Origin of the sequence: uncultured Gimesia sp., assembly GCF_963976445.1 — a bacterium.
Taxonomy (GTDB): Bacteria; Planctomycetota; Planctomycetia; order Planctomycetales; family Planctomycetaceae; genus Gimesia.
The window spans coordinates 115343-173013 of sequence record NZ_CAXBKP010000006.1; the positions used below are offsets into that span (position 1 = coordinate 115343).

Annotated in this window: 42 protein-coding genes; 21 read left to right on the forward strand and 21 right to left on the reverse strand. The window is 48.5% G+C overall.

Annotated features, from left to right (window positions below; all coding sequences use genetic code 11):
* Positions 1-312 precede the first annotated feature (312 nt).
* From AAC022_RS08865 to ribD, 6 genes are all read left to right on the forward strand, one after another.
* Positions 313-2064: an Nramp family divalent metal transporter gene (locus AAC022_RS08865; protein ID WP_339730201.1), complete on the forward strand. Its 1752-nt coding sequence runs from the start codon at positions 313-315 to the stop codon at positions 2062-2064.
* A gap of 120 nt (positions 2065-2184) precedes the next feature.
* Positions 2185-3546, forward strand: coding sequence for a right-handed parallel beta-helix repeat-containing protein (locus AAC022_RS08870; RefSeq protein WP_339730203.1), 1362 nt, complete (start codon positions 2185-2187; stop codon positions 3544-3546).
* A 283-nt stretch (positions 3547-3829) separates the two neighbouring features.
* A complete protein-coding gene (gene cysK, locus AAC022_RS08875) occupies positions 3830-4759 on the forward strand; it encodes a cysteine synthase A (protein ID WP_339730205.1) in 930 nt (309 codons plus the stop codon).
* Between the two features lie 255 nt (positions 4760-5014).
* Positions 5015-6160 carry a PLP-dependent aspartate aminotransferase family protein gene (locus AAC022_RS08880; RefSeq protein WP_339730207.1) on the forward strand — a complete coding sequence of 382 codons (1146 nt, stop codon included), beginning with the start codon at positions 5015-5017 and terminating at the stop codon, positions 6158-6160.
* A gap of 271 nt (positions 6161-6431) precedes the next feature.
* A complete protein-coding gene (locus tag AAC022_RS08885; RefSeq protein WP_339730209.1) occupies positions 6432-8624 on the forward strand; it encodes a tetratricopeptide repeat protein in 2193 nt (730 codons plus the stop codon).
* Between the two features lie 92 nt (positions 8625-8716).
* Complete coding sequence (gene ribD / locus AAC022_RS08890; RefSeq protein ID WP_339730211.1) at positions 8717-9847, forward strand: bifunctional diaminohydroxyphosphoribosylaminopyrimidine deaminase/5-amino-6-(5-phosphoribosylamino)uracil reductase RibD; 1131 nt, start codon at positions 8717-8719, stop codon at positions 9845-9847.
* On the opposite strand, the gene AAC022_RS08895 is transcribed toward ribD, so the two are convergent.
* Complete coding sequence (locus tag AAC022_RS08895) at positions 9844-10338, reverse strand: hypothetical protein (RefSeq protein ID WP_339730213.1); 495 nt, start codon at positions 10336-10338, stop codon at positions 9844-9846. The genes ribD and AAC022_RS08895 overlap by 4 nt on opposite strands.
* A gap of 122 nt (positions 10339-10460) precedes the next feature.
* Entirely contained in the window at positions 10461-11720 is a 1260-nt protein-coding gene (gene thrC, locus AAC022_RS08900) for a threonine synthase (protein ID WP_339730215.1), read from the reverse strand.
* Between the two features lie 420 nt (positions 11721-12140).
* On the opposite strand from thrC, the gene AAC022_RS08905 reads away from it, so the two are divergent.
* The gene (locus tag AAC022_RS08905) at positions 12141-13331 is read left to right on the forward strand and encodes a M24 family metallopeptidase (protein ID WP_339730217.1); all 1191 of its coding nucleotides are present in this window, start codon (positions 12141-12143) and stop codon (positions 13329-13331) included.
* A gap of 23 nt (positions 13332-13354) precedes the next feature.
* On the opposite strand, the gene AAC022_RS08910 is transcribed toward AAC022_RS08905, so the two are convergent.
* The gene (locus AAC022_RS08910) at positions 13355-13534 is read right to left on the reverse strand and encodes a hypothetical protein (RefSeq protein ID WP_339730219.1); all 180 of its coding nucleotides are present in this window, start codon (positions 13532-13534) and stop codon (positions 13355-13357) included.
* A gap of 338 nt (positions 13535-13872) precedes the next feature.
* Entirely contained in the window at positions 13873-15015 is a 1143-nt protein-coding gene (locus AAC022_RS08915) for an HlyD family efflux transporter periplasmic adaptor subunit (protein ID WP_339730221.1), read from the reverse strand.
* 363 nt (positions 15016-15378) lie between these two features.
* Here AAC022_RS08915 and AAC022_RS08920 point away from each other — a divergent pair, with 363 nt between their 5' ends.
* The 4 genes from AAC022_RS08920 (at position 15379) to AAC022_RS08935 (ending at position 19824) form a co-directional block, all read left to right on the forward strand.
* Entirely contained in the window at positions 15379-16152 is a 774-nt protein-coding gene (locus AAC022_RS08920) for an orotidine 5'-phosphate decarboxylase / HUMPS family protein (protein WP_339730223.1), read from the forward strand.
* Positions 16149-17189: a zinc-binding dehydrogenase gene (locus tag AAC022_RS08925; RefSeq protein ID WP_339730225.1), complete on the forward strand. Its 1041-nt coding sequence runs from the start codon at positions 16149-16151 to the stop codon at positions 17187-17189. The genes AAC022_RS08920 and AAC022_RS08925 overlap by 4 nt, the downstream gene beginning before the upstream one ends.
* An 85-nt stretch (positions 17190-17274) precedes the next feature.
* Positions 17275-18156 (forward strand): sugar phosphate isomerase/epimerase family protein, encoded by an 882-nt coding sequence (locus AAC022_RS08930; RefSeq protein ID WP_339730227.1) that lies wholly within the window; start codon positions 17275-17277, stop codon positions 18154-18156.
* A gap of 480 nt (positions 18157-18636) precedes the next feature.
* Positions 18637-19824 (forward strand): HEAT repeat domain-containing protein, encoded by a 1188-nt coding sequence (locus AAC022_RS08935; RefSeq protein ID WP_339730229.1) that lies wholly within the window; start codon positions 18637-18639, stop codon positions 19822-19824.
* A gap of 54 nt (positions 19825-19878) precedes the next feature.
* On the opposite strand, the gene ggt is transcribed toward AAC022_RS08935, so the two are convergent.
* Positions 19879-21639 (reverse strand): gamma-glutamyltransferase, encoded by a 1761-nt coding sequence (gene ggt / locus AAC022_RS08940; protein WP_339730230.1) that lies wholly within the window; start codon positions 21637-21639, stop codon positions 19879-19881.
* A gap of 295 nt (positions 21640-21934) precedes the next feature.
* On the opposite strand from ggt, the gene mtaB reads away from it, so the two are divergent.
* The 3 genes from mtaB (at position 21935) to AAC022_RS08955 (ending at position 24463) form a co-directional block, all read left to right on the forward strand.
* Positions 21935-23245: a tRNA (N(6)-L-threonylcarbamoyladenosine(37)-C(2))-methylthiotransferase MtaB gene (mtaB, locus tag AAC022_RS08945; protein ID WP_339730231.1), complete on the forward strand. Its 1311-nt coding sequence runs from the start codon at positions 21935-21937 to the stop codon at positions 23243-23245.
* An 88-nt stretch (positions 23246-23333) separates the two neighbouring features.
* Complete coding sequence (locus AAC022_RS08950; protein ID WP_339730232.1) at positions 23334-24002, forward strand: thymidylate kinase; 669 nt, start codon at positions 23334-23336, stop codon at positions 24000-24002.
* 161 nt (positions 24003-24163) lie between these two features.
* The gene (locus AAC022_RS08955; RefSeq protein ID WP_339730233.1) at positions 24164-24463 is read left to right on the forward strand and encodes a hypothetical protein; all 300 of its coding nucleotides are present in this window, start codon (positions 24164-24166) and stop codon (positions 24461-24463) included.
* A gap of 14 nt (positions 24464-24477) precedes the next feature.
* Here the strand turns inward: AAC022_RS08955 and AAC022_RS08960 are convergent, their stop codons facing one another.
* From AAC022_RS08960 to trpC, 9 genes are all read right to left on the reverse strand, one after another.
* The gene (locus AAC022_RS08960; RefSeq protein ID WP_339730235.1) at positions 24478-26088 is read right to left on the reverse strand and encodes an FAD-dependent protein; all 1611 of its coding nucleotides are present in this window, start codon (positions 26086-26088) and stop codon (positions 24478-24480) included.
* Between the two features lie 159 nt (positions 26089-26247).
* Positions 26248-26739 (reverse strand): lysophospholipid acyltransferase family protein, encoded by a 492-nt coding sequence (locus tag AAC022_RS08965; RefSeq protein ID WP_339730237.1) that lies wholly within the window; start codon positions 26737-26739, stop codon positions 26248-26250.
* Positions 26740-27108: 369 nt separating this feature from the next.
* The gene (locus AAC022_RS08970) at positions 27109-28515 is read right to left on the reverse strand and encodes a sigma 54-interacting transcriptional regulator (RefSeq protein WP_339730238.1); all 1407 of its coding nucleotides are present in this window, start codon (positions 28513-28515) and stop codon (positions 27109-27111) included.
* 91 nt (positions 28516-28606) lie between these two features.
* The gene (locus AAC022_RS08975; RefSeq protein ID WP_339730240.1) at positions 28607-29698 is read right to left on the reverse strand and encodes a sugar kinase; all 1092 of its coding nucleotides are present in this window, start codon (positions 29696-29698) and stop codon (positions 28607-28609) included.
* 825 nt (positions 29699-30523) lie between these two features.
* Positions 30524-31672 carry a proton-conducting transporter membrane subunit gene (locus AAC022_RS08980; RefSeq protein ID WP_339730242.1) on the reverse strand — a complete coding sequence of 383 codons (1149 nt, stop codon included), beginning with the start codon at positions 31670-31672 and terminating at the stop codon, positions 30524-30526.
* Between the two features lie 121 nt (positions 31673-31793).
* Positions 31794-32807, reverse strand: a complete 1014-nt coding sequence (locus AAC022_RS08985; protein ID WP_339730244.1) for a zinc-dependent alcohol dehydrogenase family protein — start codon at positions 32805-32807, stop codon at positions 31794-31796.
* 199 nt (positions 32808-33006) lie between these two features.
* A complete protein-coding gene (locus AAC022_RS08990) occupies positions 33007-33672 on the reverse strand; it encodes a hypothetical protein (protein ID WP_339730246.1) in 666 nt (221 codons plus the stop codon).
* A 180-nt stretch (positions 33673-33852) separates the two neighbouring features.
* Positions 33853-34464 (reverse strand): phosphoesterase, encoded by a 612-nt coding sequence (locus AAC022_RS08995; protein WP_339730248.1) that lies wholly within the window; start codon positions 34462-34464, stop codon positions 33853-33855.
* Positions 34465-34522: 58 nt separating this feature from the next.
* Positions 34523-35311 carry an indole-3-glycerol phosphate synthase TrpC gene (gene trpC / locus AAC022_RS09000; protein ID WP_339730249.1) on the reverse strand — a complete coding sequence of 263 codons (789 nt, stop codon included), beginning with the start codon at positions 35309-35311 and terminating at the stop codon, positions 34523-34525.
* A gap of 297 nt (positions 35312-35608) precedes the next feature.
* On the opposite strand from trpC, the gene AAC022_RS09005 reads away from it, so the two are divergent.
* The 5 genes from AAC022_RS09005 (at position 35609) to AAC022_RS09025 (ending at position 44232) form a co-directional block, all read left to right on the forward strand.
* A complete protein-coding gene (locus tag AAC022_RS09005) occupies positions 35609-36328 on the forward strand; it encodes a CPBP family intramembrane glutamic endopeptidase (protein WP_339730250.1) in 720 nt (239 codons plus the stop codon).
* Positions 36329-36533: 205 nt separating this feature from the next.
* Complete coding sequence (locus AAC022_RS09010; RefSeq protein ID WP_339730252.1) at positions 36534-37658, forward strand: alpha/beta hydrolase; 1125 nt, start codon at positions 36534-36536, stop codon at positions 37656-37658.
* 82 nt (positions 37659-37740) lie between these two features.
* Entirely contained in the window at positions 37741-38502 is a 762-nt protein-coding gene (locus AAC022_RS09015) for a class I SAM-dependent methyltransferase (RefSeq protein ID WP_339730254.1), read from the forward strand.
* Between the two features lie 623 nt (positions 38503-39125).
* Positions 39126-42203: a sigma 54-interacting transcriptional regulator gene (locus AAC022_RS09020; RefSeq protein WP_339730255.1), complete on the forward strand. Its 3078-nt coding sequence runs from the start codon at positions 39126-39128 to the stop codon at positions 42201-42203.
* Positions 42204-42933: 730 nt separating this feature from the next.
* Entirely contained in the window at positions 42934-44232 is a 1299-nt protein-coding gene (locus AAC022_RS09025; protein WP_339730256.1) for a polysaccharide pyruvyl transferase family protein, read from the forward strand.
* Positions 44233-44294: 62 nt separating this feature from the next.
* On the opposite strand, the gene AAC022_RS09030 is transcribed toward AAC022_RS09025, so the two are convergent.
* From AAC022_RS09030 to AAC022_RS09040, 3 genes are all read right to left on the reverse strand, one after another.
* Positions 44295-45569 (reverse strand): EDR1-related protein, encoded by a 1275-nt coding sequence (locus AAC022_RS09030; RefSeq protein ID WP_339730257.1) that lies wholly within the window; start codon positions 45567-45569, stop codon positions 44295-44297.
* Positions 45570-45723: 154 nt separating this feature from the next.
* Positions 45724-46728, reverse strand: coding sequence for a hypothetical protein (locus AAC022_RS09035; protein WP_339730258.1), 1005 nt, complete (start codon positions 46726-46728; stop codon positions 45724-45726).
* Between the two features lie 56 nt (positions 46729-46784).
* Entirely contained in the window at positions 46785-50621 is a 3837-nt protein-coding gene (locus AAC022_RS09040) for a hypothetical protein (RefSeq protein WP_339730259.1), read from the reverse strand.
* Positions 50622-50989: 368 nt separating this feature from the next.
* On the opposite strand from AAC022_RS09040, the gene AAC022_RS09045 reads away from it, so the two are divergent.
* Complete coding sequence (locus tag AAC022_RS09045; protein ID WP_339730260.1) at positions 50990-51595, forward strand: nitroreductase family protein; 606 nt, start codon at positions 50990-50992, stop codon at positions 51593-51595.
* Positions 51596-51685: 90 nt separating this feature from the next.
* Positions 51686-52975 carry an Nramp family divalent metal transporter gene (locus AAC022_RS09050; RefSeq protein WP_339730261.1) on the forward strand — a complete coding sequence of 430 codons (1290 nt, stop codon included), beginning with the start codon at positions 51686-51688 and terminating at the stop codon, positions 52973-52975.
* A gap of 96 nt (positions 52976-53071) precedes the next feature.
* Here the strand turns inward: AAC022_RS09050 and AAC022_RS09055 are convergent, their stop codons facing one another.
* The 4 genes from AAC022_RS09055 to AAC022_RS09070 all read right to left on the reverse strand — a co-directional run bounded on the left by AAC022_RS09055 (position 53072) and on the right by AAC022_RS09070 (position 57668).
* A complete protein-coding gene (locus AAC022_RS09055; protein ID WP_339730262.1) occupies positions 53072-54283 on the reverse strand; it encodes a glycosyltransferase family 2 protein in 1212 nt (403 codons plus the stop codon).
* A gap of 167 nt (positions 54284-54450) precedes the next feature.
* Entirely contained in the window at positions 54451-55815 is a 1365-nt protein-coding gene (locus AAC022_RS09060) for a hypothetical protein (protein ID WP_339730263.1), read from the reverse strand.
* Between the two features lie 269 nt (positions 55816-56084).
* Positions 56085-56351 carry a carbon storage regulator gene (locus AAC022_RS09065; protein WP_339730264.1) on the reverse strand — a complete coding sequence of 89 codons (267 nt, stop codon included), beginning with the start codon at positions 56349-56351 and terminating at the stop codon, positions 56085-56087.
* A gap of 21 nt (positions 56352-56372) precedes the next feature.
* Positions 56373-57668, reverse strand: coding sequence for a hypothetical protein (locus AAC022_RS09070; protein ID WP_339730266.1), 1296 nt, complete (start codon positions 57666-57668; stop codon positions 56373-56375).
* Positions 57669-57671: the final 3 nt, after the last annotated feature.

The window sequence follows — 57671 nt, forward strand, 5'->3', positions numbered from 1 at the left end:
TAAAGACTTCTTCTCCTCTGAAATCAACGACTATTTTGAAGATTTTTTTCATGCCAGATAAAAATACCGCACTTTCGGCTCCGCTCATAAATCACCTGATCTGCAGCCCTCATCACTCTTCCATCAGTACAACTTGCGATCACGTTTGCTTTGGAACTGAGTCATCACTATGTGTGCAGCCTGAATCGCTCGCATATATCCTCTGACCAAGTATTTTCTTCAAGCTGATCAGGCCTGAGTGGCAGGCAAAATACTTTCGGCTTAGAATGAGCGTGTTCTGAATTTCGCTCGCCATTCATGAAAGACGATTCCATGTCAGATCAAACTCACTCCGATCTCGATGAAGAAACAGTACCCGATGAGGTCATTCCGCACCAATCCCTGCCTCCGCTTAAATACCGGGATCTCCCGCCAGCGATCTCCTGGAGAAAAATGATTGGCCCCAGCATCATGCTGGCAGGGCTCTCGCTGGGTTCCGGGGAATTTGTCCTTTGGCCTTACATCACTTATAAAACCGGGTTTGTTTTCTTTTGGGCCTGCCTATTGGGGGTGATGACGCAGTTTTTTATGAATATGGAAATCGAACGCTGGACGCTGGTCACAGGTGAGAGCGCAATTACCGGCTTCTGCCGTCTGAATAAAAACTGGGCCTGGATCATGCTACTGTTGAATATTATACCCTGGGCATGGCCGGGCTGGGCAACCGGCGCGGGGACAATGGTGAGCTGGACATTTTTGGGCCCAGAAACCATTGCCAGCGTTCAAGTGGAACCAACGCCTTCTGTATTTTCAGTGGATGGACTTCCGGAAAATGTCAGTTACTCTGCTGACACCGCAACTTTGAAGTGGCGAGGTTCGATGAATGAATCGGAACGTGACGCGTTGAGTACTGCTTTCACCCGTAATCAGAGCGAAGACCAGTCGGCTGAATTGTTTGACAAAATTAACCAGGGATACGACCTGCAATACGAGGCCAAGTATAGTTCGTTTCTGGGAATCGCCGGGTTACTTCTGGTCGGAATTGTTCTCACAACGGGACCGGTGGTTTACAACACCGTCGAAAAAATCCAGATCTTCCTGGTCGGCATGATCTTTCTCATCGCCGTGATTCTGGGATTCTATATAATTCAACCATATGCCATAACATCCATGCTGCAAGGAGCCGTTAGCATTGGAACGATGCCCGAAGAATCGAGTGGATTAACAACCATGGCGCTACTGGGCGCATTGGCGTTTGCCGGTGCCGGCGGAACGATGAATCTGGGACAAAGTAATTTCATCAAAGACAAAGGCTATGGAATGGGTAAGTACATCGGGCGAATTACCAGCCCGATTACCGGACAGGAGGAGTCTGTCAGCGAAGTCGGCTATCATTTTAAACATACTGCTGAAAACCAACATCGCTGGCACCAATGGTGGCGGGCAGCGAATATCGAGCACTTCTTCAGTTTCTTTCTCACCTGCCTGGCCTGCCTGGTGCTCTTGTCTCTGATTTCCTATTCCCTATTTTACAATGAGAACGGACAGCTCAAAGAAGGTGTGGCACAGTTTGGTACCGGACTGAACTTTATCTGGGGACAGGCCACTTTGCTGGAAGACCGCCTCGGTGGAACCTTTAAGTTGCTCTTTCTTCTGATGGGAGCGGCGATTTTACTTACGACCGAGCTGGGTGTCCTTGATGCTACGGCACGGATCTCTGCCGATATCCTGAAAGTGAATTACTTACGAGACAATGAACATTGGTCGTTGAGTAAACTATATTATGTTTTTCTCTGGAGTGAAATTTTCCTGGGTTCCGCGATACTATTGTATGGCACGATTAATCCTCAGTTTAAACAACCTATGTTTCTAATTGAGACGTCGGCTGCGATGAATGGTGGGGTGATGTTTTTATATTCGATGATTTTACTGTATATGAACTCGAAAATTCTCAGCCGCAGCATCAGTACCAGCCCTCTGCGTTTTGTGGTGATGGTCTGGGCGGCTGCCTTCTTTGGCTATTTCAGCCTGCAGGCATTTCAAGTACAAATCATTCCCTATTTTAAATCTCTTCTCTCTTTGTGATAAAATGCCATGTTTTTTGATATCCAAAACAGACCCCTGCAAAACAAATTCGTTCCTCGTAATAACAGACTCCGCCAAATTTCACAGGCAGTCTTTTGTTGTGTTTTACTGTTCTGCATTTTGTCAGAATCCCGTGGCGCCACCTACTACGTCAACAACCAAACCGGCAATAATGATAATACCGGACTCTCACCCGATACATCCGTAGCAACCATTGCCAAAGCGATCCAACTCTCTCAGACGAGTGACCGAATAGAACTCAAAAATACGGGGATTGCTTATCGAGAACCTATGCTTTTTCGTCAGCTGGGAGGACAGCCCGATCGCCCCTTCCTCGTGGAAGGCAATGGTTCGGTCTTGTCTGGATTAAAAACCATTGATTCTTCGAAATGGGAGACGGTGAAAGAAAATCTCTATGTTCTGACACTTGAAACTACGCCGTATGGAAATCCTTATCTTGTCTCTCAAGGAAAACGACTGGAGCAAGCCAAGGGTCTGGAATCGATCGAACCCGAACAGCATTTCTGGAACAGAAAGTCGAATCAAGTTTACTTCCGCTGTGCGACAAACAAACAACCGACCGACTATCAGTTGGAAGCAACTCTCACTACCAGTGGTTTCACACTTGGTAGTGCCAGCTATATCATCTGTCGTAATCTGATCTGCGAGCACTTTTCGAATGACGGTTTTAATATCCATGGCGACTGCCGGGGGATTCGACTGGAAAATGTGATTGCGCGACATAATGGCGATGACGGGATCTCGATCCATGAGTCGGGCGGATTAATGGTACAAAATGCTTACGTGCATGATAACTATTATGGAATCCAGGACGTAAACGCATCCCGCTCTGTTTACAACGGCGTTCTCGCAGAACGAAACCAGATCGGCGTCAGCCTGGTGGGCGGCTATCATTCTCTTGTCGACTGCCAGATTCGCAACAGCGCCCAAAAAGAAATCGACATAGCCGGCTCGAACCCCAAACATCTGATTGGTGCTGAGCAGAACCTACTCTGTAAAACCATTCTGTTTGCCCAGAACGTATCACTGTTTGGAAACGGGAACCGAATGGGGCTCAGCGTTCGTAATGGAGCCTCTGCCATCATGGAACAATCGGTGATCAGCGGGTCCGAGACGGGACTCTTTGTGGATCGAAACAGCCACTGTCACTTATCTCTTTCTGCAATCACCGGCTGTCATGAGATTCTCAAATCGGAATCTCAAAATTCCTTTTTTGACTTTAATATTTACGGACCAGGGCAAATCAACTGGTTGGGAACGGAATTTCAACCCGATCAGTGGGCTGACTATCTCAAAATCTCACAACGCGATCAGCACTCAAAAATGGGGACCGTCACTGTCGCGAAAGATGGTATTGTCAGTATTCCCGCCGATTCATCCGCTTCTGATATGGAGAAAAAGGTCGGCCCCTCGGCTCCTTTTACTTTTTCTCCGCCCCAGAATCAATCGCCTCAAAATTAATACGACTATTCTGAATTTCACTCTGGATTGTTTGTGAAGCTTGGAGCATTCGCTGCTCTCAGAGCCAGTTCATCGATTAATTTGCGTGTGTCTCAAGTCAGGGCATCACATTATTTAATAAAGGGATTGCCACATTTTCAGCGATTTTACATAATACAGGCGATCTGGAGAGGACTGCCAAATTCTAGTTCTCTCAACCTTATCAACTACAAATGATAATATTTCGACCTCTGGTCGTTTTTGGAAATTCGTCTAGAAATACCTCTCATCGAAAGAAATAGACATGCCCATTTATCAAGATAACTCTGAAACCATCGGCCATACTCCTCTGGTGAAAATCAACCACTTAACCGAAGGACTCAAGGCGACGGTACTGGCAAAAATTGAAGGACGAAATCCTGCTTACAGTGTGAAGTGCCGAATCGGTGCTAATATGATCTGGGACGCAGAAAAGAGTGGCAAATTGAAACCTGGCATGCAAGTGGTTGAACCAACCAGCGGAAATACGGGAATTGCACTCGCATTCGTTTGTGCCGCTCGTGGGTATAAATTAACGCTCACAATGCCGGACTCGATGTCCGTTGAACGTCGATTAATGTTGAAGGGTTTCGGTGCCAATTTGATTTTAACTCCCGGTGCCGATGGTATGAAGGGAGCCATTCATAAAGCGGAAGAATTAGCGGCCAGTCCGGAATTCTTTATGCCTCAGCAATTCGAAAATCCCGCGAATCCAGAAATTCACTTTAAAACCACCGGTCCGGAAATCCTCAAAGATACTGAAGGAAAAGTCGATTACTTTGTCGCAGGCGTGGGTACGGGTGGAACGATTACCGGTATCTCACGATTTCTGAAACAAGAAATAGGACTGAATGTCAAATCCGTCGCCGTAGAGCCAACCAGCAGCCCCGTGCTTTCCGGCGGAGAACCCGGTAAACACAAAATCCAGGGAATTGGCGCGGGATTCATTCCAGGCAACTGCGACACTTCAATTATTGATGAAGTGATCCAGGTAACCGACGACGAAGCATTTGAAACGGCAGGAAAACTTGCCCGTCAAGAAGGTATCACATGTGGAATCAGCTGCGGTGCAGCAATGCATGCCGCCCTGGAAATTGCGAAACGGCCTGAAGCGGAAGGAAAAACCATTGTCGTTATCCTGCCTGACTCAGGAGAGCGTTACTTGTCTACACCACTGTTTGATGAAGCGCGCTGATTATATTTAAACGTGATAAATCATAGTCACTTCATGGGGTTAGCCAACAATAGTAGTAGAGACCTGATGCACAAAGGCTTTGAATTGAGTCGCTTATCAGAACAGTAGCCATTCGCAGTCAGCGACTGTATTCTTCACAACAACAGAAATAGAGTAGAACCCCAAATCTTGTCTGGTGTCTCTAGAAACTGAGCATCTTCGCTGGAATACAATGGGTCTTCCTCAAATAAATCATCAAATATTGGATCGTTTACCATGCGTTTTGAAACAAAGTGCGTTCATACCGGAGTTGATAAAGACAGTACGTTTAACAGCTGTACAACCCCGATCTACACGACTTCAACATTTTACTGGGACAGTCTGGAAAGCCATAAAGGCTTCGATTATACACGCAGTGGAAACCCAACCCGGAGTGCAATGGAAGAGAACATCGCCGCTTTGGAAGGTGGTGTTTGCTGCCGGGCCACTGCAACAGGAATGGCCGCGATTACTCTGGTAATGCACCTGTTCAAACCTGGCGATCATATCATTGCCGGCGATGATATTTATGGCGGAACCTATCGCTTATTTGCCGATGTATTTACGAAATGGGGGATCACATTTTCCTTTGTAAAAATGAGCGATGCCGAAACAGTTCGAGCGGCAATCACTCCGGAAACAAAGGGCATCTGGATTGAAACGCCCAGTAACCCTTTGTTGAACCTGGTTGATATTCAAGCTGTAACGAAAATTGCTTCCGAAGCAGATTCCGACATTATCACCATAGCAGACAATACATTTTGTTCCCCGTATCTTCAAAGACCAATCGAATTCGGCGTTGATATCGTATTGCATTCGACCACAAAATATTTGAATGGTCACTCAGACGTTGTCGGCGGTTGTGTGGTTGCTCGTACTGAAGAACTGGCCGAACGTGTTGCCTATAACTCAAACGCATTGGGTTTAGGATGTTCTCCCTTTGATGCCTGGCTGGTATTACGAGGTATTAAAACGTTAGCACCTCGAATGCAAGCACATCAACGCGGTGCGATCGCTTTGGCACGCATGCTGGAGACACATCCCAAAGTAGAGCGTGTCTATTACCCCGGCCTGGAATCACACCCACATCATGAACTGGCCAAACGTCAGCAAGACGGTTTTGGCGGCATGCTGAGTTTTGATGTAAAGGACGGGCGCCCGGTTGCTGAAAAAGTCATGCTGAACACAAAATTGTTCCTGCTGGCTGAATCTTTGGGTGGCGTCGAATCTTTGATTGAATATCCGGAAAGCATGAGCCACGCGTCTATGACACTGGAAGCAAGGCGTGCAGCCGGTATCACCGAAAATACGGTCCGAGTTTCCGTCGGAATCGAAAGTCCCGAAGATCTGGTTGCCGACCTGAAACAGGCGTTAGACAGCTAATACGGAGACCGTTTTGCTACTCGCTTAACAGCCAGCATCTTTTGTTGGCTGTATCAGGTATTTTTGTTCCTGCCAGGGGAGTACTCAATTTATCACAGAAGAGAGTACCAAGCGCGTGCAATATGCGTTTCTATTATGATATGATGCCTTATTGAATTTCAGGCAAATTCACCCAACGTAACTCTACTTCGATCCTGTACGAGAAAATTGTTTTCATATAGCGATACAAGTCCACTAATACAACATTCTGAAAACAAAGAAGGCCGAGGTTATGAGTATCGATTCATACGATCCTTGCCCCTGCAATAGCGGAAAAAAATACAAATTTTGCTGCCATTCTATTGGTGACGAAATTAGTAAAATTTCACATCTGCATGAAACGCACCAAACCGCAACTGCATTACAATTACTGGAGCGGCTCAAAAAGAATTATCCGGATCAGCCATTGAGCTACATCACCGAGGCGCAGATTCTGATGGCGGAACGGCGATTTGAAGATGCCCTTAAGCCGCTGCAACAATGCCTGGAACATGACCCGGATCATCCTGCAGCTCATTCATTGCTGGCCACATCCACATTTCTTGCTCTCGGATACAAGCAAGCACAAAAAACGATTTACACCGCTTTACAAAAATGCGCAGCCGCCGATGTCAGCCTGGCGACGCCTTTGGCCATCAGCATTGCAATCGCACTTCAAATGCGCGGTTATTTTCTGGCTGCACGAGAGCACTTTGCGCTGGCAATGCGCGTTGCTTCTCAGGAATATAAACAAAATCTGTTTATGAACCTGCTGGAATTTGATGGCGATGATCAAATCCCTTATCAGTTTCGCGGAGTGCACATTCTGCAACGCTGCCCCATTGAAAATGATGAGCAGCAGGAAACATTTGAAAAAGCACAACGACTCGCCAACTTGGGCTGCTATCGATTAGCAGCAAATTTATTCAAACAAATTGCGGAAGCAACGAATCAGGCAACTCTGTGGAAAAATGCTGCATTTTGTTATGCCTGGGCCACGGACGAAAATCAAGCTGCTGAACTGTTCCATCAAGCAGCGACCATCGAAGATGATTTTGCCGAGTCGGTGGAACTGGAAACGCTGGCACAACTGCTTGATTTGAATAATACAGGCGAAGTCGTTGAATCAGTTGAAAAAATTTATGAACTCGAGTCCCTCTCCAAATTCCTGACATTACTGGAACAACATCCGCAGCTTTTGCGTGGGAATGTTCCGACCCCTGAACAAGAACAAGAATTAGACGAACGGACTCCCGTCGCCTATTTTCAAATTGTCGATTCTCCCATTGATATGGAATCAAAGGGAGAGGATATCACGCTCGAAAATGTTCCAGTCGTGATTGGCGATATCGATGTCTTTGATGCCGACAGGCAACTGGGACAGTCGGGTCTCGTTCGACTGTATGCTTATGAAGGCGACCAGATCACAGCAGCAGAGAAACTGTTTGACGAAGCCCTGGGTGAGCAAGGTAAACAAGAATGTGGTTTAAAGGCTGTAGAGCAAGACGACGAACTCGCCAACAATCCACTTTCTCCCGTCCCCGTTGAGCAATGGCCTCTATTTTTCCGGTGGAGTTTTCCACAAAAAATGCCCATTATCAAACGGAGAGAATTAGAAGCACAACAGTGGAAAATACTGATTTCGGAAACCTGGTCAAACACCAAGCTGGCAGGCCTGGATGGTAAAACTCCTCAAGAAGCTGTCGGCAATGAGGAACTGAAGATTGAATTAACGGCTGCCGCGTACGTACTTGATGCCCAGGTACTGGCGCTGGGACATTTCCTGAACTTTGATGAACTCGATCCCCACCTGGGTATTTCTGAGCTTCCTGAATTAAGTGTTGATGAATCATCGCATTTCAACACCTGCTCTTCCATGACCCAGAATAGAATTCCCGTTAAAGCGCTGACTGATCCGCAGTTAATGTATGTTTTTAACCGCGCGTTACTCATTCGCCACCCTCGCTTCCTTTATGACGTTTTAATTGAAATTTTGAACCGTGATGAATGCAAAAAAGAAGTCGACCTGGATCGCGTTTATTCAACATTGACCGAAATTTGTCACAAACGAAACCTGCGGGAAGAAATGCTCTCCTGGATTCATAAGGGACAAGAAAATGCCAGGGGTCAATCAGACAAGGCATTTGAGAGTGAGCTCCAATGGAAAATGCGGGAGCTTTCGTTCCGATTGGAAGACACCACAGATCCAGAACTCTCAGGTTTTATGAAACAAATCTGGGATCGATATGGCAAAAAGACACCACAGATCAAAGAGTATCTCAAAGCCTTCGCTCAGGCATTTGATCTGGATATCCCCTGGATGAAAGAGGCTATTCTTTTGGATGCGGGCCACACAACTGCCGAAGGCATCTGGTCTCCCGGTGAAGGCGCACCAGATGATGCATCCGATTCCGGACAGAAACTTTGGTTACCTGGACAATCTTGATCAAAGATGGAAGTGCGCGTTCAATGCGGGGCGCACTTCATTATAAGTATGCCAATACCAGGCATGCACCATAGAGGAAAGCGCATCTACCAGTGGATACCACCAGACAGTTTTCCAGCCCAGAAGCGGTGATGCAACGTGCGCTCGATTTAGCCAGTCTGGGTACAGGGTCTGTTGAACCAAATCCTGCTGTCGGGTCGGTTATTGTTGATGAAAACCTGCACTTGATCGGTGAAGGGTATCACCAACAGTACGGTGGGCCTCATGCCGAAATCCATGCCTTAGCGATGGCAGGAAATCAAGCAAAGGGCGCCACTATTTATGTCACACTGGAACCCTGTTGTCATCAGGGAAAAACAGGACCATGCTCTCAGGCGATTATTCAAGCTGGGATTAAAAAAGCGGTCATCGCGATGCGCGACCCTGCTCCCCACGTTGATGGTGGTGGAATTGCCGAGTTGCAACAAGCCGGAATCGAGGTGGAACTGGGACTGCTGGAATTAGCCGCACAAAAACTGGTGCGGCCTTTTGTTAAACGTGTCACCACGGGGCAGCCTTGGGTTCATGCCAAATGGGCAATGACACTGGATGGCAAAATTGCAACCCGAACTGGTCACTCACAGTGGATTTCGAATGAACGTTCTCGTGAATTCGTTCATCAACTTCGCGGCCGAATGGATGCAATCATCGTCGGACACCAGACGGCAGAAAAAGATGACCCACTGCTCACAGCACGACCTGCAGGTCCTAGAACGCCTGCTCGCATCGTGGTTGACTCACAGGCGACACTCTCCTGCCAGTCAAAACTGGTTCAGTCAATTAGCGATGCGCCCGTGATAGTAATCGCTCACGAATCGGCTCCCTCTCACAATATCAAACAGCTGGAACAGGAAGGCGTCGAGATCTTACTGTTTCCCAATTCGACAACACAAAAGACCCGCCCAGATCTTAAGCAATGCCTGCTGGAACTGGGTCGCAAACAGATGACAAATATTCTCATCGAAGGCGGCGGAAGTTTGCTGGGTTCTTGCTTTGATGATCAACTGATCGATGAAGTACACGTCTTCATTGCACCTAAGATCGTCGGCGGCAAAACTGCGATCACGCCACTCGCAGGGCAGGGACTGGAAAAGATCCCAGAATTCCAGAACATCAACGAGTGCCAGATTCAAACTCTGGGTTCGGATATCTATGTGCAAGGCCGAATTGAATATCCAGCCTAGTGCAATGAGCGTGAAAGTGTATCGAGTAACGTTCGCAATTCAGGGCGCTGTCTGATCACACCGACCAGAGCGTATTTGCTCAAATTGCTGCCATACATCTGCCGGTTTAGCGTGGGGCGCACTTCCTGTTTGAAGTAACGATCCTGGCGGAGACGGATTGCCCCGTAACTGGCTGCCATTGCAACCAGCGCGAAGCCAAGGTCCAGATACCAGCCTCCCCACCCGAGATCAAACCCTTTATGAATCAGCACGCACGCCCAGAACCAGGCAAGCGTCGAAATCCAGATGGGGCGGGCAACTAATGAATTCAGTCTCTCATTGGCGTGTACCAGATGCCCATAAAATTCCGGGCTGGCCATTTCATCAAGCGGACGCTCTTTCTGGAAATTCTCACAGATCAATTCCCCGTGATTACGTGAAACGATCACTGACTCTCCCTCATCAGGCAGAAAATCAGCCAGATACTCCAGTTCTTCAAAGGGTGTACTCATTCCGTGTCCCTTATCTTAATTTCCACCGCCAATAGAATTCGATTTTTATTTTGACAGGCTGAAACACTCTGTGTGTATTAAGATCTTGTATTAACAATAAATAAATGATTCAAAGAAGCTCATTAAAAAGATCGAATGACCTTTATTATTTTATCTAAATCATTCTCGACGACAATAGGTCCGTTCGAAAAAGGAGCTTCGTGGACGCTGTGACTTGTTAATTTTTCATCTATATGTTCATCGGTTGCAGAATGATAAGCCACAGTCGCAGTGGGATCTTTTAGCTGATGCCCCGTCAGAATACAAACAACGCGATCACTGGATGCGATGACCCCTTCGTTTTTGAGTAGCTTGGCTCCAGCGACACTCGCAGCACTCGCTGGTTCGCAACCGAGTCCGCCAGCGCCGACTTGTGCTTTGGCATCAAGGATCTGCTGATCTGTGACTTCGCGCACTACACCATCGCATACATCAAGGGCTCGCAAGGATTTAGAAAAATTCACCGGACGGTTGATTTCAATGGCACTGGCCAGAGTAGAGGCACGCCTGTTTTCCTGATCCATTTGTGAAAAGAAGTTGGCAGAAGCGGTACGGTCATAATTTCCGCCATTCCAACGCAGGCCTTCCTGTTCGTAAAGCTGATAAAGCGTGTTGGCTCCCTGGGCATTGATAATCGCCAGACGGGGGATCCGGTCAATGAGCCCGAGCGCCTTCAGCTCCATAAATGCTTTTCCGAACGCACTGGAATTTCCCAAGTTTCCGCCGGGGACGACAATCCAGTCCGGAACTTCCCAGTTCAAACTTTCCAACACGCGGAACATGATCGATTTCTGACCTTCGAGCCGAAATGGATTCACACTATTACACAAGTAGATGCCTTCTTCATTACAGACTTCGCGAACACGCGCCAGTGCATCATCAAAGTCCCCCTGAATCTGAACGGTTTTTGCGCCATAGTCGAGCGCCTGCGACAATTTTCCAAACGCAATTTTTCCACTACCGACAAACACAACCACTTTAAATTTTTGAGCCACACTGGCATAAACGGCCAACGAAGCACTGGTATTTCCCGTGGACGCGCACGCCGCTACTTTGGCGCCCACCATCACTGCATGAGTGGATGCCGCTGTCATACCATTATCTTTGAAACTGCCAGATGGATTCAGGCCTTCGTACTGCAGGTAAAGACAATCGTCATTGAGGCCCGCATACCGCGCGACTGGATTCGATGCCTTGAGCATCGTCTGACCCTCGCCGATCGTAATGATCTGATCGTCCTGAGCGAAGGGGAGCAATTCACGGAATCGCCAGACTCCACTGAAATCAATCGGATCATTTCGATTACTCCAGCGTTTTTCAAAATCGCGCAGAGACTGAGGCACCGGAACCTGATCCCAGTTATAAGAAACGTCCAGTAATTCCCCACACTTCGGGCAGCCGGTTAAGACTTCATCAAGCGAATAGGTTGCCGCACAAGCAGGTGAAATGCATTTCTGGTAAGCAATTTCAGTCGATACAGTAGAAATCGTCGTATCTCCTCAGTCTCAGGTAAGTATTTGTTGATCTATTTTGTAATTTCAATGATTTCTAAAAACTGGCGTTTATTGTCCAGACAGTCACTGGTATTCGCAACTGAAAGTCGATTGATTCAAAGTGTTTTTCCCGGAAGATGCCCCCATTTTCGAGTCTGTCTGGCATTGATCTTCTTGAAATTTCATTTCTAACGTCTTACATTGATTTGATTAATGGCGATTTCTGTTGATCCGCTTCTCAGATTCCTTCAAATTTCAGGCTTTCTTGATATGTTCGAACTTACCCAAGTGCAGGCTGCATTAGAACAATTTTCTCTGGATGGCTGGTTGTTCTATGACTTTCGCGGGAGCAACGTGCTCAGCAGAAGAATCCTTGATATCCCGGAAAACGCCATGGGTTCACGCCGTTTTTTCTACTTTGTCCCCCAGTCAGGGCAACCTGTCAAACTGGTCCACCGCATCGAATCTGAAGCGCTCGATCATCTCCCTGGCGAAAAAATGGTCTACCTGAAGTGGCAAGAACTGGAAGCTGGCATTGAAACCATGTTACGCGAAGCAAAATCGATCGCGATGGAGTATTCTCCACGGAATGCCAATCCCTATATATCTCGAGTTGACGCAGGCACGGTTGAATTGGTTCGCGAATCAGTTGAATCAATCGTTCCCTCGGGTGATCTGGTCCAGCTGTTCGAAGCGGTCTGGGACGCAGAGCAATGGGAGCTGCATCAGAAAGCAGGAGTGGAAACGGATAAAGCATTTGAAATCGCCTGGAATTACATTGCCAGTCAGGTTCGAGAGCAGGGGAGTGTGGAAGAAACGGCGGTGTGCGATATCATCATGCAGCATTTTGATCAGACGGGACTGACAACGTACCATCCCCCGATTGTTGCGCGGGAAGCCCATAGTGGCGATCCGCATTATGAAACAGGGACCGGCACTGATACTGCAATTCGAGAGGGTGATTTCGTACTGATTGATTTATGGGCCAAACTTGATGTGCCGCGGGGAGTCTACAGCGATATGACGCGCGTCGGTTTTGTTGGCCAACAAGTGCCTGAGAAATATACGCAGATTTTTCAAATTGTGGCTGAGGCGCGCGATGCCGCAATCAGTCTGGTTGAACGGGCATTTGCATCAGGTACTCCCCTTCAAGGCTGGGAAGTAGATCAGGCTTGTCGCGATGTCATCGAACAAGCTGGCTACGGTTCCGCTTTTGTCCACCGCACAGGTCACAGTATTGGACAAGAAACGCACGGCAATGGTGCCAACATGGACAATCTTGAAACACATGAGGAACGGCTCGTGTTACCACAAACCTGTTTCTCGATCGAACCGGGAATTTATCTTTCTGAATTTGGAGTGCGCAGCGAAGTCAACGTTTTTATCGATGAACTCCATCAAGCCCATGTCACAGCCGGGAAGCGCCAGACAGAGGTCTTACCAATTTTGAGCGAATTTTAATCAGACGGTTTAAGTCAGGGGAATTATTCCTGATCAATGCGCAACATCTCGTCTAAAATTACAGGATGCCAGAGATCATCACGCTGCGATTCTTTGATGTAGTTCTTTCTTGCCCAGGTGCGCAGCCGTATCTCCTCAATCGCATCGACCGACGGTCTATTTGCCTCTTGTGCTGAAAAAGGAATTGTAGCTGAAATACCCAACGGTCCGCTCCTCACTATAAGTTTTTGAGAATGATACTCGGCGAACCAGCCTCCTGCAGCCGCGCGACCCAATTTGTTAAAGAACAAGCCTGATTACACTCTTGAAAAAAATTCTCTGGGACAGAATTCCCTAAGAAAGTGAGAGAGTGAATCAGGTCTCCGGTGAAGACCACTCCTGAAATTAATCACCAGAATTGACAAATATTGTACCTAAAACACGCTCATTTCAAGCCGAAATTTGGCAACAAAGATCATTAATGACGGAAGGTCTAACCTTGCTTGGAGTTAGAATTTCACTCACTCTAAAGAATGGAACCGTTTTCTGGCCTGTGTTCCCTTTATTTTTCGAGAGAAATATCGACCGTGGTCCCAATGGGCAGGTCGGGCCAGAGGCGTCCTGCGGGTTCGACAGAGACCAGAATCATCGTCTCACTCAATCCCGGCTTTTGAATCGCCTGTTCAGAAATTTTGCGCACGATGCCTTTTCCTTTTGTGTTTCCTGAAAAGGCGATTTTGACTTCCGTTCCTACATCAAACAGACTGATCTTCCGTGAGGGGACTTCCACGATCAGATATGGATGCTCTTTGTCAAACAGCTCTACGATCGGAGCGCCTTTCTGAATGGGGTCTCCGATTTCATGTTCGAAATTTCCGACCATGCCATATCGTCCCGCTTTCAACTGTAATCCTTCGCGTTGTGACTCCAGTTGTTTGAGCTCACTCTTCACTTGATCCAGGCGATTCATAATTACTTCAACGCCCATTGCCAGTCGAATTTGCTTGGGGAGCTTTTTCTGAATCGATTTCAACTCTGCCATCTGTTCTTCACAGAGTTTGACCCGTGCTGCAAATACTTCAGCAGAATTCCGGGCCGATTCCTGACGTAACATTGCCGTGATTCGGTTTTCATCGGGAAGACGGCTTTCATAAACCAGAGAGCGAAACACTTCTTCATCTGAGCCATTACTGGAAATGGAATTATAGTCCTGAATAAAATCCTGCCATGCCAGATTCGTAATCTGATGGATATATTGTTCTTTCAAGTACTGAGAAGATTTCAACTTCGCATTAAAAACTTCCGACTCGATTTCTTTATTCCGTAATGCCAGTTCGACTTCGGATTTTGCTTTCGATTGCTTGAGTTCTGCTTCGAGGGCAACCAATTCCTGTTGTTTTGTTTTCCAGTTTTTATTCAGAGATTGATCAAAGAGAGTCACGATAATCTCTCCACTGGAAACTGTCTGCCCTTCATCCACATGGATGTCCTGAATGACAGCATCATTTTTCGCTGTAATGATGGTTTTCGGCGCCTGCATAGAACCAACATAGGTATCAATGCGAATGCCCCTCACCCATTGAGCACAACCAATTCCTCCGATGAGAGCTGCCATTAAAATCAATAGCGCCCGAATTCCAAAAGAAGATTGGTGTTCGTACAGATTGTTTTGAACTTGATAGTCATCCAATAATTCAGAAGGCATTTCTGGCAGTCCTACAATCATCCAGATTCACTCAGTGGTATTGCTCGCGCTACATAGCACGCCTTTAATCGAATCGGATTTTCACGGACCAGAATTTACCACAAAACCGGCAAATTCCACATCACCCCTCAGTTCCCTGTCAAACTTTAATGATTACGAAGTCTGCCTGTGCTCGACCATCGGCAACACCAGGGACACATACACACAAGAACACTACTCCAGGCTGAATATCGATGCAGGTCAAAGCCCCAATGTGCGGCGCAATCTAGCATCAAAGACTACAAATCTGTTTCAGGGCAGCCCCCCTCATGCAGTCGCAATTCCCGAAATCTTACGCTAGGATGAAGAAAAGAGTGTTCTCGAATGCTTGGCACCGATGAACAAAACCTGTCCTGCATCGATTATCAAATAGAAAGTGAAACAGGTTTCATGAAACCGATCGTACAAATCTCATTAGATCTGACTAATATTGAAGAAGCTCTGGAAACGGCTGCAATGGCCATGCGCGCGGGTGTCGACTGGCTTGAGGCGGGAACTCCCCTGATTCTAGCAGAAGGTTTGAACTGCGTAAGAGAGCTTCGTAAACAGTTTCCGGAAACACCAATTGTTGCAGACCTGAAAACCATGGACGGTGGCTATCTTGAGGCTGAGATGATGGCAAAGGCAGGTGCCACTCACGTCGTTGTCATGTCGCGTGCACATGAAGAAACGATTCACTGTGTTGTCAAAGCAGGAAAAGATCACGGCGTCGAAGTGATGGGTGATAATCTGGCCGATGACATGGTCTCGGCCGCCAGAAAACTGGAAGACCTGGGCTGTGACTATGTGATTCATCATGTCGGTTACGATGAACGACGAGGAATCGCTGCTCGCGGAGAGCGAATGCCCAGCCCGTTGGATCAGTTAAAGGATGTTGTCGAAGCCGTCAATATTCCCGTACAGGCAGTTGGCGGACTTTCGTTAGAACAGGCCATCCGCACACCCGAATATGGTGCGCCGCTTGTTGTCCTCGGGGCCCCGTTAACAATCGACGCCGATTCATTCAAAACGGCAAGCGGGAATCTGGAAGACTCGCTCAGAATGATTTGTGAAAAAGTACATGCTTACGGTGATGTCGCAATCGGAGGTCAAAAATGAGTACGGCTGAATTGACACAAACCGCGGTTGTGAATTATGCACCGGAAGCAAATTCTGTTGAGTTACAGGATATTCCAATTCCGGAGATTGGACCGGACGAAGTACTGCTTGAAGTTTCTGCAGTGGGAGTTTGCGGCAGTGATCTACATCAATGGACGGCAGACCATAGTTGGCCGGTGAATTATCCTGTCGTACTCGGACATGAATTTGCCGGGACGATTTCCAAGACGGGAAGTCTGGTTAAAAACTGGTCTGAAGGAAATCGTGTTGTTAGTGAGACGGCTGCGGTCATCGATCCTGATAACCCCATGTCACGCGAAGGACGCTATAATCTGGACCCCACCCGTAAAGGATTTGGATACGGCGTCAATGGTGCAATGACTCGATTTGTGCGTGTTCCTGCTCGCTGTCTGCATCACGTTCCTGACAGTTTGCCATTGGAAAAGGCGGCACTTACCGAACCCTGCTGTGTTGCCTTTAATGCTGTCGTGATGAATGGAGACATTCAACCGGGAGACCGGATCGTTGTGTTTGGTCCGGGCCCTATTGGGTTACTGTGTGCAGCAATGGCGCGGCTGCAGGGAGCAGAAGTTGCCGTCGTCGGACTGGAACGAGACAAAGAGCGTTTGGAAATTGCCGAGCGATTTTATGGCTGCCAACCAATTATCGACGGGCTGGATGACTGGGCTCTGGAGACAGATGGCCTGGGCGTCAATGGAATTGTCGATGCAGCCGGTGTCTCAGTTACGTTAAAAAAATCGCTGGAAATTGTACGTCCGGGAGGCTGGATCAGCAAAGTTGGCTGGGGGCCTCAACCACTGGACTTTTCTCTGGATCCGCTGGTACAAAAAAATCTCCGGCTGCAAGGCAGCTTCAGCCATAACTGGCCGATCTGGGAACGTGTGATTCGATTGCTGACTACGAAGCAATTAAATATTGAGCCCATCATCGGTGGTACCTGGTCACTGAGTGACTGGCATACCGCCTTTGAAACCATGCATTCCGGCGAAATTGTCAAAGCGGTTCTCACTCCCTGAAACAGAGAGTCCCCCGCACTTGCTTTCTCAAACACAACACTGATTATCCTGATCGTAATTCAATTCTGAATTGTTGGAACATTCCATGCCAAAACTAGCTGCGTTTCCTAAAGCCTTTATGGACGAATTATGCCTTTCCGGAGAGATGACTCTTCGTCAGTGGATTGATCTGGCTGCAACCCTGGACATTGATGGACTGGAATTTTACGCCGGTTTCCTGGAAATGAAGGATAAGAACTTCTGGCCGGAAGCAAAAAAAATGGCCACCGATCAGGGATTGGAAATTCCCATGATGTGTTGTTCGCCGGACTTTACTCACCCGGATGAATCGTTTCGAAACGAGCAGATTGAGCACGAAAAATTCTGGTTGGAAATGACGGCAGCCCTGGGTGGAAAATACTGTCGCGTCCTCTCAGGTCAAAGACGGCCAGAAGTCTCTCGGGAGGAAGGGATTCAGTATGCCGTTTCCTCAATCGAGGCCTGCCTCCCACTGGCTGAAAAGCTGGGGATCACTCTGATTATTGAAAATCATTACAAAGACAATTACTGGGATTACCCGGAATTTGCACAAATGTCTGACGTCTTTTGTGACCTTGTCTCGCGTATCGATTCTCCCTGGTTCGGCGTCAACTACGATCCCAGTAACACCATTCTGGCGGGTGAAGATCCTTTGGAATTACTGGCGCGAATCAAAGACCGCGTCGTGACCATGCATGCCAGCGATCGCTACCTGACTGGAGGCACAATCGAGGATTTACGAAAAGAAGAGAATAGTCTCGGCTATGCCAGTCGACTCAGCCATGGAGTGATTGGTAAAGGGCTGAATGATTATGACACCATCTTTTCTCAACTGAAAGAAGTCGGCTTTGACAGCTGGATCAGTATTGAAGATGGTGTGAACGGGATGGAAGAACTACAGGAAAGCGTGTCTTTCCTCAGAACCAAAATGGCACAATACTGGGGATAATTCGGGTTGTAACAACAAATGGCGTAAATTGGGGAAATCGGGAACGTATAAGGCCTTGCATCCACCTCGAAACAGAAGTATTCTATATACATCTGGCTTCTATAACGAATGCAGAGTAATGGACTGTGTCTATATGACCAGACATTCTGAAATACCTACCCCCGTTCCTCTATAATTGCTTGCAATCTGTTGCATTCCAACGGTTGTATTTTACCGCCTTTTGAACTTCTTAGAACCGAATCTCCTATGTTGGTCCTCATTCGCAAATCAGATCCCCTCGCGTTCCTGATCATAATCACTCTGATCCTGCCTGGATGTGGAGGATCTGATAATTCCAGTCAACGTCGGGCAAATTCAAATCCGTTTGCTCCTGCTGAGAACAATTCTGCGCCGTCACGCCCTCGCTCAACTCAGAAGATGTCACAAACAAAACGACCTGCAGCTGCACCATCAACTACGATTCCACCTGCAGTGTCAAAAATGAAATCGCAAAAGAAACCGAAACCGGATGCTACGCCTGCTCCCGGTACAACAAATATCATCAGCGAAACAAGCAAACGAACTCTGGACAGCAAAAGTCCGGGAGTCGCCATCATCGTACAAGGCGTGAGCGGTAACGAAGTAATGGCGCTACCTCTTCTGGAGCAGACTCTTCGCTCTTCGTCCGCGAAGCCATCCAATCCTGAACTACAGAAACAAATGTCGCCAGCAGAAGCAGTTGCAAAAGACGATGTTGAGCATTTTGTGTTTAATAAGCAACTGGTCCTTGTTGTGCGTCCTGTTCCCACAGACCTGTTTGCCTTTGCTCAGAAGATCAAATGGGGCAAGGTCAAAGAAATTGATCTGCAAAACCGGATCATCACTGTCGATACTCAACTTCAGAAATTGAATTCGCTGGCTGTCAGGGATCAAGCAGGCAGCATGCAAGCAGATCCTCCTGTGAAGGTATCAGCGAATTCTCAATCGATTGAGAATTCGACTCCTGCGAAGCCCGCAATGAATCAACCAGATCAAAAAGTCGAAAAACCTGACAAGGCAATGAATGACCGGGACTTAAAACCACGTCCTGGAGAAGAAACCATCGACTGGGCACTGCGTGTGATAGCCGGCTCCAGTTCGTTTGCCCATGATACAGCCTGCAAGCAATTGGCCAGCATGGAACCCGATAACAATCACCTTCAACGTGTTTCTTCCGTTCTGGCAACGACACTACCTTTAGCCAAAGAAGGCTTTCGCATGAAAGAACATGTGAATGCCATGGCTGTCTGGCAGACTGATGAAGCAACAAGGGCATTTGCAGCATTGCTCGCTGATGAAAGATTGGTTCTAGTACGCAAAGAAATCATTGGTCTGCTACCCACGATTCATTCGGAGACTACCGCAGAGGTTCTTGTCGGTCGCTTATCCAACCGAGGAGATCTGAAAAGTGCCCGCCAGTCGCTCAAGATCATGGGCCAAATCGCAGAAAAGCCGGTCATTCAATTATTGAATGACCCCAATTCTTCAATGCGAATCGAAGCATGCAATATCCTGCAATCGATCGGCACACAGAAAGCTGTCGAGGCACTGAAAAAACAGGCTGAAACGGAAGAATCAAGTGTGGTCAAACAACAGATGTCTGAAACACAAGCAGACATTGAAAAGGAACTGACGACCCAGGAAAAATAATCCCTCGCGCTAATTCATCGTCTGCCCAGAATGCCATTCACCAAAGAACATCGTCTAAAAGCCGGCAGCAGCGCCATGCTTGCGAGAATCACTATGACCGCGTAAACCATCTGGTTGCCGGGAGACCGCCTGTGTTGCAGCCAGGCTGGAACTCTTTTTCGTCATGTGCCCCAACTGCTTCAGCTTCACTCCCACTTGCTCAAATAAACCCTGTTCTATCAATAGATCCTCGGGCACCCATTGATGGTGGAGCCGCGGCGACTCGACCGCCTGCTCCGGATGCATTCCAAACACAATCATATTAAGCAAAACCTGCAATGTGCTGGAAATGATTCTAGGGCCACCGGAAGCACCTGCAGAAAACACGGCCTTTCCGTCTTTAACGGCAATCGTTGGTGACATACTGGAAAGTGGTTTTTTGCCGGGTTCGATCTCATTTGCTTTGCCCTGAATCAGGCCGAAGGCATTTGGTTTCCCTGAAATAGCGGCAAAATCATCCATTTCATTGTTCAGCACAATTCCATATTTGGGAGCAACGACATAACTGCCAAACGTCAGGTTAATGGTTTCAGTACAAGCGACGGCATTTCCGGCAGAATCCATCACAGAAAAGTGACTGGTCCCTGCATCCTGTGGTGGCAGATAACGCCCGTACTCTTTTAGTGGTTTTGTTTTCTTCGCATCAATCCGCGAAGCCAGCTGGTCTGCATACTTCTTGTCCGTCAGTCTCTGAATCGGGACCGGAACAAAATCCGCATCTCCCAAATATTCCGCGCGGTCTGCAAATGCATGTTTCATGACTTCGACTAACAGGTGGATCTGCTGAGGCGAGTGATATTCCAGTTTCCCGAAGGGCTGATTCAAAAACTGGTTTTCCAATGAATGAATCATGTTGAAGGACTCAATAATCGCAACGCCTCCACTGGATGGGGGAGGCATTGTTAAAATTGTGTATCCGTTAAAACTGGTAGACAGCGGCTTGCGGATCACGGGTTGCGTTTCAATTAAATCTTTGTGGGTCAATATGCCACCACTCTGCTTGCCGCAAGCGGCAATAATAGAGTCGGCGACGGCTCCTTCGTAAAAGCCCGCGTGCCCTTTTTCGGCGATCAATTCCAGTGCTTTCAATTGTGGGCTGAAAAAGCGGTCTTTCTCATTCCAAGGTTTGCCATGATTCAAATACTCATCAATCAGTGTCTGAAATCGTTCCGGATCTAGCGTCCCATTTTGAATTCGCTTCAGCATAGAACTCTGCACAGATCTCATATGACCATTGATGGGTACCCCTCTGCGGGCCATCTGAATCGCTGGCTGCATCACCGTTTTCAAATCCAGCTTTCCATATTCTTTCACGGCATAACACAACCCGGCCACCGTACAGGGGACCGCAACTGCCAACGGTCCCTGTCGACTGGCAAGCTGTCGCTGCTTTTCAGTGCCCGGCAATTTTGCATACATCTCTGAAGTTGCAGCAGCAGGTGCACGTTCCCGGTAATCGATGACGGTCGATTTCTGCTGCTCTGCATCCCAGATCACCATAAAGCCTCCGCCTCCCAGACCGCAACTAGCAGGTCTGAGGACTGAAAGCGCAAAGGAAGTCGCGACGGCAGCATCCACAACACTGCCACCCGCTTTCAAAATGCTCACTCCGGCAGCGCTGGCTAAAGGGTGATCTGCTGCAACGACTGCATTCTGATAGGCTGATTTTTCCTGTACAGTGGGAGGAACTTCAGAATAGCCGGGTTGTATCGTCGTCAACAGGACAGACAAAACCACAAGACATAAGGTACTATTCGTAAATGATTTACGTTGCATACAATTCAGGAACATATCAGACCTTTTATAACGCTTTTGCAGCAGGCTATTAATTGTAGTGAAAACGAAGCAGACAATCGGTTTCTGCCGCTCGAAGTCTGGTTTCACTCTGATTATACTATGCGACTTGTCACGATTGATTTCCAGATCGAATACCGGAAATTCCTTTCAGATAGTGCATCCTGAAAGAAGCTTCTTGAATTAGAGTAGATGAACTATCACTCACTTGTCGTTCTGCTCTATTAGAGAGAGAGAGCAGAAACCCCGTACTGTTTAGAACATTAGCTGCAATACTATGACGACCAGTAAACTCGAATCTCCTAAAAGTGATAAAACATGCCAACTGGTAACGCTTGGCTGTAAAGTCAATCAGTACGAAACTCAACTCGTGAAAGAAGCACTGGAGAAAAACGGCTATCGCGAGGCATCTGAGACGGAGACTGCAGATCTCTGTGTCGTCAATACCTGTACGGTCACAGCGACCGGTGATTCAAAGAGCCGCAAGTTGATTCGACATCTCTCAAAGAATAATCCGGGGACGAAAATCCTGGTAATGGGCTGCTATGCCACGCGCGATCCGAAAACGGTTTCTGAACTGCCCAGTGTGTTTGAAGTGGTGACCGACAAGCGGGAACTGCCTGATGTTCTGGAGCGGCACGGAATCGTAGATATGCCAACCGGCATTTCTGAATTCGAAGGGCGCAAGCGGGCTTATGTGAAAGTTCAGGATGGCTGCATCCTGCGTTGTACTTACTGCATCATTCCGCAAGTACGTCCTGGTTTACAAAGTCGTTCGCCAGAGGATATTGAAGAAGAAGTTCGCCGTCTGGTCGGAAATGGGTTCAAGGAAATCGTGCTCACGGGAATTCATGTCGGCCATTTTGGTGTGGATACCACGCGTGGCAAATCCGGAAAGCTTCCGTTCCGACTCTGGCACCTGTTTCGAAGGCTGGACCAAATTCCCGGTGACTGGCGGATGCGACTCTCCAGTGTAGAAACCGCAGAAATCAATGACGATTTTATTTCCGCAGCCGCTGATTGCGAACATCTTTGCCCCCAATTTCACCCCTCACTGCAAAGTGGATCGGATACGGTCTTACGCCGAATGAAACGCCGCTATCATGTCAGCCGTTTTCTGGAGAAAATACAGAGGATGCGAGAACGATTGGACCACCCCGCATTTACGACGGATGTCATCGTTGGATTTCCTGGTGAAACAGATGCAGAATTTGAAGAGACGATGCGTGCCTGCCAGGAAGCCGCTTTCATGAAAATTCATATTTTCCCGTTCAGCGCCCGAAAAGGGACGCCCGCTGCGACTTATGAAAATCAGATTTCCCCTGAAGTTCGCCAGGAACGTTGCCTGCAATTAGCGGATCTCGAACGTCAATTAGCACAAAATTTCTATCACACTTTGATTGATCGTGAGCTAGAGGTTCTGGTAGAACGTGAATGTCGCGATCACTCCGGTTGGGTTCGCGGAACGGATCGCTGGTATGTCCCAGTCCTCTGTCGTGGTTCGAAAGCGGACCTGGGAAGTTTTGTGGCAGTGCGCGGACTACAGGACCACCGTGAATATCTTGAAGCGGACCGCCTTTCACCCTAGTGAATAGGAAACCCGTCTCAATCACTGCTGGTCCCCGAATCATTTGAATAAATATTGAGTTCATCCCAGTTACAGAGAAAGCGTTTGCGTGGCAGTATTAATTGCGATTGAAGGCATTGACGGATCAGGTAAAGGGACACAAGCGGGCAGACTGCATGCCAGATGCGAGGCAGAAGGGATTACTTCAAGCCTGATTGGTTTTCCCCGTTACGATCAAACCTTATTCGGAAAGTCGATTGGTGATTTTCTGAATGGACGGTTCGGCGCACTTGATGAAGTCCACCCATTTCTGGCGTCACTCCTTTATGCCGGAGATCGTTTTGAGTCGCGTGATCATATTTTTGAAATGATCGAAGCAAATCAGATTTTGATTTTTGATCGCTATATTTCTTCCAATATCGCGCATCAGGGAGCAAAACTACCTGGTGACGAACGTGCTGAATTTATTCGATGGATTGAGCAAATTGAATATGATATTTACAACATGCCCCGGCTGGATCTGACCATTCTATTAGATTTGCCTGCTGATCATGCACAAAAACTGGTCGCAGAAAAACAGGCACGCTCCTATACCGATAAGGTAGCCGACTTGCAGGAAGCCGACCAATCCTACCTGGCCAATGTCAGACAGGTCTATCTGCAACTGGCTGAGCAAAATCAACATTGGCAAAAAATTGATAGTCTGCAAGAAGATCAGCTACGGTCCATTGAAGAGATCGGCAACGATATCTGGTCTCAAGTTGCCAACTTTTTCTAATGAATCGGCACGCCTTCAGCCCTTTGTTCAGAGACTATTTGAACACAAGCAGACGCTGATTCAATCTTAATCAACGCTGCATGAAAAATACACTTGACCCTCTCTTGGAAGAGCTTGTCTAATATCACTATTCTTTGATCTTTGGAAGGGAAACAGGAATTGTGAAACGCGCTCCAAGCCAACTCACATTACGGGAAATGTTCTCCGATTCGGAGAGACTTGCCTCGGAACTGATTGAACATCTGGAATTAGGATTCATTTCCACGAACGAAAAATTAATTCGTCTGGTCCGTAAGGTACCTGAAGGAGTTGAAAAACGACGTGTGGAAGATATCAGCGTGCGCAATCAGGTTGCTGAGTTGCTTAAAAGTGATCAATTCACACAAGAAGTTTTCGAGAAACTGGATGCCTATCTGAAAGCCATTGATCAATCAATCAACAAGATCATTGATGGTGAATGATTCACACGCACTTCTTAAACAGTCGCGGATCCAAGCGGTGCGAATTCCTCTACCAGTTTTTTCGCGCTGAGCAGGCCATCAACGGCCGCTGAAACAATTCCTCCCGCATAGCCTGCTCCCTCTCCGACAGGATATAAACCACGAAAGCCGGGGGTCTGATAGGTTTCCCGGTCACGATCAATGCGTATGGGAGAACTGCCACGCATTTCCGGGCCGACTAATATGGCATTCTCCAAAAATGCACCATGCCACTTCTGATTCATGATCGGCAATCCGTTCTGAATCTGTGACATCACGACCGGTGGCAGGACCTGATTCAAGTTTGAAGCGACGACTCCCCTCTGATAGGTTCCTTGATATCGAAACCCTGAATCAGTTTTTCGATCATTCAGAAAATCTGCGGGACGCTGAATGGGGCAGTAATAATTTTTCTCACCTAATTCAAAGGCAGCCGCTTCGTATTTTCTCTGGAGCTCCATTCCCGCCAGAGGATGCTCGCTCCCAAATTCTTCGGGATAGATCGTCGTCATGATGCCACTGTTGGCATACCCGGTATCATGCCTGGAATTGCTCATGCCATTCGTGCAGAACATATTCGGCTCTGAAATACTGGGCATTACAATTCCCCCGGCACACATACAGAAGGTGTAAAGATCACGTTTGCCTTTTGTGATCATGGTATAGTCGGCAGCGCCCAGCAGTGACAGGTATTCTTCACGCCCGTATTTGTGACTGTTAACCTGTTCTTGAGGTTGTTCGATTCTCAACCCCAGTTGGAACGCCTTACGAAACATGGGAACCCCCAGATCGTATAACATCTGATAAGTATCACGGGCACTATGACCTATTCCCAGAATCACCTGAGATGTTTTAAGATAACCAGAAGATGTCGTGACGCCTTGTATCTGGCCGTTGGCAACATCAATTCCCTCAAGGCGGCACTCGAATCGAAACTCGCCTCCCAGTGCATCAATCTTCCGTCGCAAGTTTCGACAGATCATGGGAAGCTTGTTACTTCCTAAATGAGGCCGATGTTCATACACGATTGAGGACCGTGCACCACAATCGACAAAACGTTCCAGCACCCACTGCACATCAGGTCCGTTTAATCGGCAGGTCAGCTTGCCATCACTGAAACAGCCAGCACCACCTTCACCAAACAGGTAGTTATTTTCGCATTGAAAGTCTGCCCCTTTATCGAAGCGTCTGATCTCAGGGACACGCTCTTTGACAGGAAAGCCCCGTTCAATAATCAGCGGTCGGTATCCTTTGAGAGCCAGAAAATACCCGGCCAGCAACCCGGCAGGCCCTGAACCAACAATGATAGGACGTTCATCAAGCGGCTGGGCACCAGGTTCCGGGTCAAGAAAAAATGCTTCTGAAAAATCCTGGACTGAGGACTCTTCACGAAGATTTTTCAGGACTCCCGATTCATCGGGTACCTGAACCTCTGCCGAATAAACAAAGCGTAAGTCATGGCGCGAACGGGCATCCAGGCTTTTCCTGATGATTCGAAAACTCTGAACTTCTGCGGCTGAAATTCCCAGTTTTTGTGCAATGTGAATTGCCAGTTCTTGTTCAGGAACCTCGACCGGTAAGCGAATATTGGTAACTTTGAGTGACATAGAGCTTAAACCGAAATCAAACGAGAGCAGTAGCCAGGCATGAGATCATGTCGAGCAATGCGTCATGTTATACTGCCTGGGTTAGCGAATGCAATTTTGTCACTTCGAAACAATTAGAAAAGCACAAAATACTTACGAGGCAGAATTCACTTCCCACTCTCAGGCAACTTTCCTGAAGGGAACGGTATCCGGAACTGGCTTTCCGCAAACAATTTGATGTAGTTCCTGTTCCAGTTCTTCCATTTTTTCCTGAACTAAATCTGTGTAGGAATTCATCTCTTCGCGAGAGATATTTTCCGGAACGTGAATCGGTTCCCCCACTAGATAATAGACTTTCGAAAATGGTTTGGGAATCCAGATACTTGTCCAACTCCCTTGAAATTTCCAGTAACTGGATGCTGAAAAAGCGTTTGGAATGATGGGTCTTCCCGAGTGTGATGCCAGGAACACAATGCCTGGTTTCATTTTATGATGAGGCCCCCGTGGACCGTCCGGAGTAATGACAACATGCTTGCCTTCCGCCAGCGTGATTAATTTTTTGATGGCACTGGCTCCCCCTCGGGTTGTGGACCCACGAATGGCGCCCATACCAGCAGCCTTCAACATGGCCTCAATCGTGTCAGCATCCCGATGCTGGCTGATCAGTGCCACACTATTATGCTCGATGGCGCAAAAAAGCGGAGGGATAACTGAATCATGCCACACACTGTATAAAAATCGTTCAGAACCCGTATCAGCAAAAGGGCAACGTTCTATACTATCTCCGACAAATTCAAGACGTGTCGTCTTAAAGATCATCCGGATGATAAATACCACCAAATAATTGATCACGCTCAAAAGAGTTCGACTCTGAATTTTCAACCGATTACTCCTGTACGGCAGATTCCAAAAGAAGCTTTGTAGAATGACGAATTGTAATGATGTTCGATTCTGCGCAAATCCCAATTCTCAAATTCGTCAACAGGCTTCTCATAGCTGCTTTGCTCTGCCGCCATCCCACACAAACTACCCATTTTAAAACTATTTGGATTCGTTTTGACGTGAAACAGTCTCATCGCCGAAACGAACGTCGAGTGCTTCCATTCGTCGGTACAGTTTTGCCCTGGTCAATCCAAGCAGTTTGGCTGCATCTGTTCGATTATTTTTTGCTCGTTCCAAGGCTTGAACGATTTGCTCTACCTCAACTTGACGGAGTGTTTCTTCCAGAGGCAGCACTGCGGAAGCCAGTGCGGGGCCCAGTGATCGTGCATCGATGCCAGTCTTAAATCGCAAGGGCAACGATTCGCGGGTAATCAGCGGCTCTGATGTCGCCTGGAATGCGGCCTGAATCATCTTTGTCAGTTCGTCCAGATTCGCAGGCCAGAAATAATCCTGAAACAGAGAAAGTACACCCGGCGCAAAACCACTCACCTGTTTCTGCTGATACCGATTTTCATTTTCCAGAAAATGTTGCGCCAACAGTTCCAGGTCCTCTCTTCGCTCGCGCAAAGGATGAATTTTGATCTCCATGGTCGTGATCAGATAGAAAAATTCAGGCAGAATCAGTTCCTGGCCTAAAAGATCTGATAAAGAAAAAGAACTGGCCGTCATTAATCGAATGTTATCTTTGTGACTCGTCGATTGGTAATTTTCTAAAATCAACTCTTGAATATCACGTGTTAGAGATTCTATGTGTGAAAGGAAAAGAACCCCCGGTTCGAGAGGCATCGATTCTTCAAAATCTCTTTGAAAGATTTTTTTCACTGTTTGTTTTAATTCCCGGGGTGGTAAATCGGCACAATTCAGGGGAATAAAGATTTTTCTTCGCTGCTCACTTTCGAAATGAACCACTCTTGCCAGATGTTCTTTCCCTGTTCCCGTCTCACCCCAGAAATGAACCGGTTGCATCGTCTTGATTGCCAACTCTAACTGGCGCAAGACACGCTGCATCGCATCATTTTTCGCAATGACTGTCGAAAAACGAAATCGATTTCTTAAAGACAGTCGCAAAGCGGCAAGTTCGGCATGTAACTGTTGGGGGGGAGAGGCGGTGGGTAAAGTATGAGGCTCTTCTATTCGATCAATGATTCCCAGAATCAGCTTCGTCTGCTGTTGCTCATCAAGCAAGGGGCTAAAACGAATCACACACGGTAGCGTTTTTCCGCTATGTGAAAGCAGGTAACGGGGAACTTCAGTCCTGATTCCATGAAACACCTCGGGAGGAGGGCACAATAAATTACAAACGGATTCGCACTCATCAGCGTCTGTGTCGACAGCATAATCGCAAGTCTGCCCTAGAATTTCTTCGGCCGACCACTCCAGAATTTTTTCACAACCACGATTAAAAAACAAAATTGTTCGCGACGCATCGACCAGAAAGATCGGCGTCTCAAGAACATTTAATCGGGTTTCCAGTCGAGTGCGGCGTCCTGATCCTCGCTTCGACATTACCCGCGCCTCCTGTTTGATTTCGACCCGTCAAATGAATTCGGTCCATGACTTACATGGAACCGCTACCAGAAGAGAGCCTCTCTGGTGCTTATCTTTGCACGCGGCCCGATCCACCACCATGCATTAACGCTTCAATTTCCGAACGAGTTGAGTAGTTAAAATCTCCCTGGATACTATGCTTCAAGCAACTCGCGGCTACCGCATAACGAATAGCCGTTTCCAGTGAAGAAAGTTCCGGGGTATTCAAGGCATAAATTAAAGCTCCGGCAAAGGAATCACCCGCGCCGACCCGATCAACGATGTTGTGAATCGGATAGCTGGCATAATTCCCTGCTGTATCACATGGTGCAAATACTGCCTGCTGCTGACCTTGATCATATAACATGGCTCCCCAGTTATTATGGCTGGCAGACAGACTCTCGCGCAATGTAATCGCAACCTGTTTGACATTCGGGAATTGCTCGATAATTTGTTTCGCGACGGAAGTATAGCCCTCAATATTCAACTCGCCCGCTTCAACATCTGACTCAGGCGCTCTAATTCCCAGCGATAAATCCGCGTCCTCTTCATTCGCAATCACCAGATCAATGAAAGGAACCAGAGACTGCATCGTCTCTCTGGCTAAATCAATCGGTTTCGTATTTGCTTTCCAGTTCCAGAGCTTCTTCCGAAAGTTCAAATCACAGGACACCATCACATTCCGCTGCTTTGCTTCATGCAACGCCTTCAGCGATAACTGTGCCGCCGATTCACTGATGGCAGGGGTAATTCCTGTAATATGAAACCAGGTCGCTCCCTCAAAAATCTGATCCCAGTCAAATAGGTCAGGGGTCGCGACAGCAATCGAACTGAATTCCCGATCATAGGTTACCGTCCCTCCTCGCTGATTGGCGCCGGTCTCAACAAAATAAATGCCGAACCGCCCCTGAGATGTCCGATGAATCAGACTGCTGTCAACGCCCACTTTACCCATTTCCTGGATCAGACAATCTGTGATCGAATTATCGGGAGATGCCGTCACGAACGCGGATGTGCCACCTTGAAGGGCAATTGAAACAGCAACATTCAGTTCGCCTCCACCAAACGTTGATTCCAGACTGCCTGGTATTGACTGCCTGATTCTCAGATGATTTTGAGGGGCAAGCCTCAACATCACTTCTCCAAAAGTAACGACTCGCACAGTACACCTTCATTATTGAATATAAGGGATTTTCGGGGTCAAAATCAGCATTCAGCTTACCTTGGCGGGAAGAATCATTCCAGCATCTCAATGGAAGTAGTTCGTTGAGTCAGGTTTTTGAAGCCACAGTGATCAAAGATGACGTATCACATGGCGCTATCGAAGGCTAAGATTTCGTAAGGCTTGGATTATTGATTAAATTTTTAATAAAATGAAAGGGTGTGCCAAACAGTTGTCACACCCTTATTTTAGAATTTGCCAGCGTATTGGGATTTAGGTAATTCGCTATCGAGATTATAGTTACAGGTGGCGGCAGTTTCGTCTAGCCCGTTCAGGGACAGAGATGGAGATGGACGGGGTTGCCTGCATGGAACTGCCGCCCCACTGTAATTTTAAGAAATCGCTTGATTCTAAATTACCACTTTAGAGAGCAGTCGGTTGTTTGCAACCAGTAAATACTTATGTTTACGAATTGGAGGACTTTGCCTGATAAGGCCCTTTATTTAATTTAAGGCACTTAATTCATTTTGACTTTATAACTCAATAAAAATAGATTGCAGGTTGCTCGTCCTTGGATCATAGCATGAATTAGGAAAGAACTCAGATGAACCAAAATGAATCAGAAGTGGTTTGCCCAGCTTGTGAAAAAAAAATCATACCTCAGTACGGGATCAATGAATCTCGCCAGTTAACCTCTTTGGAATTTCAATCCAAGCGTCTCGGCTGCTCTGTCGAATGCCCCCACTGCGGGCATGTTTTTATCTACAAGGTCTTCAACGACGATAACAAAGTAACATAACCGTCGCTTTTTTCCGTTGCTGCATTTCATAGACTTACAAATCGTCCCAGGTTGAAAATCAACAGGCCGATCACGCAACAGTAGCAAATGAATGCCATGCTTTTATCAGGAATGTCCCGATATCGAGCTAGCGGTTTGGTGAAGCAAATCTGCATGATCATTTTTCCGCAGAGGAAAGTAACGATTGCAGACGAAAGTACCAACAGCACTGATAGTCCCACATATCCTGCATGCACAACCGCCATCGTTCCCGCAGATGTTGCCTGGTGAATCTCAAAAAGCGCCTGCATTGCCTGCCACTTCAATTGAAAAGCAGATAAACCAGGAACCCCCATCAGAACAACTAACAAAAAAACAGCCGCGCTACCCAGTATTCTTTGATCCGAAATCAGCCCCTGTATCTGTTCCGGGTATCTGATTTCTGCTCGCTGCCCCCCAATGCTCTCCAGTAGACAAGCTAGTCCTAAGATTGCCAGATAAGAAAACAGGTATTCCGGCGCACTCTCTTTCATCAGATCCAAAATGGAAATCGAATCTGCCCCCAACGACTCATGCCGCCATTTCCAACAGACGGCCGAAAGCTGTGCAAAGAACACTCCGGTAATTTGTAACACCAACAGCACCAGAACCATTTTTAATTCTGTCTCTACCAATAAGAGACCAGCTGTCGCAGAAAGCACAATCAAAGCAAGAAAAAACAAAACCTGTTCGGAGTACGAGAAGTTGAATACAGCGATCGAATTGATAAATAGCATCAAAAAAAGTGCTCCCGCGCCAACGGAAGCAACCGCAGACGCGGTGATCAGCCAATAGGGCAATTCTTTCAGCGATTCCCCGAGTCGGAACTGGGCGGGAATCATTACCATTCGAAACGCAGCACCAGCCACAATCAGCACAATACCCAGAGCGGGCATAGATTGATTCAAGACAAGCCCCGGCGATGAACTGTTCCGTTCCAGAGTACGATGAATGAATTCCAGGTCACTGGAACCAACAGACGCAGACAATAGCACAGCGCCTGAAAAAAGAATGAGCGTCAACGGCAGTGACGATTTCAAAAGCAGCAGCGTCTCTGCCTGTTTCTGTTTGACTCGAATGCAACATAGCGTAAGCATCGAAATCAAATAGCAAACAAGTTCAAAGCTGATTACAAGGGAATAGAGATCTTTGAACATAAGAGTTTTCGATTACCAATCATAAATCCTGTTCAGAATCCTGGTATTAAACCAACGCGAAGAAAGACCTCAGTCATTCCTGCACCAAATCAGACTGATGCGCACAGGAAGCTTTGACCTGTTATGCATCATCCTGCAAAGACAACAGCACCTTTCCAGATCTTCCTGTTCTCTCTGCCTCAGTGACTGCCTGCGCAATCTGGTTCAGAGGAAACATCGCTCCTATTTCTGTTGCCAGGACCCCGGTACGAATCAAACGCGTCAAAGTTGAAATCAGCTTTATTTTTGTCAACAGGGACATTGCTTCCATCTGCCTTGCCAGCCAGAAGCCCTCTACACTTGCACCATTTCGAATCAGTTCCCGTGACAAAAAATCTACTGGTGCATTCTCCAGAGACCCGTACAGAATTAACCGTGCCCGTTCTCCCAGTACTTTGATAATGGAAGAGGCGGTCGTGCCTCCCACCGGATCTATGGCGTATTGAAGCGGGGCGTTGCCAATGATCTTCCGGATCTGGTCAATCAAGATACGTTCATTATCATGTTCCGCGTTAAATACGATCACATGTTTGGCCCCCAACTGCTTTAGCTGGTCTGCCTGTTCATGGCGCCTGACCACATTCAGCGTGGGAAAACCATAATGATTTCCCAGGCGGATGATCATTTTGCCAACAGACGAAGCGGCCGCTGTCTGCAGCAGCCATTGCTTTTTCTGTATTCGCAAAAGTTGTTTCACCAGAATATACGCAGTCGCAGGATTCACAAAAAACGTCGCCGCTTCTTCCAAAGACAGTTTAGCAGAAACCGGAATCACGAACTGGCTGGAGACAGCCACTTTCTCTGCCCAGTTCCCAGTCTGTCGGTTCAGTACGATGACCCGCTTCCCCTTGAACAGTGCACCGCGCAAGCCGCCTCCACTGGCCTCAACAGTACCAACTCCTTCAAAACCGGGAGTCGCGGGAAGAGTGGGCCTCGTTGAGTAGCCACCACGAATATTCAAGAGATCGGAAGGATTGACAGGGCTGGCCTGCATTCGAACCAGAACTTCTCCCGCTTTCGCAATTGGCTCTTCTACCTCACAAATCTTGAGGACATCTGCCGGTTCTCCAAATTGCTCAAAGCGAATTTCGCGCATTAACTCTTCTTTCACTTACATAGGGGATCTCTGAAATAAGAGTTTAGCAGGTCAAAGAGAGTACAATCAAGCAGGTGCAAATGAGAATCGGCTGCCTGCTTCCCCTGAATACGAAAACAATCCTTGCCACCTCACAGGCAACAAGGATTGTTTCTGATCTTCAAAAAAAATCGACTTCGGATTCAATTGCCCGCTAAGACTAATTCTGCTTCTTGGGGCTGAAATTGGATACACCCGAGGCAGTCTGTGTGGCACGAGCGGGTGCCTTCTGAGCGGTTCCCTGAGGCTGAGGAGCGGTAGACCGCTTCCAGTTATCAGTCGACCAGTGTGGATAATATTGAACCACGCTGCTGCCCAGGTCACTCAATATTTCATGAAATTTTTTCGTTGTGATTCTCTGATTAGGAATCACACGCTGTAATACAAACCGCCGATTGCTCGAAATGTAAGCGAAAAACTTACCATTTCCCATGCGATCATTATCAGATAATAAACGCAGCATGGCGGTACGAGGTACATCGGCTGCACTGCGGGGCAGGGGATCAAGCCAGGCCATTACCCAAACCCATTCACCGTTCTCACTGAGTACGGCTGACATCGAAAGTTCCCACTCTTCCTTGTTTTGGTTGGCTTTGAATTGAAAGTCATACCGTTTTTTTGTTTTGGTAGCAGTAACACCCATTGCTTTTAACAGGTTTCCTAACTGCTCCTCAGAAAGTTGACCAGGCAGGTCAGGGTTGGCAGTTACTGCCGACTTTGTGGCAGTGGGCTGCTGCGCGTGCGCGCCGGTTCCTAAAATTGCCATCACCGACAATACAGCCAGAAAACAGCCAACGACGATCCATCCGCGAAACGTGATTTTCATTTTGAAGACACTCCTTTGTCACTTCAATGCTTTTGTATTAACATTTGTCAATGTGTTCTCTGCTCTCATTCCTTTTGAAGCAGATCGGCTGCTCCAAATTTATGGAAGCAGCCTTGTTGTGAATCATTCCACCTTTGAATCAAATTCACCGTCTATATCGGCAGATTCTGCCGAGTTGAGTTAAGTTAGATCAAATAACCCCTTTAGACAAATTTGAGACCATGTTTCAAACTGATCTAACTCTTGTAACAGTTTTTCCGGTGAGTCAAACCCTGTCATTATGATCGACTCTTCACGGGGTAGAACTTTGGGCAACTCCAGGTCAAAAATGTGAACTATTCCTAAGTGGACCTTTCCGACCTCGGTTTCGTCGTCATTAATCAGCCCGACACATTCTTCTGTATACTTAGTTTCCATCACAACTTCTTCATCGATCTCACGCTGCATTCCTTCCCGGTAAGTCGAGCCCGCTTTGGCATCGTCTTCCAGCGAAATATGCCCCCCGATTCCGATTGAACGCTTGCTGTGCAGCCGTTGCTCTCCCCCTTTGGAACCACGTGTATAATAAAAGATATTGCCTTCGTGCCGAAAAACACAATAGGGAATCAACTGTTTGAAACTGGGATCTTCTTCTACAGTATCACGAGGTCGGAAACTGATATAAGTCGGATCTAACAACGTCTTCAGATAGGGTTCTACCTGAGCGTTAAACCCTTGGAAATACCCCACTTCATGAAATAAAAGCGTGGGTACAACCATCACGTGTTCCACTTGTTGTTCCGTATCTGACATCGCTGATCCTTCTTTGTATTGCTGAAAAAATTAAGTTTCAGACTATAATTAAGCTTGTTTAGACGTGAGTCCCCAGTATTTCTCTTACTTCACTCCCAATATCCGGTACACGCATGAGCGTCTCTCCTACAAGGATTCCCCGCACTCCCGCATCTTGAAGACGAAGTACATCCTGCCGAGTTCGGATGCCACTTTCACTGATCAGCAGGCAATCCTCGGGGATTTTTGCGCTCAATTGTATCGAGTGATCGAGTGTCGTCACAAATGTCTTCAGATTACGATTATTAATTCCCAGCATCGGAGGCGATAACTTCAATACCCGTTCCAGATTGTCGGGCTCATAAATTTCCACCAGAGCCGACATCCCTAATTCCAGCGCGTAACCATAGAGGTCCTCCAGCTGACGATCATCCAGGCACTCTGCAATCAACAACACACAATCAGCGCCCGTGACTCGAGCTTCCAGAATTTGATAACGATCGATGATGAAATCTTTTCTCAAAACCGGAATCGAGACGGCCTGACGTACTTCTTTCAAGTAATCCAAATGGCCTTGGAAAAAATGCTCGTCCGTCAGCACACTGAGACAGGCGGCTCCCGATGATTCATAAACTTGTGCAATTTCGACCGGATGAAAGTCCTCACGAATGACACCCGCTGAGGGAGACGCCTTTTTGACCTCGGCAATCAGTCCCACCGGACCATGCGTTCGCAAGGAATCCACAAAATCGCGTACAGAAGGTGCAGCCGCTAGTTGTTCTGTCAGCTCCTCGAAAGGTCGCTTCGTCTTTGCCGCGGCGACTTCCGTCTGTTTATAGGCGATGATTTCTTCGAGAATATTTGCCACGACTGTTTCTACGTATCTTAGCTGAGGTTAAAAATCATAAATTCTGAACCCGTAGCATAACTTCCTGAGACATGAAGTACCACAGAGTCAGCAAATCCAACACGAATTCGACTTGTAATTCCGGTTTCTGATCACGACGATGGTCTTTATTAATATCTCTTACAGATAAAATTCCACAGATAATCTCGATCGAAATCGGAGTTTCTCAGGTTGATTCCTACGTCGCTGCACTTCTTACTTCTACTGCTGACGCTGCTGAGCATACGCTACTGGTTCAGGCTCTATCAAACCAGACGCATGTCCTCCATCTTTCAGCTCAACCCTCATCGTAGCCAATTGGAAATGTCCGCACCGGTCGTCCTGGCACTCCTCTGGATTTCTCTGCAATTCACAACCACAATATCGAATGTGTTACAGCCAGAGCCCCTTCCTGCCAAACCAATTAACTTGAACGATATTATCGGTTCCTGTGTCATCACATTCTCTTTTGGAACCGTTTTAATTTTGATTCTGACACTGCTTAACCCGAACACGATGCAAAATTTGGGATTTCGTCTGAATCAGCAAATTGGTCAGCTCCGCGATGGTTCCGTAGGCTTTCTGCTAGCTTTACTCCCCGTAATGGCATTACTCCTGCTGACGCACTCTTTTCGAACAGAGCAGACAACGCACCCTTTTTTTCAGCAGTTGAAAGAACACCCGCAATTTTCCACTATCAGCTGGATTTTAATTTCTGCGGTGCTTGTCGCCCCCTTATTTGAAGAACTGGTCTATCGGGTCATCTTCCAAAGCTGGCTCGAAAAACTTCTGCCCCCCTACATCGCGATTCTGATCAGTTCGCTGATTTTTAGTATCGTGCATGGCTTTCCCGATTGCATCCCACTCTTTCCGCTCGCCTTCATTCTGGGAACGCTCTTTTATTACCGCCGCAGTTACGCAGCCAACGTCATCACACACGCCCTGTTTAATGGAATCAATCTCGCACTAGCCCTGGCAAATCAACCACCACCCAGTTGAACCTCACCTTCGCAAAAAATGATCAACTGTCCACACTTCTTTTTGGGGTTCACCTGGTTTCAAATAAACAGTACTCTTCCCGCCTCTCTCAACCCTCCCTATCCCTTCGGAGACCTCCGAAATGCAACCTTTCCCCTTACGCCTTTGTGCGTTGTTCTGTCTTTGCGCATGTATCTGTTTGTCTTGCCAGACGATGAAGTCCAAAATGGATTTAATCTATACTGGAAAAGTAACAGGGGCATTGTCCCAGCAATTGGTCGAATCCTATGCTGATTCGCTAAAGGACCCTATCGCCGCAGAACAATCCGATGAATTTACAAGCTGGAAAATTCTATACGCGACAAATCGGCTGCAGGAAACAAATGCCAGAGGTGAAACCGGTTACGCAAATGAGTTTGGCACGGCGCTGGCTTACGGAACAGGGCAGGTCCGCATCTCATCCAGGAACCATAGCGATTTGAAATCAAAAGTGATCCAGACCCTCTGGCAGGGTGCTCCTGCGCCAGAAGGACAGGTCGAGATTAGCGCGTTAACACCAACGACAGAAACACCTTTTTTTGAGAACCTCAATTCGATGCTGGAGCGTTCGCCGCAAAAAGATGTGCTCGTATTCATTCATGGTTTTAACGTTAACTTTCCCAGTGCTGTTACGCGCGCAGCACAAATCGCCAATGACCTTCCTTTCAACGGTGCCATCGTCTGCTACAGTTGGCCTTCACAGGGAGGAGTCGAAAAATATCTCCTCGACGGTCAAGTCGCCAACGCCAGCGTCGAACCGATGGCCCAGTTTTTGGAGAACTTAGCCAGCTCTGTTCCCAAAGGAACAAAAATTAACATCATGGTTCACAGTATGGGCAACCGGGTTGTCATGCGGGCCATGAACCGATTACCGGAACGCTTTCAACAAACAAAACCATTTCAGAACGTGATCTTAGCCGCACCCGATGTGGGTGTCTCCGAGTTTAAAGAACTTGCTCCTGCGATTATTGCCCAGTCAAATCGCGTCACCCTCTATTCCGGATCAGGAGACGTGGCGCTTGTCGCATCCGAAGCGGTGAATCAGGAACGCAGAGCCGGCGATTCACGCGAACCACTCATCCTGGAAGGCATCGAAACGATTGATGTCTCGGCCGTCGATACCAGTTTCATGAGCCACTCCTACTACGGCAGTAACCGCGCCGTGTTGAGTGACCTGTTTGCGCTGCTGAAGCAGGACAGCTCTGCAGTAGACAGAAAATGGCTCCTCTCTAAAAGTTACTCCGGCAGGAACTACTGGGCTTTTGAAAAAGAGCCCCCGGAAATCAAAAAAGTTCGCTCGACCAGCCTTTGATTTGAACTTGGGCGGGTATGATAGATAACAAAATGCCAATGTGCACTTGCAGGGTTCGTTTTTGTTTTTACGAGGACAAATCATGAAGGACTCAACATCCCGCTTCTCTGACCGTGTTGAGAATTACATTAAATACCGTCCGGACTACCCTGCTCAGGTGCTGGAATTCCTCAAATCAGACTGCGGTTTAACATCTGATTCACTGATTGCTGATATTGGTTCAGGCACCGGTATCTCGACCCGGCTGTTCCTCGAAAACCAGAACACCGTTTATGGGGTCGAGCCGAATGCCGAAATGCGACAGGCGGCAGAGAAGTTTTTCAAAGACAACCCGCATTTTCACAGTGTCAACGCCACGGCTGAGCAAACACACCTCCCCGGTGATCTCTTTGACTTCGTGAGCGCCGGTCAGGCATTCCACTGGTTTGACCACGAGCAAGCCAAATTCGAATTTCAACGGATTCTCAAACCGCAAGGCTGGGTCGTTCTACTCTGGAATGAGAGAAAATTGGACACAACCCCGTTTTTGGTCGCTTACGAAAAAATGCTCCTCGACTTCGCTACCGATTATCAGGAAGTGAACCACACACAAATTACGCATGCCGACTTCACGCAGTTTTTCGCCCCTCACCCGCTTCACACCCACACATTGCCCAACAGTCAAACATTCGATTTCGAGGCACTTAAAGGCAGGCTGCTCTCTTCGTCCTATTGCCCGAATGAGGGACAACCGGGTTACGACTCGATGATATCGCGCTTGCAGGAAATCTTTGCAGAATACCAAACGGAGGGAAGCGTCCTGTTTGAATACAACACAACGCTGTTTTATGGTCATCTCAGATAAGGCCATCACCAGCTGAAACGACTTTCCACTGCCGCCGCGATCGCCTTGAAGCACAAGCACCTTCAGCGCGTAAAGAAAGCCCTTAAGAAGGCGGTAAATTGAGGACGGAAAATCGTATATTTTGCACTTCACAGAAACTGATGAGCGTGCTGGGTCAGAACTCGCAAATCAGGGGGACCTTCTGGATAATGTCCGTCCAGACCAGATTCCTTCTTAAGGGCCAGGCTGGGTTTAGAAAGCTAGTCACAATCAAGGGCTCCGAAGAACCAGTTAACTCCATTTTGTTGATTGTCGAACAAGTTTCTGAAGTATGAACAGAGCATAAGGCGTGCCACTTCTCTGCATATTTGTCTTGGCAGCCTCTTTTTTCTCAGATCTCGATGAAAATTATCCGAACAGGCTTCATTTCCAACTATTTCGGTGATTTTACACAGAATTACTAAAGTGGGGAAGATCTCGATCGAGATCATTTCGACACTAATCCTTGTAATTTCGGCGCCGAAATGTTCTATTACTGATCTCGACACCTTCTCGGCGCCGCTTTTCGGCGCTGACTTGAGTCTTCAACACATAAAGAACCTTTTATTATCGGCAAAGCAAATCCTGCTTTAGGAATGCATTTTATGAAAAAGCAAGGGATCTTGGAACGGGCAGTCTTATTCACCTGTGGTATTCTTGCGATTATCTATAGTGTGATTGTTCTAGCATTTGTTACCACCAGCCCCGATCTCAGATTACGCGCGATGCTCGATAGTGTCGAAGCCCAACCGGGCCAATCCATTCCAGCTGGCATCGAAATCAAAGCCACTCCCGAGATTAAAAAGACGGGCTCGTTTCCAGCCCCCCAAACGGGAGACATCCTTACCAAAATTGGGGATTACCCCATTCGCACCTTTCACGATTTTTCGAAAGTGCTCAGTACGTTACGCAATGACAAGCTCCCACCTGGCAGCCAGTTACAACCCAATTCTGACCCTACGGAATTACCCGTCCCGAATATTGTCGAAATTCAGAATGACGGACGATATATCAAAATTGAGTATTGGAATATCGAGCAGCAAGCTGCGAAATCTGCCTGGATCCAAATTCAGTCCATCCCTTCTGGAGATGTCGCGATCTCTCTGCTTTGGTTTGCTCTGGAACTGGTAATCCTGGCTATTGGTGCATTCGCTTACTGGATGCGTCCTTTTGATCGGACGACACGCATCTTCTTCATGATGGGCATCATCACCCTCGTTGCATTTATCGGCGGTTACAACTGGTGGATTATTGCGGGCTCGCTGATGCTCAACATCCCCTTTGTGATCGCTGCAGTTCTCATCCCGGCAATCACATTGCACTTTTTTATTACTTACCCTCGCGTGATTCCCTGGCTGGCTCAATTTCCGGTGGGTTTGTTGCGAACCGTTTATTCAATCCCTGTTCTCACGACGATCGTGATCCTGGCGTGTCTGGCTTTCCTCCGCTGGACCTCTCAGATTGATCCCGGCCAGAAAGATCTGGCCCAGATTGAATATCCAGAACTGGTTTTCCAGGCAGTCAATGTTCTGCGTTGGACCGTTTATACCTATATCAGTGTTGCCGGTATCTATTATCTCATGACCCTGGCGGCACTCTTTTATGGATATTTCAAAAGCCAGAATGCCTACGAACGTAACCAATTGAAGTGGATCGCCCTTGCCGGTTTGGTCTCAACAGGCCCTGTAGGATATTCACTCTATATAGCAGAATTCGATCGCACGCAGTTTGCACTCGGTGGTGCCGGCATCCCCATGTTTCTGGCCAGCGTCTCTTTCATGGTCGCATTTGTCGTGGGCATCATTCGCTATCGATTAATGCTGATTGAACAGATCATCAGCCGCGGCATGCTCTTCTATGTCGTGAGTGCCGGCATTTCCATTGTCTACGCCACCGTGATCTCACTAGGATCGCTCGTAGGCACACAATTAAATCGTACTCCCAGCACCAATCAGGCCGTCTCTGTCTTTCTGGTGATGTTATTTGCGATTTCTCTCCTGCTCTGGTCACGAGATCGGATTCAAAGACTCATTGACCGGCGTTTCTTCCGTCAGAAATACCAACTCGATAAAGCCCTCAAACGAATGAACCGGGCAGTCGGCCGACTGGGAGACCAACGCTCTATCGCCGATCGCATGTTGACCTCCTGCCGCGAAGTTCTGCAGGTCAAAAGTGCCGCCCTTTATTTACTCAACCCTGACCGGAACCAGTTCGAACTGTTGACCGGCTTCCATATCGAAAACTCTCCTTCAGCAGTTCCCTGTAGTCCCGAGCTGCTCGAAGTCCTTGAAGGCGAGCTTGCCTTTCAACGCGTCGCGACCGGCCTGTTGAAAGAAGCATCACCCGCCCAGCAACTTCTGCGTCTGCTGGGGTTTGACTTCATCTATAACCTCGAACTGGATGGGGAATTTGCCGGCTTCGTAGCACTCGGCCAGCGCTCCGCAGCCAGCACCTATTCAGCGGAAGACCTGACGTTTTTGAACGCCATGGGACAGATCACCAGCATCGCCTTGCACAGCACGAAAATTCACCAGGACCTGAGACGCCTTAACGAAGAAATGCGCATCAAGGTCGAAAAAATTGACGACCAGCGCAGACTCGTTTCCATCCTGCAAGCCGAACTGACCAACTCACAGGAAATCTCTGAACATTCGAATCCACACGACTTTCAGCGCGGACTGATCAAAGGCAATAGCCCGGCAATCCGCGCGGTCATGGATACATTACGCAAAGTCGCGAACTCCGAATCCACAGTGCTGATCCGCGGTGAAAGCGGAACCGGGAAAGAACTCCTGGCACAAGCCGCCCATGAAAATAGTTCTCGACGCGAAAAACCACTCGTACGGGTCAACTGCGCTGCGCTCTCTCCCAGTCTGCTCGAAAGTGAACTGTTCGGCCATGTCAAAGGCGCTTTCACCGGTGCCCATGAAGACCGCATTGGTCGCTTCGAAATGGCGAACGGCGGCACGATATTCCTTGATGAAATCGGTGACATCTCGCTCGATACTCAAGTCAAACTCTTACGCGTTCTGCAGGAGCGTGCCTTTGAACGTGTCGGCGGTTCGAAAACATTACACGTCGACGTCCGCCTGATTACCGCCACACACCAGAACCTCGAACAGCGTATCACCGAAGGTCTGTTCCGCGAAGATTTGTACTATCGCCTCAACGTCATCAGTATCACGCTGCCTCCACTGCGCGAACGCCGTGAAGACATCTTCGAGCTGGCGTTTTACTTCCTTAAACGCACCGCGCATCGCCTCGGCAAACGGATTAGCCACATCGATCCTGATGCCATCGAAGTCCTCGAACGTGCCTCCTGGCCAGGTAATATCCGGCAGCTCGAAAACGTGATCGAACGCGCCGTTGTGCTTTCTGAAGAAGAAGTGATCACGCTCAAAGATCTCCCCGCCGATCTATTGGAAGTGAAAAAACGTCTCCCCACCCGTGTGATCGAAACCAAACCGGTTCTTCCTGAAACCGTCCGTCGGCTCCCTTTATCCAATGCCGAAGTGATCACATTTCCCGGCAGTCAAACGAATATTGACCAGCAACTTTCTGAACCCGAGCAACTCAAACTGGCGCTCGCCGAATGCGATGGCAACAAAGCACAAGCTGCCCGCATGCTGGGTATGCCTCGCAGCACCTATTACAGCAAACTGAAAAAATACGACATCAGTTGATATTGAATTCTCCTTTGTTTCGTTTCTTCAGTGAATCTAATTCAGAAACACGTTTTTCTGGTGATCAATTCGCTCTTGACTCCCAGCCACTTCTCACAAAAATGTGTTACCTGCGTCGCGCGCGTGAGTAAACCATTCTCGTTACTTGTCTGATTCCCCCCGGTGATGATCCCTGCACTATAAAACCCGCTGGTTTAAAACACATCTGCCCCTGACCTGTTTCTGAAGCTTTCTTTTGATCACCATTTTTCAAACCGTTTCGAATGACATTCATTGGGAGATCGTTGAATACCAACTGGCAATCATGGGCTGTTCAACTGCCCGAAACCGCTTGCCCTGCTCACGCCAATCTGCATCATAGACTCTCCTGACATTGAACCGCACCACGATCAAACACAAAGTCTGTTACAAGTCTCAGCCTGCCCAAGAAGAGCCGGATCAGAAAATCAACCATCCTCGCAACATGACAACGTATTCTATCACACCGGGCAGAACTCCCAGAGATGAAAATCCTTCAGTCATCTGAGATAGAGAGCTTGCTGAGACCAACCGTGCTCGAAAATAATGCACTTATCAATAGTTCAGATATCACAACCTGCCGAACATCAAAAAAACAATATTAAATAATTCAGAACCAATGTTTTCTGCTTCCATCGCCAGTTAAGATGAGGAGCATCGTTGATTTCAAAAGTCTGTTACTAAAGCTGACCCGCCCAGAGGAACCTCACCTGTGTCTCACCTGCCTGCTATCAGTCGTCGTCTCTGCTTAACTCTGCTCGCCACGCTGCCACTTTGGACAAGCTCGTTCACGCAGGCTGCTGAGCCCAAACAGAAAACCATTCTGATGCGGTCCGGCTGGCAAACCGTCAACATCGGCGACATCGGTCATACCCCCGGTACACTTCGTTATCTGGAAACCTATCTGCCCGACGTCAAGGTGATCCTCTGGCTGCATAAAACAACAGACGAAATCACAGCGATGCTGAAAACACGCTTTCCCAAAGTCGAGATCGTTCAAGGCAGACTGAACGCCCGCGGCAAAGCCAACAATCCCGAATTCCAGAAAGCGTTCGACGAAGCTGATCTGTTCCTCTACAACTCGGGCATGCACTTCAACCAGTTCTGGCCGCCGCCAATCTACATCATCGAAGCCTGCACTGTGACCAATAAACCCTTCTGTCTTTACGGCCAATCCTTCGATGGCTTCGCCCCCGAAGACGAAGAGAAGATGAGTGAGCTTCTTTCTCGCGCCGCCGCGATTTATACCCGCGATGTCGAATCGTTCTATTACCTGCGTAAGATCGGCGTGACGTCGCCTTCGCTCTCGTTTGGCCCCGACGGCTGTTTCGGCATCGACGTCCGTGATGAAGCAAAAGCCAACGCCTGGCTCAAAGCCCACGACCTCAAGCCCAAAGAATTCATCACCGTCACGCTTCGCAGCAACACACCCAAAATCGGCGCGAAAAAAAGCACCTCGATGAACCCTGCCAACCCCAGCAAAGAAGATCTCGCACAGAACGAACTCTGGACGAAAAAACTCCGGGCCATGATTACCGACTGGGTCCGCAAAACAAAAAAGAAAGTGCTGCTCGCTCCCGAAGTGAATAAAGAAATCATCCACGCCAAAACGATGATCCTCGACAAATTACCCGAAGACGTGAAGCCGTATGTCGTGAATCGCGATCCCTTCTGGAACGTCGACGAAGCTGCCTCGGTTTACGCACAGGCCATTGCCGTCGTTTCGATGGAACCGCACTCCTGCATCGTCGCTCTGGCAGCCGGCACTCCTACAATGCACCTGGCCAGTCCGCGTCATGGTCTCAAACGCTGGATGTTCCGTGATATCGGCCTCTCCGAGTGGCTGTTCGACATCGACGCCGACCCCGCCAACCAGTTCACACGGGCGCTGTTGAAAATCGATGCCAAACCAGAACTCGCACAATCCAAAGTCGATCGTGCCATGCACACCGTCAACACCCGCTCCCAAGAGATGATGGGCGAACTGAAACAGATCCTCGATCAGCAGTAAGAGAGCCGCCCTCTTTTACTGCTACTTCAACGAGAATCGCGGTCCTCATGCAGGGGCCGCGATTAAGGTTTCTGATCACTCGGTTCCTGTTTTCCATACCAAGGCTTATTGTCGACCGTCAGATAACGGCGACTGACTTCACTCCCTTCGGGAGTGAGCAGCTCGAAGCGCCGTTGCATGACATCGATCAAGATACGTCTGCCATCTTTCAGATGTAGTTCGTTCCAGGCATGCCCCTCTCTGCGCTGTGCATCACCATAATCCCCACGTACCAGCGCCACGTCGAGTCCTGCTTCATCCGCCAGGATTTTGAAGAGCAGGGCACGATGGCGGCAGACCCCGGCACCACAGATTCGAGAAACATCGCCGATCAACACCCCTTCGTTGCCATACTCCCTTGTCATCAGAAAGACGGCCTTCTGCGTGAAGAAATCATTTTTCTCAAGCGTCATATTCTGGTCGATATACTTTGCCAGGCGAGACGCTCGCTTGGATGGCTCCAGTTCCTTAATTTCATCAGACCCTGCAAATTCCAGATATTTTCTAAGCGTCTCATCTCGGCTACGGTCCACGATCAGCAATTCACGCCTGGATCGAGCGTGCCCCTCTGCATCGAATTGCATGCCCCGGCCGCCGTCAAAATAACCGTCCACGATTTTTAATTTCGGGGCGACGTAATGTTGGCTGTAATAAGCAACGGTGGCCGGTTTCGCCTTTGGAGTCAAAGTCGGCCGCAACTCTATTTCGTCTTGATAGCTGCGTAATACCAAATCCAGAAAGAGATCCGTACTCCGTGGATTCGCCTGATGCACTTCCACCGCGATCACATTCGTCCCGGAGACCAAATTGTCTGCACTGACAGTAAAACGTTGATAGATCCGTTCCACAACTCTGCCAAGCGCTTCGATTGCGGTCGTTTCAGCCGTCACTTGGCCGGCCGGAAGATTGTTGCGAATGATTTCTTTTCCATTCAGATAGACAACAATCCCATCGTCACTGCGAATCAACAGCACGAGCTTCTTTAGCTTAGTGGCATCTTCAATTTGAAAGGCACGCCGGAAGTAAGTCGTGATCTGTTTTTTCTGCGAATCATCTCCAAAGCGGACGGTTGTATTTAAACCGGTATCGCCATATCCAAGAGGCGCCGGTCCTGTAGGCCATTTCGCATCCTCAAAAGTGGGCTGCACCCAATCAAGCGGTAATGCCTTGCCATTATCCTGATATTTCCACTCAGACTGCTTGCCAAAATTGATCAAAGTGGTTTCGGCTACGGCTTGCGAAATCGGCTGAAAGAAGCCAATCAGCAAAAGCAGGCCTATGAATTGAATTCGACGCATATTGATGTATCTGTTCTTTTTGTGAGCGGCACGGCGCGAGCCGCCGTTTTTGTGTTGGGGTTGCTGTTTCAAAAACGGTGGCTCGCGCCATTCCGCTCATGAATTGTGTGATGCAAAGTAATATAAATAATACTGGGCTGTTTAAAATACTGTCTCACTTCGTGTTCTGCCTGAGATCAACGACGATGGTATTTTCAGGTGCCCCGATCAGAAATATATTGGCATCGACTGGTTCGTTAATCGCATCCCAATTCAATTTCAGATCTCTTGTGCGTTTACTTCCACTGCTACTTCTACTAACCGAAGTAGGAACCCACACACCAGAGATTTGATCCCATTCTACTCTTACATCGGAAAAGGGATGTTTCGGCTGTTTAATTTCCTGCGGATAGATCCAGAGTGTGTGAGACTTCAACGTGCAACCCTGTTGTTCGTTGAACAGCAAATCATTGATAATGATACACGGACGATTGTTCACAGAAGAGTGCGCTTTGATTTTGACGCGTGTCAGACCGCTGGCCTTGTCTGTGGAAAAATCAATGGTCTCGTTCGAATTTGCATCCTGCCGTTTCCGCAGTATTTTGTACCAGAGACCGTAAGGTTCATCTGGAATCTTGCCGCCGGAATAAATTTTTGAAAAACCCGCGCTGAGAGGATACCAATAGATGGCGTAGGAAGGGAGCTTTGCATCCAGATCCCAGATATTAATGTGTTTAGGTCGAGTGTTGGGCTCGCTGTTGGAGCACCAGGTCGTGATCCCATCCGGGGCGAAAAGACACTTGCAGTTGATTTTGTTATATCCACCGAAATTGGAGGCAACCCATTTTTGAAAGCCCAATTCATAATCAAAATCACCTTGCAGTTGGAAGCTTCTTCGAAACTGTTTTTCTATTGTCTCACCAGATTCGGAACGAGAATTCATTAAAAGAACCTCGTCTCCCTTGATCGTCACTCTTCCAGATTTTAACCGGTCGCGTTCCGATTTCCACTTGTTGAGCAGCTTGTGCCAGCGGTCACCATCTGCTTTTTTTGTAATTGTTGCTGATTGCGGTTTTGTTGCCTGCAATACATCTTCGTCCGGCTCAGAGGCTGGTACAGGGATTGGAAACAAGACCAGGATTAAAGTCAGAATGATGAATTTCTGCACGTCATATTTCATCTGATTACGTTCCTCAAATTGTGAGTGCGTTTTATCTCATCGGGATCTGTTATTTTTCACAAACCCTGTTTGCGTTTGAGCCGTTCCAGGCGTTTCTCTTCGCGGCGTTTGTCTCGTTCTTTTTTGCGTTCCTCGCGCTCTTTCTGGATGCGTTCCATTTCTTCTGGAGTGCGTTCGGGGAACAGGCCCTGCAGTTGTTCGCCGAAGCCGCTGCCGAGTACGGCGTCGAGTGCATTCACGCCCATCTGTTTGGCGTAGTTACCAACTTTGCTCATATCGACCTTGGGTTTCTTCAAGGTGCCGCCAATGGGCAGTCGCAGCGGGCGACCAATGAGCGATTTGAGTACTGGTTGGTCTTTGTCTTCTGAAAGCATATTCGTAAAACTGACTTCAGCGATCAGGTCGAGCGATTCATCGAGACCGACCGAACCGGTGGTGCGGACCGTGATACCTTTCATCTGTACTTCGAACGGACTGTGATAGACGCGACCTTCAATCATATGGTAATGAACGGCTTGATTTTCCACCTGCAAAAACACGGAATCCGCGTCGATCAGTCTGCCCGTTCGGTTGATATTGACGATGGCAAGTACCTGATTGATTTTATCTGACAGTGCGTCAAACAGAGGCCCCGGTTTCACGCGAGTTGACTTCACAGTCAGCGTGCCTTTTGCTTCTCCCAGCTTGGGTTCATCAAGGGGTATGATGGCGAATTCCTGACCCAGCGAAAACTGTCCCTGAATATTCGTGCTGTTGGCAAGCATCGGAGCCACAAAACGGAGCGAGTTGCGCGTCATTTCGGGAGTGAATTCAAAGTTCTCAATCACCGTTCCTTTCTCGAAGACCAGCGCCGCCGGTTTCACATCGAGCCGGATGATGGGGGCCAGTCTCAAGCGACCGCCACTCACCTGTAGATCGAGGGGAGAAATATGAATCTGCCCGTCTTTGATGTGGGCTTCGATATTTGTTTTTCCACTGGTGAGACCGCGAATGTTGGCTTTTTCCCAGCCGATGCCGGCATCTCCCTTGAGGGCCAGATAACGGTCGGTCGGCGTAAACAGAGGCCGCGTGTCGGGGAGTAACGGTCGTGGCTGTACGTTAAGCACCTCTTCCTGCATCCGTTCCGCATGCGCGGTTCCCATCGGCCCAGTTAAGCTGAACGGTCGGGTTTCCCTACCGACGATGTCAACGTCGGGGCCCAGCTTGCTGCGTAACAGCGGCGTCAGGTTTTCCCAATCGTATGTTACTTCGCCCGCCAGACGGACATCTCGGGTAGTGCTGAAATCGCGGATTTCCCCATTCGCGCTCAGATCCAACATTTCGGAATGAATCGACATGCGGTTTAACGTCAGCGTGTCGGATTTCAAATCCTGCAGTGTATCGCCCTCGATACGAATTTCCGGCTCCTGCCAACTGATGGCCCAGCCGGGATTGCGTTGGCTGGCGACCGTCTGCTTCTGTGGATCTGCTGTCTGCTTGAGGGGAGCCTCAATCGCGAAATCGGCAATCGTGGTCCGCCAGGTTGCCATGCGGGTCGAATCGGTCACAATCACGTTAGCCTGGCCGGTGACCAGACCATAGTATTTTTGCTCTGGTGGCTCAGCCGGGTTTTGAAACCAGCGAGTGAACTGATGCAGGTCGCATTTATAGGAGAGGGAGCCGATGAGTGATGTTGTATGGATGTCATCGTGGGGTAGTTGAACTTCCAGTTTTTCCCCGTTCAAGACCAGGGCGCTACCCCGATAGGTAAACTCGGATGCTTTCAACGTTTTATGTAACTGATCCCAACTGCCGGCGGTTTTAATTTCGGCCCGTGGTTCATCGATCCAGAGTGTCGGCGTGAAGACTCGCACCTTGGTCAGGTTGATCGTGGTGTTTTCATGCGCGATATATTGATCACCAAACGAAACCGAAGAGGCGAATTGCACATCGCCCGTCAATTGCAAATCCTGTTTAGAAAGCGGTCGCACCCGATCGGCCCAGGAAGCAAGTTTCCCCTTCAGTTGAATTTTGAAAGGCAGCAATTGCTGTTTTACGAAGTCGTCTCGTTTTCGATTGACGGTGGTTGGTTGTTCGAGTTTCGCCTGAAACGCATCTTCGCCGGCGACCAGAGTGACGATGAAGCGATCGACGTGGATCTGTTTTTCGTCCGATTCGCCCGCGCCTTCAACGGTCAGTTTGAGTGAGGGTTCCTGCCAGCCTCGTCGGTCGGGAAGCGCCAGTTGCAGGTTTTCAAATTGCAGAAACGAAAGGGTCTCCCACTTTTGATCAGTCATGTCAAAACTGATTTCACCATCCATCTTGCCTTTGAGGGCGATTTCCTGCAGGTCAACAAACTGTTCCAGGCGGTTGGAAAGTTGGTCCAGGTTTGCTTCCAGATGAATCGTTAAGTGATCGGCATTGCCGTTGCCGGTGAGTTTGAGAAAGTCGGACGTGCAGCGCAAGGATTGTATATCAAACGAATTCGAAGTGCGTGCGATCTGCATCAATAGCGAGACCGGCTGCTTCCAGCGGATTTCACGTCCCCCGTTGCGGCCCGTCAGGTCGGATGTTTTCAGTCCCACGAGCCAGACGGTATCCTGCCCCTGGGGCTGTTCCGGTTTCTCTGGATCATAGTTGGAAACCTGGAAATCGACGGTGCCCTCGGTGATTTGCATACCAGGTTTTAAGTGGATGGTTTCGGGAAGCTGCCGTGCGGCTTCTGCCAGATTCAGATTGCCGGACAGCTTCAACCGGGAGTTGAGTAAGCCGGCCAGCTTTTCGCGTTTGCTATCGTCGGTCAGGTCGTCCCAGTTGAGATTTCCCTGGAGCGCCAATTGACCAAATTGCGATTGCAGGCGCGCGTCTTTGAAGTACAGCACACCATTGGCAGCCATCACATCGATATTTCCCTGCGCCGATTCGCTTTGAATTTGATCGCCGCCGATCCACTCGGGAGCAGCGAACTGAAAGGGAGTCGCTTCCCAGTTGCCTTTGACGGCGAAACGGGGCGACTCTTTCGAGCCCGACCATTTGATTTCCATTTCCGAATTGGAAATACCATTCAGATGGGCACCCGGCGAGAGCGCACTGACAAGCGGTGTTAACTGATCGAGGTCAAAGAACTCCGTTTTGAATTTGAGCGTGCCCGAGCGTGATGCATCCGGTTGCTTGGAATTGACGAGACTCACCGCGAATGCGATCTGGGCAGGGTCGATCTGTTCGCCTTTTTCCGTCGTTGGTTGCTTCCAACTACCTTTGACCAGAATCGGTTCGGTCCGTTGTTCGGGGCGGGTCACGGTAATTGCCATGCCGGTGAGATACGGAGTTTCTTCCTCATCACCATTCACGACACACAGATCAAGATCGGACAGATGCAGAGTCAACGATTGCTGGGTGCCAGTTTTGGGAGCGGTTTCTTCTTCTTTTCCCGGCTCCCCTTCCGGATGTTCTTTGGTCCCCTTTTTCAGAATCGCCGTCAAGAAGTCTCGATTGGCGAGCCCGTGTTCGTTCACATAAGTCAGCGTGGTGATGCCGTCCACGTTGATATCGCCAACGTGTTTGCGATCTGTAGCAAGCTCCCAGAGCGTTTTCTTTGTGGCGATTTGATCAATGCGGACAAGGTCCCGGCCTTCAAAGTCTTTGAACGCGATATTTTGAAAGACAACCGGTTGGCTCCAGCTCAGCGAGGTCGCGCCGGTAGTGATTTCTCCCGGGTAGCGTTTGAGAACCAGCGGCAGAATCGAATTTTTGATCCCGGTGTTGGAGATAATCAGCGGTGCCAACCAAAGCAGCACGCACAGTCCAATACACAAGACAAAGAAAATGCGGCCCGAGGATCCACGTTGCTTTTCCTGGTTTTTTGAAGAGGTCTTTTTTTTCGTCGTCTGATTCGTGGTATCTGGCTGGGACATATCCGATCCTGTGTTTGATTCCCTTGTGCAGGATCAACCCGAAGCGGGTTGACGTAGCGTGTTCCGAGACGTTCAGGTCCGGTTTCTTGAACCTTGGGACGCTACGATTGGGTTGAATGCGGTCTGGTAATATTCATCCCTGAATAACGTTCGGCAGCCCACACAGATAACTATATGGGGATTTTTAAGCAGCGACAATGTAGGTTCCGCAAAGAATCTTGTTTCAGGCAGCGGAAAATCCACTAAAACCACCGAATTCCCGCCCGTGATTTTCGGCAGAGAGTATGATTCACGTCGTTTTCTGCCTATGATGGCTATGGTTTTCAAGCGAACGTTTCCCGAGTGTCAGTCAAGAAAAGTGAAAGACAATGGATACCTTAAAGGCAATTGAAGAAAGACGTTCGGTCAAATCATATGATCCCGAACATCGGATGACCGAAGATGAAATTAATAAACTGCTCTCCTATACGTTGCTCTCGCCGACCGCGTTTAATATTCAGCATTGGCGGTTCCTGGTGGTACAAGATCCCGAGTTACGACAAAAAATCCGGGAGGCGTCCTGGAATCAGGCACAGGTGACCGACGCCTCGCTGCTGGTGATAATTTGTGCGGACTTGAAGTCATGGCAAAAAGATCCGGGCCGCTATTGGCAGCATGCTCCCGAGCCAGTGCAGCAGGCACTCGTGCCGATGATTTTGAACTATTATAAAGACAATACAGAAGCCGAGCGGGACGAAGCGTTGCGGTCCTGCGGAATGGCGGCGCAAACTATGATGCTCGTCGCGAAAGAGATGGGCTACGATACCTGCCCGATGGATGGTTTCGATTTCGAAAAGGTGGGAGAATTGATCAACCTGCCCGAAGATTATCTGATTTCGATGTTTATCGTCGTGGGGAAAGCAGTTCGCCCGGCCAATGAACGGGCGGGGCAGTTGCCGCTGGAAGAAGTCGTGATTTACGACCGATTTGAATAAAATTTCCCGGTGAAGCCTCAATTTCGAGGCCCGTTTTGTTAAGATGCAGCCCATTACTTTCTTTTCTTTAGAAATTACGGTGTATCAACAATGAACGACCAGCAACCGCCTTCCAATCCGTTTATGCGCATTCTCAGCAGTCTCGGTCCCGCAATTATTACCGCGTCTGTGGTGCTGGGGCCGGGCAGTATTTTGTCTGCGTCAAAAATTGGACACACCTATGCGTATCAGATGATCTGGGTGCTTGTGATTGCGGTTATCATGATGATTGCGATGACGGCGTTGTCGGCACGGCTGGGGATTCAACTAAAAGGGACGATTTGCGATGAACTGGCGGAGCGGGCCGGTCGACCGATCGCCGCGGCCACGGGAATCATTCTGTTTTTGATCGCCGCCTGTTTTCAATTCAGTAACAACCTGGGCGTGCTGGCGGCGGTGGAACCGTTCATTGACGCGGACAGCAATATCTCCCTTTATATCATCTTGGGAATGAATGCCTTTATCATTTTGGCGTTGTACGGATTCAAGCATCTGTATGGTCTGATTGAAAAACTGATGAAGTTGTTGGTCGGCGTGATGATGGTCGCGTTTGCCATCAACTTGTTTCAGGTTAGGCCAGACTGGGTGGCAGCGATCTCCGGTTTCATTCCCTCTATCCCGAATCTGGATTCCAGTACAACCAGCATGAAAGAAGTAATGACGCCGATCGTGGCGCTCTATGCGACAACCTTCTCGGTGGCAGGTGCCTTTTATCAATCGTACCTGGTCCGACAAAAAGGCTGGACGAGAGCGAATCTGAAGCAGGGACTGATCGATTCAACCCTGGGGATCAGCATACTGGGACTAATCACGATGATGGTATTGATCACGGCTGCCAAAGTTCTGTATCAGAATCCGGATATTACCACATTGAGTTCCGTATCTGACGTGGCGAAGAGTCTGGAGCCAGCGTTCGGAAAATCGGCGATGATCATCTTCTCGCTGGGAATCTTCGCGGGTGCCTTCAGTTCGTTTCTGGTGAATGCGATGATTGGCGGTTCGATTCTGGCCGACGGTTTTGGGTTGGGCGGTTACATCGATCTAAAGTGGCCGAAGCTGTTCACAGTACTTGCACTACTGGTGGGAATGGGGGTTGCCATTTACACGAAATCCATGGGCGTCAAGCCGATGGGACTGATCATTTTCGCACAATCACTAACGGTATTAGGCATCCCCATGCTGGCGATCGCCATGCTCTGGCTCGCCACCCGACCCGACATGAAAGGCGAAAATGCAATTCCGGCCTGGATGAAAATCCTGGGGTTCATCGGCCTGATCTCTTCCATCCTGCTGGCGATCAGAACCGCTTATAATCTGATCGCGCCGTTGATTAACGGGTAAGTGCAACCAACTTGGTACTAATTTTGGTAGCGGAAAGTTTGGGACTTGGGTAGTTCCTCATTCTCGACAATTGCGCTACCAATTGCCACCACTTTCTCAAAGCGAAGTATTTTCAATTTCCAGTTGTTGGCTCGACGTATCTGGTTGTTGATACGGTTCGTAGTGCGTGATCTGAATTTGGTGTGGCGGAGAGATCTGGTAAATCACGCCACGCCAGTTGATGGTCTGCGTTCGCAGGGCGGCGAAGAGGGCAGCGCCGTACACGTAAATCGTCAACCAGAGTATCCCTGTCGTTCGCAGGGGAAGACGTTGTAATTTCTCTTCCCGTGCCTGCACTAATTGACGAACCTGTGTATCAGTTCGGAACAACACAGCGGCGATACAGCCACTGGCCAGAATCAGAATTGCAGTAATGATTCCGACTTCGAGCCAGTGACCCTGAATGAGAAACACGAGCGTCAGGCACATCAGAATCAACTTCGAACTGAAAGCGACGATTCCCAGGCCGGCGATCCAGCGCCAGTGAGGATGATAGAAGCGGACATTCATCAGTTGTCGGGCAATAAAATGAAAACAGGACCGGAAGGAAATGGATTCCTGGTTGACCATGGTCGCAGCCGGTGCAAAACCGATGTTTAAATCCATCTTGGAACTGATTGCTTTTAAGCCGGTATCATCCCACATCATTTTTGACCAGGAACTGACCAGCAGCGGATTTTGAAAAACCTGTCGACTGAGGGCAATCGATCCGCCCCAGGCAATTTCCAGCGAAAGCATTTGAATCACGGCGGCGGCATTCCACACTGCGCGGACCAATGTTCCCGGATTGGCATCACGGGGCGCATACCAGCGAATGCCCGAGGCCACGCCAATATGGGACTTTTGGAGGGGCGCGACCAGGTCTCTCAACCAGCTGCGGTGTGGGACCACGTCGGAGTCTAGCCAGGCGAACACTTCGGTTGCTTCGTCCAGCTCGTTCACTGCCTGAATCAGCGCTTCATTTTTTAAACCGCACTTTCCGCTGCTGTGATTTCGAAGGCTAACCTGACAGTGCGGGTGGAGATGTTCTACCAGATATTGATTGACGACGGAGAATGCGGGATCGTCCACATGGTCGACGACAATCTTCACAGCGTATTCCGGATAATCCTGATTCAACAGGCCCGTTAAACAATCGATGAGAAAAGGGTCGTTCCCTCGCAGCGGCAAGATTACGGTTGCACGGGGCGTGTATGCCGGGTCGCTGTTTTGTAGCCGCTGTGCCAGATACAGGTTGGCAACTTTTTGGCCCCAAAAAAGATACAGCACCGCAAAACCCATCAGGCAGATGCTGCAAAGTATCGTCAGGAATAACATGGAATCAATCTCAGTGGTTTAGACGCTTCTCATTTGAGCAAATGAGTCAATTTACGACACCAGTATCGTTCATCACCGCTGGATTGGGAGGTGGTGCGGGATGGAATTCGGAGATTCCCTCAGCATTTCGCTAAATAGAACGCCTTGATATCTTCGGCGACCGCAAAATTAGAACGAAATCCGTGCTGTGCATCGAGCAGAGCGAACGCCAGCCCGGATCCATTCAGCAGTTTTTGAAACAGATAATCATTGAGGGTTTCAATGACGCCCTGCCAGGGTGTGGTGTCTTCGTCGAGTTTTGCTGGAGCCGTGAGTTCCCGCGCTAACTCGGCTGATAGATTTGCTGTGTAAATGTCTTCTGCAGCGAAGCCGAAGCCCCCTCCACCATCGACGAGAAAGGCGCCGTAGTAATGAAGTGTTTCCAGGAAAATGCGGACTATGGGAGGCAGACTTTCATCATTGATGAGATCAGCGATCGCATGCGTTTCTCCATTATGATCATGTAGCTTTTCTTTCAATCTGATGCGTTGGCCGGCTGCCAGGGCATCCGGGTTGGCAATCGGGCTGCCAGACTCAGTACGGGTCGCGGGATAGACCCAGTTCGGAGACTGTTCCGCGAGTCGATCGGGAAAGAAGCGGAGTTGAGGCATCGCAAAAACCAGTGCATGTTGAATTTTAGAATCAGCACCTTTCTCCAGATCTTCAGGCAGGATGAGCCCCCCCAAATAGGGAAGCCCTGAGGCACGCGCGCTGCCACTCGGTTCAATTTCCGGGTAACGCGCGCCAACGCCTGTTGCATCAAACTCAGCAATAGAGCCTGTCGCCAGGACCGTGTCTCCCACGATCCCGCCCCCGGCGGATAATCCATTCCGATCGAGCTGTGTGGTAACTTGCCAGAAATCATACTCCGTTTTTGTCTGAGCATCATAGAGAATAATCGTCCCATCGGAATCCTGATTCTGCGGACCAGCAGGACGGAAGGGGCCGTCTGGCAAGGGGACATCCAGCGCTTTAAACCCACTGTGTTGATTGCCTGTTCGCGGAAACCAGGGAGGTGAAAACGAATCAATGTTATAAGGCTGAAGAGGTATTTCACCAAGGATGACGTTCCCAACAGCGTCACGTTTAACGCGAAAAATTGGAAAGGAGAACTCATCGTAATTGATGAAGGGAAACTGATGTTTTCCGCCTCCTTCGTTTGCAAACTTTTCTTCCTGTTGTGTGATGCTGAATTGCAAATTTTCAAACGCAGTAGTTCCCTGCTCGCCATTCTCGATCATTGTCTGCAGTGCATTTCGATCTTCAGCGAGTCTGGTTTCACTGAACTCCTTGAAAATACCATAGGTCACCCGCGCTTGACGTTCGCTGACGTCATCGGGCTTATTTGTGCCAACCTTCTGATTCCACGGGCTTGCCGGCCCGCACTTGTTAGCAAACAGCGGTAGATCAAACTGGAACGGTCGCAGAAATTCGGGTGTTTCCATGGTTGCCTCTTGACTTTCTGGACGAACATATGACGAGAGATCAAAGTATGCATATAGTCACATTTGATCACAAAGCATATTACAGAGCGAATGAAATCAGGAAAAATAGTATGTTTGCTGGAATCAATTAATTCAAAGCCGGCAGGTGCGATCCATCAAGACGGTTGCCAGGATTCGTAAAGCAGAGAGAATGATCCCTGGTTCCGGCTCGAACTTGCGAGTTGACCACTGTCAGTTACTGTGATTCCGACATGCTGTCTGGAACCACATCAGCTCAATTCACTGCGCGTAACTTGTGTCCCGGGCGGTGACTCGATGCCAAGTCGAATTTTCTCGACAGTGATCTGAATTATGATGATCGAGATCCCGACTGCTGGCTCCACCTTCTCGTTAAGGTACAAAATGTGTTCCGCCGGAGTCTCTGTTTCGGGATCGCTGACGAGGAGTTGGACTTTGTTGAAGCGAACCCAGTCTACGGTGATTTCCAGATCGTCGATCATAATCGATTGTCGGGGACTGCGGGAGAGGACGAGCATCTTGATGTACTCCGGATAGGCTCAATTCGCTTCTGGTTCAGGAAGAATGACCGAGCGTAGCGATAGCACCCGGTCGTGCCGCTCTTCCATCTGCCATTGTAAAAAATGGGGGATACTACGAGTATGAAACTCAGCAAAGGTGATCCAATCACCGGTTTCTTTTTCATGAAGATTTCGTTCTTCCCAATTCAGCACCACCTGATGTGCGCTGCTACAGTGAGTCTCCAGGATGGCTGCCCGGATTTCCTGTGTGGGTTCCTGTTTTTCAGATTCAGCCAAAGCGACTAGCAGTTCCTGGCGACTCCAGGGCTGATCCAGGAGCGCTAAGACGGCAGCAGCAATTTCTCGATTGTTAGGTATCTCTGACCTTAGTGCTCTGCGGAAATGAGTGAGGGCATACTCAGGCTTAAATTCCAATGCAAGCAGTGTTGCTTCACCGAGACAATATTGATGGACCTCACGAAGGCATTCCGACGTTTCCGAAAACTGATAATTGTGACGAAGCAGGAACTCCAGACTTTGTGACCAGATCTCTGGTCGTGGAAACTCATTGGGACCACAAGCAGGGTCAAAACGCTGTATGAGATCAAAGACGAGCGGACACCAGGCAGCGTCTTTAAATTCCGCGATCAGTTTCAGAGCCGTCGAGATCGTATCTGAGTCATCACCGTTCAAGGTCGTTTTAAGATAATGATCCAGATCTGGGCTCTGATTATCCTGCAAACCTTTCAATGCCAGTGTTTGATTAGTGCTCTCCTCAAACTGTTGCGCCAGAAACTGTTCTCGCTGCCCGATGATCTGTATGGCGGCTTGTTCTATCAATGGGGTGACTTGCTCCGGTTTCAGTAGTTTTTTCACCAGAGTCGCATCGCCGATCACGGCCGCCAGTCGAATCAAAGAGTCCTTTTCGTATCGAGTTTCCTTGAATATGTTCATCAGCGTTGAAAGCGTCCGATCATCGAAAGCCAGACGTACGGCTTCCTTCTCGAAGTGTTTCTCCAGCAGTGTGGTATTCAGAAGTTCGTCCAACGCGAATTTGACGGTATCGAATCCGGGATGCAAGTCAATCACAGGCTGTTCCCAGAGATCGGGAGTGCGTAGCGAACTTAAATAACTGTCGTAAAAATAGAGCGCAATCCAGTCGGCGGTCTCATCAAAAAAATCGACATCGATTGCTTCCCCGCTGATACGGTGGGTTACACAGCACCCAATCCCATGCAGATCGTAATCCCACTCCTCCAACCCCGGCACCGGTCCGCAATTCACTCCTTTGGGGTGCGCCCCATATCCCTCTCGAGCGAGCTGTTCCTGATCCACACC

Coding starts and splice junctions, on each gene's coding strand:
- AAC022_RS08935 (WP_339730229.1), top strand. CDS start 18,637: ATGAAATCGCAAAAGAAACCGAAACCGGATGCTACGCCTGCTCCCGGT.
- AAC022_RS08920 (WP_339730223.1), top strand. CDS start 15,379: ATGCTTGGCACCGATGAACAAAACCTGTCCTGCATCGATTATCAAATA.
- ggt (WP_339730230.1), bottom strand. CDS start 21,639: ATGCAACGTAAATCATTTACGAATAGTACCTTATGTCTTGTGGTTTTG.
- AAC022_RS09035 (WP_339730258.1), bottom strand. CDS start 46,728: ATGAAATATGACGTGCAGAAATTCATCATTCTGACTTTAATCCTGGTC.
- AAC022_RS08990 (WP_339730246.1), bottom strand. CDS start 33,672: ATGAAAATCACGTTTCGCGGATGGATCGTCGTTGGCTGTTTTCTGGCT.
- AAC022_RS09010 (WP_339730252.1), top strand. CDS start 36,534: ATGGATTTAATCTATACTGGAAAAGTAACAGGGGCATTGTCCCAGCAA.
- AAC022_RS09030 (WP_339730257.1), bottom strand. CDS start 45,569: ATGCGTCGAATTCAATTCATAGGCCTGCTTTTGCTGATTGGCTTCTTT.
- AAC022_RS08995 (WP_339730248.1), bottom strand. CDS start 34,464: ATGTCAGATACGGAACAACAAGTGGAACACGTGATGGTTGTACCCACG.
- AAC022_RS08925 (WP_339730225.1), top strand. CDS start 16,149: ATGAGTACGGCTGAATTGACACAAACCGCGGTTGTGAATTATGCACCG.
- AAC022_RS09060 (WP_339730263.1), bottom strand. CDS start 55,815: ATGGAAACACCCGAATTTCTGCGACCGTTCCAGTTTGATCTACCGCTG.
- AAC022_RS08970 (WP_339730238.1), bottom strand. CDS start 28,515: ATGTCGAAGCGAGGATCAGGACGCCGCACTCGACTGGAAACCCGATTA.
- AAC022_RS08905 (WP_339730217.1), top strand. CDS start 12,141: ATGTTCGAACTTACCCAAGTGCAGGCTGCATTAGAACAATTTTCTCTG.
- mtaB (WP_339730231.1), top strand. CDS start 21,935: ATGACGACCAGTAAACTCGAATCTCCTAAAAGTGATAAAACATGCCAA.
- AAC022_RS08895 (WP_339730213.1), bottom strand. CDS start 10,338: ATGAGTACACCCTTTGAAGAACTGGAGTATCTGGCTGATTTTCTGCCT.
- AAC022_RS08930 (WP_339730227.1), top strand. CDS start 17,275: ATGCCAAAACTAGCTGCGTTTCCTAAAGCCTTTATGGACGAATTATGC.
- cysK (WP_339730205.1), top strand. CDS start 3,830: ATGCCCATTTATCAAGATAACTCTGAAACCATCGGCCATACTCCTCTG.
- AAC022_RS09065 (WP_339730264.1), bottom strand. CDS start 56,351: ATGCTCGTCCTCTCCCGCAGTCCCCGACAATCGATTATGATCGACGAT.
- AAC022_RS08960 (WP_339730235.1), bottom strand. CDS start 26,088: ATGTCACTCAAAGTTACCAATATTCGCTTACCGGTCGAGGTTCCTGAA.
- AAC022_RS08880 (WP_339730207.1), top strand. CDS start 5,015: ATGCGTTTTGAAACAAAGTGCGTTCATACCGGAGTTGATAAAGACAGT.
- AAC022_RS09050 (WP_339730261.1), top strand. CDS start 51,686: ATGAACGACCAGCAACCGCCTTCCAATCCGTTTATGCGCATTCTCAGC.
- AAC022_RS09005 (WP_339730250.1), top strand. CDS start 35,609: ATGTCCTCCATCTTTCAGCTCAACCCTCATCGTAGCCAATTGGAAATG.
- AAC022_RS08985 (WP_339730244.1), bottom strand. CDS start 32,807: ATGCGCGAAATTCGCTTTGAGCAATTTGGAGAACCGGCAGATGTCCTC.
- AAC022_RS08865 (WP_339730201.1), top strand. CDS start 313: ATGTCAGATCAAACTCACTCCGATCTCGATGAAGAAACAGTACCCGAT.
- AAC022_RS09040 (WP_339730259.1), bottom strand. CDS start 50,621: ATGTCCCAGCCAGATACCACGAATCAGACGACGAAAAAAAAGACCTCT.
- AAC022_RS08885 (WP_339730209.1), top strand. CDS start 6,432: ATGAGTATCGATTCATACGATCCTTGCCCCTGCAATAGCGGAAAAAAA.
- AAC022_RS09045 (WP_339730260.1), top strand. CDS start 50,990: ATGGATACCTTAAAGGCAATTGAAGAAAGACGTTCGGTCAAATCATAT.
- AAC022_RS08980 (WP_339730242.1), bottom strand. CDS start 31,672: ATGTTCAAAGATCTCTATTCCCTTGTAATCAGCTTTGAACTTGTTTGC.
- AAC022_RS09020 (WP_339730255.1), top strand. CDS start 39,126: ATGAAAAAGCAAGGGATCTTGGAACGGGCAGTCTTATTCACCTGTGGT.
- AAC022_RS09015 (WP_339730254.1), top strand. CDS start 37,741: ATGAAGGACTCAACATCCCGCTTCTCTGACCGTGTTGAGAATTACATT.
- AAC022_RS08915 (WP_339730221.1), bottom strand. CDS start 15,015: ATGCCTTCTGAATTATTGGATGACTATCAAGTTCAAAACAATCTGTAC.